The sequence below is a fragment of the Flavobacterium johnsoniae genome (assembly GCF_001879205.1).
Lineage (GTDB): Bacteria > Bacteroidota > Bacteroidia > Flavobacteriales > Flavobacteriaceae > Flavobacterium > Flavobacterium johnsoniae_A.
Window position 1 is genome coordinate 346,028 of record NZ_MLFK01000010.1, and the last position, 57,671, is coordinate 403,698.

Consider the following 57,671-nt stretch of genomic DNA (forward strand, 5'->3'; position numbering starts at 1 on the left):
GATAACTATGTCCGCCGCTTCGTCTGTATACCGGGCAGGTATTCATGCAGGCGCCGCAACGAATGCATTTTAACGAATTTCTAAAATCTTCGCGTCCTAACTGTTTGCTTCTGCCGTTGTCGACAATTACAATATGAAGTTCTTTGCCGTCTCTTGGTTTCTTGAAATGGCTTGAAAAAGTGGTTATAGGCTGTCCTGTTGCACTTCGTGCCAATAATCTAAGGAAAACGCCTAAATGTTTTCGCTGCGGAATCAGTTTTTCAAATCCCATGCAGGCAATATGTACATCGGCTAAATGCGCGCCCATGTCGGCATTTCCTTCGTTGGTGCAAACTACAAATTCTCCGGTTTCGGCTACTGCAAAATTAACTCCGGTTAAAGCGACTTTTCTGGTAAGGAAAGTATTTCGTAAACTATGACGAGCTGATTCGGTTAAATACTGCGGATTAAAATTTCCTTTTTCAGTTCCCAGATGTTCGTGAAAAGTTTCGCTTACATCTTCTTTTTTAAGGTGAATGGCCGGCAGTACAATATGACTAGGCGGTTCTTTTCGAAGTTGTACGATATATTCTCCTAAGTCTGAATCGATTACTTCTATGCCTTTTTCGGCTAAATAATCATTTAAATGACATTCTTCTGTAAGCATTGATTTTGATTTTACCATTTGCTTTACATCATGTTTTGCCATGATCGAATGTACTATTTCGTTGTGCTCTTTTGCATCTGCTGCCCAATGTACAATGATTCCGTTTCTTTGCGCATTGGCTTCAAATTCTACTAAATAATCGTGAATATTAGAAAGAACATTTGCTTTGATTCTCGAAGCTGTTTCGCGCAATAATTCCCAATCATTAATCTGATGCGCAGATTTATCACGTTTCGCACGAACAAACCAAAGTGTTTCATCGTGCCAGTTGACACGCTCCACATCTTTGTTGAATTTTGTTGCGGCTTCGCTGTGCTGTATTATTTTTTCTGATGACATTTTTAATTATTTAAAAGTCAATTTTGAAATGTTTATCATTGGTATGCTTTATTTAACCGCAAAGTTCGCAAGTTTTTACGCAAGGTTCGCAAAGCTGATTTTTAATCTTAGCGTGCTTTGCGTATTTTTTCTTTGCGAACTTTGCGGTTAAAAGACACACTCAACATTTATTTTAGTTTTCGAGTGAATTTAATATTTCAGCAATATGAATCGTTTTAATTCTGCTCTTCTGTCTTTTTAAAATTCCTTCTAAATGCATTAAGCAGGACATATCACCGCCTGTAATATAATCGACATCATGACTTTCGTGATCTTTGATTCGGTCTTGCCCCATTTTTACCGAAACTGCTTCTTCGGTAACGCAGAATGTTCCTCCAAAACCACAGCATTCATCTTTTCTGGTTAAAGCAACTAAATCAAGCCCTTTAATACTGTGCAGCAATTGTTCTGGTTTTGAGAAAAAAGGTGCGTTTAGTTCTGACATCTGCGAAAGCTTAAGACCTCGTTGTCCGTGGCAGCTTACGTGCATTCCTACTTTAAAAGGGAAACTTCCGTCGATATGATCGATTTTTAAAATATCAGTAATAAATTCTGTTAATTCAAAAACGCGGCTTCTAATTTTTGCAGCTGCTTCTTCATTCTTTTCATCATGCAAATGATCTTTAACATGGAGCACACAGCTTCCTGACGGACATACAATATAATCGAATCCAGAAAAGTTTTCTATAAAATTGGCGTCGCAGCCTTTTGTTAAATGTGCATAACCGCTGTTTGCCATCGGCTGGCCGCAACAGGTTTGTCCCATCGGAAAATGAACTTCACAGCCTAATTTCTGTAAAAGTTCATATGTCGCGATACCCACTTTTGGGTAAAACTGATCGACATAACACGGTATAAATAGCCCGATTTTCATTTTTTATTATTTTATTTTTTGCCCGCAGATTTGGCAGATTAAACCGATATACTCGCAGATTTTCTAAAATTAAATCTGAATGAATCTGCTCGTTTGTTTGTCATTTCGATCCCGAAGCTTCGGGATCGAAATGAAAATACTATCTTAATTTCACGCACATTTTTAATTCTTAATCGATTTCTGCGTTATTATTTCAATGCTTATAAAATTTCAAATCAATCAAATCATTCTGGATTGGTTTCGGGTTCCAGTTTTGATGAATTGCCAATGCGGCTCCTAAAGCACTTGCCTGCGCCATCGAAGCGGCGTAAACCTCAACATCCGGGAAAGCCTCTGCCAGTAAATTCATGAAAATAGAATTTTTGCTGAAACCTCCGTCTACAAAAATTTTCTTTACAGGACTGTTATGAATAACTAAGTTAGTCGAAAATACCTGCTGTTCTACCAAATCCAGCATTAATTGATGATAGGCGATTTCGTAGCTTTTAAACGTCGAAAGGTCTCTTTTTTGAAAAGGACATTCTTTCAGTATATCAAAATTATACTTTTTAGGGTAAATAATCTGAAAATTCAATGCCCTTAAATTAGACACTACATTTTTATCGAAATAAACTTCTTTGTATGTATCAACCGGAACATTAAAGTATTCTGCCAATCGTTTTGTCTGCAGTTCGTGTTCGTTTCCTGCAAAAAGTCTTGCGGCTTTAACCGGCTTTTCTGTGTATTGCAGATAACACAAACAGTCGTTTTGCAGTTCTTCAAAAGTCAAAGATTTATTATTGAAAGGATTTAAGGAGATGCTCCAGGTTCCTGTTGATAATAAAACAAAAGGCTCTGTAAAGTTGATGGTATACGGAATTATAGCCGATGAACTATCGTGAAGCCCCGCGCCTACTGCCAAACCATCTTGATTTTTAATGATGTCTTTTCCATAATGAAAAGGCGGAATTTTACCATAAATGCCTTCATTTTTCAGCCATTTATGGTATTTCATTTTTTTGAAATTCCAAAGGTTGGTATGACAGCCCACACTTGTAATATCCGTATAAGCCTCATTGGTTAAAAGAAAACTCAAATACTGAGGCAGATGCAGACAATATTCGACTTTATCGAACAAGTCAGGTCTTTCTTCTTTTAGACGGTAAAGCTGCATTCCTGAATTTAAGCTTCCCAAAACCGGAGAAGCTGTTTTTACAGCAAACTTTTCCTTACCCTTATATTTGTTATAGAAGCCGTTTTTTAAATCCTCCGGATAATCTTTTAAATAATTATACAGAGGAGTTAAAACCTTTCCTTCTTTATCAATGTAGACAAAACTAGCACCATACGTGCTGAAATTAATGGCTTTTAAAACATAATTAGTCAATGCTTTTATTTCTGACAAGCGTTCAAAAATCCAGCTTTTAAGCACTTCTATATCTTCGCAGGGAAAACCGTCTTCGTCGACCGTTTCGTCTAGATTGACTGATTTTTCCCAAACAATTTTATAATTTTCATCAAATAAAAAAACCTTTTTGTTTGTTTTACCAATATCAAAAATTGCAACTACATTCATTTTTTAAATTGTAAATTGTGAGTTGTGAATTGTGAGTTGTGATTTTTGTTCAGTCTTTTTGTTAGATCATAATTCACAACTCACAATTCATAATTATAATCCTGTTGCTAATGTTTTTAATCCTCTTTCTCCAATTAGATTTTTTCTCACAGCCAGGCTTCTGTACAATTCAACCGGATTTAAAGCTGCTCCGGAACGCAGACGAGCTTCGGCAACAAGAGCGCGAACGTCTGTACGGAAAGCATTTTGAAGAATTTCCTGTGCTTTTACCACATCGTTTTCTTCTTGTGCTTTTTCTAACGCTTTTCTGTCAACAGAAAGTGCCTGAGCATAAGCAATCATAATCGCTTCTACAGACTGCAGTAAATCTTCTAACGGATCTTTAATATTATGAGAAGCATCGATCATCCAGCCTAAATCTTTGGCGTGGTTCATTCCTCTCGCATCCATTCCTTCAACCAATTCGTTGAAAATCAAGAATAATTGGTATGGTTTTAAGGCTCCGGCAGTTAAATCGTCGTCACCATATTTTGAATCGTTAAAGTGGAAACCGCCCAGTTTGTTTTCCATTAATAATAAAGAAACAATCTGTTCGATATTCGCGTTTGGCAGATGATGCCCTAAATCGACTAAAGTCTGCGCTTTATCGCCTAACTTTTTAACATACGAATAAGACTGCCCCCAATCTGCTACTGTCGTTGAATAAAAGTTAGGCTCAGCACATTTGTATTCTAAAAATAATTTCCAGTTTGAAGGCAGTGCATCGTAGATTTCCTCTAAGCTTTCTAATGTATTTTGATATGCTTTACGGAAGTTTAATTGTCCAGGAAAGTTAGAACCATCTGCAAGCCATATAGTTAATGACTCAGATCCTAATTCGATTCCGTGTTTTATAACTTCGATATTGTGTGCGATCGCCTGCTTGCGAACCGCTTTGTTTACGTTTTGTAATGAACCGTACTTATAGGTATGTTCTGAGTCTGCCTGATCCTGAAATGTATTCGAGTTCATGGCGTCAAATTTTAAATTATGCTGTGAAGCCAGTGCTTTTATGGCTTTATAATCCTGTGGAATGTCCCACGGAATATGAAGCGAAATAGCTCCTGAAGCATTGTTTAATTTGTGAAGCAGACCAACATCTTCAATTTTTTCTTCGATTGAGCGAGGTTCTCCTCCACCGGCAAAACGACCAAATCTTGTTCCTCCGGTTCCTAAAGCCCAGGATGGAATTGCAATTTGAAAGTCGATTAATTTTTGGATAACCGCCTCTGTATTATCAATTTCTGATGCTGTAAAAACCAATTTATTTTGGTGTTTCTTTAATAATCCCTCATTATGAGATTCAATATGGTTTGATCCGATTATCATAATACTTTTTATTTTATTAGGGTTTACAAGATATGCAATTTTATTTTATATGTGTACTTTTAACACATATAAATATAAACTGAACAATTTAGTCATTCTGTCTGCTCCCTGGTCTCGAGAAAAACCTATAATTGCAGATGTTTGAAATGGTTTTAATTATTTTCTAACTGTATTTCCTATGTTTAACTTTTATTCTGGGTTATAAGGTTTGTCTCGAAAATGTCTTCTAAAAAAAATCTAACGCTCGAAATCTCGAACGTTAGACCACAAAAAACCACTTTTGCTTAAACAAACTTATAAAAAAACTTAAATAATCTTTATCTATAAAAGCCCATTGCAACACCGCCGTCTACGTTTAATGCATTTCCTGTAGATTTACCAAGTAAACCTCCAACAAAGGCAAAACAAGCGTTTGCAATATCATCCGGCAATATGATTTCATTTAATAACGTACGTTTCGCATAGTAAGCCGGAAGTTCTTCAACCGTAACTCCGTATGCTTTTGCACGACCTTCTGCCCATCCGCCAGACCAAATATTGGAGTCTGAGATTACAGCATCCGGATTTACTGTGTTTACACGAATTTTATCGGCTCCTAATTCGGCAGCCATTAAACGTGTTAAGTGTGCCTGAGCTGCTTTTGCAGAACCGTATCCTGGATTATTTGGACCAGCAACTACTGCATTTTTAGAAACAATGTTGACAATATCTCCACCAAAACCTTGTTTACGCATTACTTCGATTCCGGCTTTAGAAACAATAAACTGCCCTTTTACCAAAATATCATATAATCTGTCCCACTCTTCAAGTGTATGCTCCGCAATAGATTTTGAAATACTGATTCCGGCATTATTCACAATAATATCCACACCTCCAAAAGCTAAAGAAGCCTGATCTAATGCTAATTCTGTACTTGCTTCATCCGTTACGTTTAATAAAGTACTTGCAACAGCATCTTTTCCAAAAGCTTTTACAAACTCAGCCGTAGCGCCTTCCAAACGCTCTTCGTTAATATCGTTGATTACTACGCATGCACCTTCCTGAGCAAATTTCTTCGCGATAGCTTTACCAATTCCGCCTGCAGAGCCTGTAATTACAGCAACTCTTCCAGACAAGGCTTTTGGTTTTGGCATACGTTGTAATTTAGCTTCTTCCAATAACCAATATTCGATATCAAAAGCTTCCTGGTGAGGCAGTGACGTATATTCTGAAACAGCCTCTGCACCTTTCATAACATTTACTGCATTCACATAATATTCTGATGCCAGACGTGCCATCGTTTTATCTTTCGCAAAAGTGAACATTCCAACTCCAGGATATAAAATCACAACCGGATTTGGGTCACGCATTGCAGGAGAATTTGATTTCTTGCAGGCATTGTAATAATCTTTGTACATGGCGCGGTAAGCTTCAAAAGCCGGAGCTAATTTTGCTTTAACCGCATTAATATCTGATAAATCTTCGTTTGGATCTAATTCTAATACCAGCGGACTGATTTTTGTTCTTAAAAAGTGATCCGGGCAGGAAGTTCCTAATGGAGCTAATTTTGAAAGATCGTTAGAATTGATGAATTCCAATACTCTCGCATCATCTGTATAATGACCAATCATTTGGCGTTCTGAAGAACAGAAACCTCTTAAAATTGGTGCTGCTTTTGCTGCTTTTAATTTACGGTCTGCTTCTGCAAGGCTTTCGATTTTCTGACCTCCAAAAACCGGACGTTTTTTTCCGTAGTTGTTTTCAAGATATTCAGCGCATTTCTCGATTACTTCCAGCGTATTGATATAACTTTCGTATGCAGTATCTCCCCAGGTAAATAAACCGTGAGAACCTAACATAATTCCTCTTAACTTTTTACCTTTCTTTTCAGCTTCTTCCAGACAGCTTCTTAATTGAAGCCCTAAGTCAAAGCCCGGACGCTGCCAGCCTACCCAGCCAATTTCTCCGTCAAATAATTCTTCTGTGATTTTGGCACCATCTTTTGCAGCCGCGATTGCAATTGCCGCATCCGGATGAAGGTGGTCGATATGTTTGAACGGAAGAAAACCATGCAGAGGCGTATCGATAGAAGGTGCTTTTGAAGCCAGATCGAAAATACAATGATTGAATAATTCTACCATTTCATCTTCAAACTCAATTCCTCTATAAACATTTTCAAGATTGCGAAGACGATCTAAATAAAGCGCTGCACAGCCTGATTTTGTCAATGTACCAATGTCACCGCCAGAACCTTTAATCCACATTACTTCTGAACTTGCACCCGTTAACGGATCTTTGTCAGTAATTTTTACTGAAGTATTTCCTCCTCCATAGTTAGTCAATCTTAAATCGGCTCCTAATAAATTAGAACGATAAATGAAAAGCGCTACTTCATCTCCTGCTAATGCTGCTGCTTTAGCGTCATCCCAAAGATAGCTTACATGCTTAAAATTCATAATTTTTGTATTTGTATTGGACGTTGTTATCATATATTTTTTTCAGTTATTTACAAAGAGTTTCCAATTCCGACCAAAACAATCGAAAGCATTATCAACCCAATTCCCCAAAGGAAAGTCCTGAATGTTTTTTTCGACACCCCAGACCATTCTTTTAAATAAAATCCCCAGAAGTTAGCCGTTAGAATAATAGTTGCCATGTGGAGAATCCATGAACTGGCTCCGTTTCCTAATTTGCTTTCGCCCATTCCGTAGAAGAAAAACTGCAGGAACCACATTGTTCCGGCCAGTGCAGAAAACAAAACGTTTTTAGTTATTGGTGTGGCTTTATTGGTATAATCGCCAATTGTTCTATTTTTGAAATTAAGGTACAAACACCAGATAAAATTGGTAGTCAAACCTCCCCAAAGCAAAACAATATAGGTTACGTTATTTTGAAACAAAGGATTACAGCCAAACTCAACTGCTTTTTCAGCCATTGGTTTTCCTGCTTCGATTCCGTAATTAAAAAACGAACTTAAAATTCCGGAAATTACCGCTACAGTTAAGCCTTTTGCCAAACTAAAATCTTTATCCTTGTCTTCGTGTCCTGTTGCAAAATCTTTTTCTTTCAGCATTCCTGCTTTTCCTGAAATAGCAATTCCTAAAAGACAGACTGCTACGCCAAGCAAAACCAATTGCCCTCCGGAAGTTGCCAGCATATCTGTAAAAGAAATTTTACCATCTGTTGGGTACAAATCGTAGTAAATGGAAGGAACCAATGCTCCAAAAGCAGAACAAAATCCTAAAGTAATTGAATTACCAAGTGACATCCCTAAATAACGAACGCCAAGACCGTATGTTAAGCCCCCAATCCCCCAGATCAATCCCATTGAATAAGTAAAGGCTTTGATAGATGGTGAAGCTGCAATAATAATATCTGTAAAGTTTGGAATCGTTAAATAAGCTGCAATTGGCGGCACGATTAACCAGGAGAAAAAACCGCCCACAAGCCAGTAACTTTCCCAGGCCCAGTCTTTAACTTTTTTAAAAGGCATATAAAAACTACCTGAAGAGAATCCTCCGATAGAATGAAAAATGATTCCTAATAATGATTCCATTTAATAATTTTGTTTGTGGTTAATTGTGATAGTTAATTTGGTTTTGTAAAATAATATAATGTAAAAATTAAAACTGTCCTGTACTATCCTTTATGATTCGGGTAAATTATGTTAAAAGTGCGCAGTAAATGCAAAGATCAATTCGATTATATTGGAAAAATAAATTTAAAAACCCTATTTTAGCAATCGATTTCGTAATTATATTATCTTCAGATTAGTATTCCAATAAAACGACTGACAGAAGATAAAATAAGCCTTATTTAATTTTTATTATTTGTAAGGAAAGTAATAAAATCAATACGTAAGCAGGTTTTTAAAACATGCTTTTATAAAATTACAATTAAAAAAATTATGTTTCATGGATAACCATAAACCTGATTTGCAAAATACAAGCATGATTAAATTAATTAAAATAGACGAAGATTCGAGGGTTCCAAAATACAAACAAATTGTAGACTCGATTTTGCAGAATATTGCCAATGGAAATTTAAAAATCAACCAAAAAATTCCTTCTATAAACAGCTTCAGCGAAGAGTTTTACATGTCTCGCGATACTGTGGAGAAAGCCTATAATATTTTAAAAGAAAGAAAAATTATCTCATCAATTAGAGGAAAAGGCTATTATATAACCCGCACAAAACTCGAATCTAAAGTCAATGTTTTGTTCTTATTTAATAAGCTGAGCGCCTATAAAATGAAAACTTACAGCTCTTTTATTAATACGCTTGGCGCAAATGCCCACACTGATCTACATATTTATCATTGCGATGAAACGCTGTTTTTAAATCTTTTAGACAAGTTTGAAGGCGCTTATGATTACTACGTAATTACCACCCATTTTAAAACAGATGAACTAAAACATTTAAGTTTTACCGATGAAGTTGCCAAAGCCATCCAGCGAATTCCGGAAGAAAAGCTGGTTTTAATGGATAACATCAAACTATCGTTAGAAGGCGAAATCATTAAAATTTATCAGGATTTTGAAAATGATATTTACAATGCTTTAAAAGAGGGCTTAGAAAAAATATCAAAATATAAAAAACTCATTTTAGTTTATCCGGATAAAGCCGTTTATCCTTATCCGAGAAGAATTCTACACGGATTTAGAAAGTTCTGTGTCGAACATGAAATCAACTTTGAGATCCTGAGCGAAGTTTACGACGATATGATCCTGAAAAAAGGTGATTTATTTATAACAATTGAAGAATCTGATCTGGTGAATTTAATGAAACAGATTCGGGATGAAGAATTTGTTTTAGGAAAAGACATTGGCGTTATATCCTACAACGACACACCCTTAAAAGAGTTATTAGGCATAACAGTAATGTCAACCGATTTTAATATTATGGGCGAAACCGCCGCAAGAATGATCTTGAATAAAGAAAAAGGACAGTTTAAAGTGCCTTTTAATTTTATTGATAGAAATTCTATTTAAAACTTTTATTGTTTAAAATAAGCAGAAAGTGAATGGAGATGTTTTTATATCTCCATTTTTATTATAATTAAGCAATTAGGTCAAAAATAAGTTTCAAATACAGGAGGAAATAAATCCGCTGAATACTGCTTTGAATTTCTACACCCTACAGTGCATGCGGAAAAAACGATCAAATTGACCACGCTTTTCAGCATAAGGCCGCTATCTGGTTTCGGTTCAAATTGACCACCATAAAATCTACTTCTTTTTCATGCTGTTAAACCATGGAACTGTATAAAACTACAGACTATGGCAAATAACAAACTAGACATAAATAAAATTAGAAAAGTCATAAGTTGCACTTACCGTGTCAAATTGTTTTGCTTCTATAATTGGAATACCGTCCCTATTCTTTAAGTATCTTTATACTACTACATCAAAACCATCGTTACTCCCATATCACCATTAGATTAACCCACTATGCCAAACTCTATATCTTCTATTAATGAACCCAAAAAATATCCATTATCATCTATTTTCTCTAAAAATTTGTTTTTTTGCGGTATTGTCACCTAATATTTGATAATAATATACCCAGTGTACCAAATGAAAATCTTCCAATAAACAAATGGATAATTGTTTAATTATATATAAACTATAATTCTAAACAAAGATATCATGAAAACACTTTCTAATCACATTAAAGAAAGCTTCACACCAGTAAAAGAGGAGCAACAAACAGTTGTAGAGAATCAAACTGACAACACGGAAGAAGTTGTTAATGAAGATGAATCTGTAGAAAAAGAAAAACCGTCTGAATAAGACGGTTTTATCGAAAATTTTTAGATTTATCTTCGTTTTGGTAACGAGCTAAAACAGAAAATACTTCATGAACTAAACTTTCTGAAGTGAATGTTTCCTGTTTGGTTTTCCAAACAATATTTTTCTCAGTATCAAAATCAAATTTACATTTATAACTTTTAAGTCTTCTCGGTTCTTCTCCAGGAAAATATCCGAAACCATTGGGGTTGGGATATCCTTTAAAAAATTGTAATTCTACTTCGCCGTGTTTTGCTGTATTGGTGTACGTACCTATTATTGATAATTTTGCAAAAAATTCATTACAGATAACAAATATAGAATCTCTATATGTTGCGGTATGAGTGAAATTGAAAAAAGTATTTTCATTATAAAATTCAATTTTCTCTTTTATAGAATCATAAATTTTCCCAATCTCACTCTCAAAAATTTGAGCACCTTCACGAGAATCCAATAATCTGTCTAATTCATTATTTAAAGATTCTTTTCTTTCTAATTCTTTTGCTAAATCTAATATTGGATCGATGTTGATGTTGTTTTCGAAGTCCGGAATTTCTCCTAACTTAGGTTTTTTAATTAAAGGTTTTCCATATATAATTTTTGACAATTCATACAATTTATTAATGTATTCTTTATCATTAACCATGTCATGGTATAACTTAGATTTCAAATGAATAGGAGAAGATATCTGCAAATTTCCTTCTCTTAAGATAGGAATGAATTTTATTTGTGAAATTGGTGAAGCGAAAATCTCTTGTGATATAATTGAAGTTTCGAATCCAACTCCTCTTTCTCTATTTTCTGCCTTTAGTTTATAATTTGGTGTAAGAATTACAAGAACTTTATCAGCTTCCGTAATTGATGTTTCCATAAAATGAGTCAACTCCTTTCCAGCGCTTAATTCATATTGGTCTAGTATTACATCAACTCCAAACTTAGACATCAAATCATTCGCTAATGTTTGTACCCAATCTTGATGTTCTTGACCATCCCAAGAATACGATATAAATACTTTTTCTCTCTTTAACATGATTTAAATTAAATTTACATTGATTATTCATTATTCATTTTTCCACTTTTCATAGAGCTTTTTCGTATTCCAAAATCTAGATGAAACGCCAAAACATTCACTATAATTATCTACAGCGTCGAATAAAACATCTCTATACTCTGTTTTCCAATCTCTGTCTGAAAGATAATTATGAATAATACAATATGATAAGCGATCTAATGCGTTTAAATAGTTTTCACGAGCGACTTTTATCTTATCTTGAAATAATTCTAATGTGTCTTCACTTAGTTCTTTCTCTGAAGAATTTATATCTATTCCATATTGACGTAAATCAAAATTACATCGATCTAAGTTTTCTTTACGTCTATTCATCTCACTTTCTAATTCCAGAACAGTCATTAAAGTGCTATTTTTTTGACCTTCTGCAAGATTTTTAAGTTGGAGCTTTACTTGTTTAATTTGATACCAAGCAACCCATAAAACACCTCCAGAAATAAAAGCGGAGAATATTGCTGATATTGCGCTGATCCAGTCTGTAATTGAAGGACAAATCATCTATTCAGTTTTGCCATTAATAATTCCATAACTACTTTAGCTTTATTTGAATTAGAAATAGAGTTTTGATGATCTTGAGATTTTGTTTCATAATCATTCTGATGCATTTTAAAGTAAGTCAGCATTTCAGGAATTGACACACCTGATAACTTTAAAATTGGAATAATTTGATCTAGAACAGAATTTATTTCTAGTGGAGAATCGGCTGATTTAAGTTTTTCAAAATACTGACGAATAATATCTTCTTTCATATAAAAAGGTAATTTTTAAAAAGCAATTTAATATTAAAAATGTCTCAATAATTAATCAATTTATAAGAGTTTTCAACAAAATTATAACCATAAATTAGTTATAGTAAAATGTAGCCAGCAAAAATAACCGCCTCAAATAAGACGGTTATATAATGATTTTTTACAACTACATGCTCAATATTCCTTTTGAAGCACCTAAATTATCTGTAAAATGTCGTCTTAAACCTGTCATTTGATCAAACGGTGTGAAAGAATAATTTCCTGCATATTGCTCTCCAAGTTTTGAAAGTTGATCGTTAAGCTTTTGTGCTTGTGTCGTTGCATTTTTCCAAGCATTTATATTAGCAGTTGACATTTTGCTCTTTTGAATACGATAAAGACCTAAAAACTTATCAAGATTTTTTGAATGCAGAACTGTTTGCTGAACTAATGATTTTAGCTTAATCTGATAATTATCTAATGAAGTAATGTAAGATGTATTCTTTTTCATTTCATTGAAAGTCCAGTTATCTAATTTTATTTCACAGGTTTTGGATTTGATAAAATAATAATTCTCATAATAAGCTTCATTTGTTTGGTAAACTTTGTACCCCTGTTTCTGAACGATTTTTATAAGTTCATTCGTTTTTGCGTAATCAGAGATATATTTGATGCTTTCGTCTTTTACAGCATACAATTTACCAGAAGAATCATTTTTGTAGATGCTATAAATTGTTTCACTTAAACTACCGTCATTGTTGTATTCTAACGAACTATCCACTAGCTCACTTTCGATATATTTCCCTCGACGGTCACCTCTTCTTGCATAACGATATGTAATTGGAGTAGCTGAATATGAACCGATGATTTCGTCATCATTTACAAGTTCATTACTCATAAATAAAAGAGGTCTTCTGGTTTCGATAATTGTGTCATGAATTATCCGTTGTAACTTCAAATCTTTTTCTTTCATGAGTTTACAGATGTCCTTTGTGATTGATAAAGAATTGTTTTCTTGACCGACTGTCTGTGTAGAAAATAAGAATGTAGAAATGGAAATAATCGCGTACGCGAAATGCATACAGTACTTTTGGTAGTGCTTTTTCATTTTTGTGGTAGTTAGGATTTATAAATGTTTAGTGAAAAAAGAAGCGTGGACAATTACACCAAGCTAAATCCTGGGCTACCACACCCTAAACAAGCAATGATGCAAAGCCACGCCATATCGGCGCACCTCACATACATTATTTGCTTGTTAAATCGAGAAGCAGCTGAGCTTCAGGGTGGTAGTTTAGATTTAGCAATAACGTAATTAAGCACGAATATTTTTACATTACAAAAATAGATAAAAAGGATAACGTGGAAAAACGAAAGAGAACAATGTTTTGATAGCTTATGAACATTGTTTTATTATAAATAACCTAAAACATTATTATCATGTACAAACTTCGGCTGTATAAATTTTTAAGTATCTTTATTCCTTACTATAAAAGGAAACTTATGGATGCAATATATAATGCAATTAAAAATGAATTTGACAATCGCATTAAAAACTATGAAAAGAGAGAATTGTTTAATTTGAACTTAATTGATAATTTAGGAAAGAGATATGCAATTAAATATTCTGGACTTTGTCAAGAAGTAGAGTTTTCGATTGAAGTTGACTATATTGACGAGCAAATAATTTTTTCACATTACATTGGCGAATCTTATTCCAAAGCTTCTTTTGAAGTAACAGATTTCATAAGATGGATAGTAAAAATGCCAAAAGAAGATTTGATAAAAAAAATAACATTCAATTTAAGCTATTAATCACACAACTTTTATTTCTCTTTGTTCTTAGTTGTTCCCCTAGTTAATGCACTATCATTGGCAGGACGTGCTCTCATAAAGCTTGCAGTATCTTCGTCTACAATTTTCTCTTTCGAAATATCCTTGATTGGCTTTTGGTTTAATGATTCCTGTATATGTTTAGATAGTGACTTCATAAATTTTTATGTTTTGATATTTATAAACTCTAAAATATGCTTTGTTAAAATATTGTATTTTATCGAGTATATTGTTCGTTTGTCGATAATTCAGCTCTTGTCATAATATTCAGCATAAAATATTTCTCCTTTTTATTATATTTGAATCTTTATAATTATTAAATGAAGAAAAAAGACAAGAAGTATATTATCGCTTTAAAGGAATACATTACAACAGCAGAAGCTAGAGTTAAATATTCTCTAGAAAGATTTGATATTTTAATTATATCACTATCAAGTGGCGGTTTAGCTTTAAGTTCTAGTCTCTACGAACATTTTACTAGTGGAGATAAAGATTTCTTGAATGTGGCTTGGATATTTTTTTCGGCAGCATTAATTATAAATCTGCTGTCGCAAATTACAGGCTATCATGCTAATAAACTTGATATTCAATGCACAAATATTGTAATTGATGAAATAAAAGGTAAAGTAGCAGAGGATACACACAAGAAATTGGACTGTATCAAATCCATTTGTAATTTTTTAACCTCTATGCTCAATGTCTTGTCATTTATATGCCTTACCACAGCAGTTGTATTAGTAGTCCTATTTGTTAATTTAAAAAAATAATTTTATGAGTGAAGACAGAAGTAAATCAGGTGGTGGAAATGGTAATGGAAATGGTAATGGAAGTGGAAATGGTAATGGAAGTGGGAAAGGTGGTTCTCAAGAACGTACAAAAACTGAACAAGGACAACAAATTGAAAAAGGTCAGGGATCAGGAAATAGACCAAAAAGAGATTAATTTATGAGTAAAGAAAAAGATAAAAATAAGAATGAGAGTGTAAAGCCTCACGTTAAAAAGAATGTTGTCGCATCAGCAGAATCTATAAATAAAAGGTCTCAGGCAACCAAAGAAGGTTGGAGTAAGATTGACATAAAAGGTTTGGGCGCTGGGACAAGACCTAAAAAATAAAAGCCAAAACTCCATATTATTGTGGAGTTTTGCATGCATTACTATTTACTTCTCTTAGTTGGAACTTTTATAGTTTCTACCTGAGTTGTTTTTGGATTCTTTTTTGCCTTTTCAATCGATATAAATTGTCCGCTTTCTGAATCTCTGCCAATTTTTCTTGTGGTTTCTTTCTTAGCCATAGCACTAATTTGTTTAAGGTTATTTGAGACAATGTATGTCAAAAACAACATTCTAAAAAGAGTATTTATACCTGATTTTCAAATTGCTATATTAATTTTCCAATCAAATCCTTGTATTTCAATCTTTCGTCACTGTTAATCAACGTAAAGTTAAACTGTTCTCCCACAGACATAGTTCTAATGTTATATCGATAGGCAAATTCATCACAATATCTATGCAAATGTTTGTCGCTCGTAAAGTGATATATTCCAACTATACCTCGTTTTAAAAGTCCCCAAAAACCTTCAATTCCATTCGTATGATATGCTCCTTTTTTAAACAGTCCTAAATTATGCTTAATAATTTCATGGCTATAATTTCTTTCCAGTCCTCGATATCCTCTCCATCCATCACTTACAATCGTAGAACCTTTCTTAACTTTCCCATCAATTATACCTTGTAGTGTTTTACCCTTCGTATTTTTTACTACTCTAGTAAAAACCACTCCATTATTTAACATTCCAAATACAGGTGTTTTGGTTTTTAAACTTCTACCTTGTGTATTATCAATCTTTTTCCCTTTGCTACGATTTTTGTTTTTCCCTCCAACATAAGTTTCATCAACTTGCGTTATACCATCAAATTCGAAATCGTCTCTCATTCTAACCGAATTTCGAAGCCTACTTAGCATAAACCAAGCCGTTTTCTGTGTTACACCAAGTTCTCTCATTAATTGATAACTACTTACGCCCTTTTTATTAGTCGTAAATATAAAAATCGCCATAAACCATTTTTGTAAAGGAATCGTTGATTTTTCAAAGATTGTTCCAATTTTGACCGTAAAAGGTAATCTGCAATCTCGGCATTTATAACGGAATTTGCCTTCTGTTCTTCCTTTGATTTTGTAATGGTTATCACGCTGGCTTCCACAATGTGGACATATTGGTTCGCCATTCCATCGAAGTTTTTCTAAGTGTTCACGACATGCTGTTTCTGAGTTTAAAGTACTCATCATGTCAAATACTGATTTAAAAATCTTAGCAGTATTAAGTTCAATATCAGGATGTTTGCTCATCTTTGTTTTATTAAAAATAATACTTTTTGGTTTAATTGGTAAGTTTTTTCTTATCTTTCTTAAACAAGTTGTTAACAATTTTACTGGGTCAGGGAACACAATTTGTGCAGGTTTAGGAGCTTCTTCTAGCCTCCATTTAATAAGTAAATATCTTAGAATATCTTCCCAAGCATCTTGAATTGAAGTTGGTTCGAAAGTGGAATGGATTTCTTGATAATCAATTTGTGAGAAATCGAATACTTCGGAACATGATATGAAATCGTATTTTACAGTTGCCATAATTTTCTATTTAGAATTATGGCGAATTCAACAACATTTAAAAATGAAATGGATTTGATTTGAAAAAGCTTGAAATTGAGTAATTTTTGACTACTTGTAATTGTGATTTTATACTCCTATTTTTACAATTTTTAAAAATTGAATTATGACAAAAAAGATATTTATTTCCTATAGTTGGGGTACTATAGAATACCAAGATTGGGTAGTAAACTTGGCAAAAAGATTAATGAATGACAGTGTAGATGTTGTACTTGACAGATGGGATTTAAAAGATGGAAATGATGTCTTTCATTTCATGGAGAGTATGGTTAAGTCTGACGATATTTACAGAGTACTAGTTTTATGTGATAAGAATTATAAGACTAAGGCAGATAATAGAGATGGTGGAGTAGGAACTGAAACGCAAATAATTACGCCAGAAATTTATAAAGATCAAAAACAAGAAAAATTTATACCCATTGTTACTGAAAGAGATGAAAATAAGAGTACATATCTCCCAATATTCTTAAGTTCAAGAAAGTATATAGATTTAAGTAATGAAGAATATTTCGAAGAAAGTTATGAGGAACTTTTAAGAAATATTTTAGATGCTCCTTCAATACCGAAACCAAAGTTGGGCACAAAAGTTCCCGCATACATAACTGATTCAGCTGTAAATAATACTGCCACAAATTCAATTTTACGAACATTAGAAAATCAATTGCAAAAATTCCCAGAAAAAGTAAATAGTTATTCGGATAGTTTTATTGAGACATTTTTAGAGTCGCTTCTTGATTTTCAATTTAAGAGTTCATCTTCAGCAATTGATGTTTATGGGAAAGAAATATTAGATAACATTTACTCTTATAAAGTCTTACGAGAAGATTTTTTAGATTTTTTGTTAATTACTACTAAACCAGAGTATAATTTAGACGTTGAAATATTAATCGGATTTTTTGAAAAGAAAAATCAATTTACTAATCCAAAAGATCGTGGAGGTTATAATAACTATGATTTCGAAAATTTTTCTTTTATTTTTCAAGAGCTTTTTCTTTATACAATTGCAATTTGTTTGAGAAATAAGAACTATAAATTAGTTGAAGAATTACTATACTCCAAATTCTATTTTATAGACAGTTATTCAGGAAAAACAGAAGCAAAAAGTTTTACTGAAATTTACAAATACAATGATAGCATTGAAAACTATTTAAAAAGAAGTTTTAACAAAATAAGTGGATTTGGTCATTTAATAATTACAAATCTATGTGAAAAGATAAGAAAAGAAGAAATTATTTTTGCGGATGTATTTTGTCATTTTATAGCCGATTTATATCCGAGCAATAATTACAGAGATAGATGGTTTCCTCGAACATATATATACAAAGAGTGGTATAATACTTTTGATTTTTTTGACAGATTAACTTCTCAAAGATATTTTGAAAAAGTAAAAGGCATTTTTAATGTAGAATCTAAGGAAGAATTTCAAAAAATATTGAATGATTATAAAAATAGTAAAAATGGAAAAGATAGAATCAGATTTGAAAATTCTTTCGATTCGTTACCTTATTTACATGAAATGATTGACATAGATAATATAGCTACTAATAGATAAATTAAAAAATCCACTTTTTCAAGTGGATTTTTTAATTTTGGTACCAGGGTATATTATTATCTAATATTTTACAAAGAGCTGGCTTTAATCCTTACGATTTTACCGTCCTGCATAACAACAACATCGCTGTTGTTTTTCTTTTTAAACTCAATTAATTTTTCAGAAACTTTATCCATTGCCTCTATAATCTTCTTCTGAGTCGGTGTCGTTGTTGTTTTGTGTTCTCCCATGATTGATCATTTTTGAGTTTATCGAACTTAATTTTATTTATAATTTCAATATTATTGCCTAAAGTTTTTTGTGCTATCAATTCAGCTTTTACAGCTGTATTGTCAAAAATCAATGCCTCATCAACTATAGGCAAATATATAGCAAACAAATTAGTTATTCCGTTTTTATATCTGCGTTTAATAACATCGGTTTCAATATTGTGTCCTCCTTCCTGAACCCTCGTCCTGACCCTTTCAATTGCAAGGTCAACACTATCGAGCCAAAAGAATAAAAGAACCACTTTATAGCCTTTTTCCTGGGCTGCAATCACTTTCTGCTTATAGCTTTTTGTGGCCAAAGTCGTTTCAAAGGCGAAAACTTCATCATTGGCTAATAATTCATTGATTCTGTGAAGCATTATCCTCCCCGCTTCAAAAGCTGCCTTTTCAGGCTGGAAAGGAGAAAGTCCTTTGGCAATCTCATCTGCATTTACAAATTCTTTACAATTCAAAATTTCAGGCAGGATTGTAAAAGAAGCGGTAGTCTTACCTGCACCATTACACCCTGCTATTATGTAAAGATTTTTATCCATCAATACAAAGGTAATAAATTACGCCATTAGTGTACATTATTTAAACTTTAGTTTGTTTTTACATACTCCGGGTTTCTGATTACTAAAAATGCCTTATAATTATTTAAGTATAGACTGTTATAATTTTAACTATTACAGATTCATTTTTGAAGAAAATATTTTTAATTTAGAAATTGATAAATTATAATTTCGGTTTTCTAAGCCACTGCAAGCACAGATTCAGATTTTCTTTTGAGAGGTGCGAATATCATATTGAAACTTATTAAAAAGTTTTATATAATTCTAAGACCACTAAATTAAAAAAACAAAAAAATATCCAGCCAAAATAAAGGTCTGGCCTATTTTCTCAAATTCACCAAAACAATATTCGGTTTAGGAGCCGGTTCCATATCTTTTCCCATATAAAAACTGGTATGCGGAGGCTGGTTGTAGCCAACATTCTGCCAGGCAATACTAAGTCGGTATTGGGGATCGTGCATTAAGGTATATTGACGGATATCTGTTGGAATTACTGTAGAATAAATTCGTAATTCTGTATTGTCTTCAGATCTTAAAATAAGTTCTTCGCGCCAGTCACCTAAAATATCTGCCGAAAGTGCCGGAGTCGATTTTGTGCCGTTGTTTGAGGCTGCGCCTTCTGCTGTAAACAATCTCCCAAAATTGTATTTATCAATATAATTAGAATTTAAAAGCTCTCTTGAGGTATCTCCATCCCAATAAATCAAAAAATTAGTTGAAGCTGGCGCTTTTCCAATATTATTTCCTTTCATATCATGCAGATATGGAGAGCCTGACCACCAGCATTGTGCGCCTTTTCTCGTCGGGTCAATATTATCAGCAACGCCTCGGCCTACATCTTCATTTGGTGAATCTGTAAACAAAACTTTTCCATCTTTGGCAGAAAACAAAGTAACGCCCGGGCCTTTTGTACCGTTTTCGATTTCGTGAATTCCGAAGACTTCCAGACCCGGAATATCGAGATCAAGATCTGAAACATGAATCGCATCGCCATGCCTGAAACCCGTTGTATATAAACCTTGTCCGTTATCGTCGACACACATCGATCCATAGATAATTTCATCTCTGCCATCATTATCCACATCAGCAACCGTAAGATTGTGATTTCCCATTCCAGAATACGGATTGTCAGCATCTTTGCTGTCAAAGACCCATTTTGAACTGAGTTTTTTATCTTTAAAATCCCAAGCTGCCAAAACCGTTCTTCCATAATAACCCCGGCACATTACTACACTTGGATGAATACCGTCTAAATAAGCCACACAAGCCGTAAATCGATCCATTCGGTTTCCTTTTGTGTCATTGCCGCCGCTTCCTCCTCTTCCGCCCCAGCCTGCCAGATCACCGCGTTCCGGAATATAATCTACGGTTGTGATTACTTTTCCTGTTCTTCCGTCAAAAACAGAAAGATATTCGGGACCTTTTAAAATCTTGCCAAAAGCCGGCGAATCCGGATTTCTGTCAACCCAGTCTTTTGAGGCATCACCTACCACATTGTTCTGACTGTCGGTTGTACCGTCGGCGGTTTTACAAACCAGTTCCGAAATACCGTCGCCATCCAAATCATACACCATGAACTGCGTATAATGTGCGCCTTCGCGAATGTTTTTTCCGAGATTAATCTGCCACAAGAATGTTCCCTCTAAGGTATATGCCTGAAATATAGGCGGATCTGTAATGCCTTTAAAAGAATTATCCAGACTTTTTCCAGTCATGTGCACAATCAAATCGTATCTTCCGTCGCCGTTTAAATCTCCAACCGAAACATCATTTGGAATATAACCTTTAATTTCTTTTAATTTAATGGAGAGATACTGTTTATCAGAAGCATCAGCTTTAATTGTAAAACTTCCCGCCGTTTCTGATTCCTTACCTTTTAAAACCGTTTTTACAAACCATGTGTTTTCTTCCTGAAGACTGGCTTTGGCATCAACAAAATTTGCTGCGCCTGCAGTGGGTTTTTCGTTTAATAAAACGGCTTTTTTGTTGTTACTTTTTCGGTATAAATTAAAAGCCAGATCATCAGGATCTGTACCTAAAATGCGCCAGCTTATAAAAAACTGACCTTTATTTTTTACTGCAATAACACCGCGGTCCAGGTTTTCCATCTGCCTTTGACTGAATGCCGTTAAACTCACAAAAAGCAATAAAAAGAATGGATATTTTTTCATAAATTTTATATTAAGATTTAACCGCAGAGAACACCAGGGTCTATGCGAGGTTTCCAAAGATTTATGTTCGTAAAGCCGCGAAGACACAAAGAAAATCAAAAAGAAACTCAGCATCTTAGAGCCTTAGAATCTCTAAAAAAAACTAAAACATCTTCTTAAATCCTTCGCTCTTCACTTTCCATGTTCCGTCTTTCGGGAAACCCGGATTTTCTTCTGTCGATCCATCCCAGCCGGCACACATCATGGCTGCGGCTGTTAGAATTCCGCCGTTACCCGGAAGGTAAAGCGTCAGTCTTTCTGCCTGATAATTATGTCCGTTTTTTAAGTAAGTATTCGTCGTAACATTCATAAAAAGCGCGTCTACAGCCTTATCCGGCATATTTAAACGTGCCGCCGACATAGCTGTCATTGGAAAATCCCAACCCCAGGTTTTATCCCACGACCAGGTTTTCCAAACCAGATCAAAAGTATTTTTCATGATTTTTTTATCTAAAAGAGACGTTTCGGGCAGCATTCCAAAAGTTCCTAAAACAGAGGGATGATCCGTTTTAAATTCTGGATTTGTATACGAATCCGCCGCACTTTCGGTCGCCAGATAAACGTTGTCTGCAACCGGAAGTTTTGACAATTTTGCCAGAACAGTTTCCCATTTTTCAGGCACTTTCTGGTTTAGTTTTTTCTTCCACTCCACAGCCGTTTTCAAAGCCCAGTTCCAGTATGCCAATTCATAAGTCGGGTTAAAAGTTTCCATTGCTTTAAAACGTTCCTGCGCCGGAATCACACCCGGACCTAGCACATAACGATCATTTTTAGCATCATAATGAGCAAACGAAGCCATAAAATCGGCAGTTGCAAAAACACGTTCACTGTATAAATTTAAAGTTGAAGCTGTTGGTTTTGCGCGATACATTAATGCGGCATAAGTGATAAAATGCGGCTGCTGCCAAATCAAAAACGATCCCACAGACGACGGACTTTCGTTTCCGTCTGCATCTACCATTTTCTGCCATCTTGCTCCTTCAAAACCTTGTCTTTTCGCGATTCCTTTCGCTTTATCAAAAACCTTTTGATACCACGGCAGACTTTTTTCCAGCAGTTCAGGCCTGTTCCAAAGTGCAAAATGAACGCCATGCCACCAATGCATTTCTAAATGCGGTTTGCCGTACCAGCTGTTGTAAGTCAAACCGGTTTCCTGCGGCGGTACTTTTCCTGTACACTGCACTTTTGTTAAGTATTGCGACAAAATAATTCTGCGCTCCAATTCTTTTGCGCGAGGATTTGTGCTTCCGGAAAAATCAACTGCTGCACCGCTTTTCCAGAATTTTTCCCAGCCGTTTATACTGCTGTTTTGAATTTCTGTAAAAGAAGAATTTTTAACCGGTTTTTTATCGGCCAAAGCAAAAAGACAAGCTAATTCTAATGTATTTGTGTTTGAGGCTTCTAGAAGAAAATAATGTTCAGAAGCCTGTTTTATTTTTGCATTTCCTTTCCAGTTTAAATGAACGTTATACGAAATGCTGTCCATAACATGCGTTACAACAGCTTCGTTTTTTGATTTTTCCGTAAGTGTGCTTTTATAATCCTGCTTTCCTTCCCATTTTGTTCCCATATCTGCCCAGTCACCGGTTGGAAACGGAATTCGAAGACTGATTTTTAAACGTTTTTGCTGTAATAAATCGGATTTTACTTTTACTCCAATTTCATCTTTTTGCTGATGCGAAGCTGTTAAAACTGTTACCGGAATTCCTTCAATTTCAAAATAACTTTCAATTTCTCCAGTCCATACGTTTAATTTCTGCGAAATTGCCTTAACGTCCGAAGCTTTCGCCAGATTTCCGTCTTTCAAAGTAATTTCAAAACCTAAATTCCCCAATTGAAGCAAATGCGGATTTTGCCGGAACCAATTCACTGCTTCAGCTTTTCTGGCAGGTTCCTTGATTTGAACGGTATATGAGATATCTCTTCCGTACTGTCTGTAATCTCTCAAAGTCTCGGAAAACTTGTAATTATTAGTATTCTTATAACTGTCCCAGCCCCACTCTGATTGTGTCCCAAGCGGAATTCCGTGTTCGTACGTTTTCGGAAATGTCTGCAGCCCTGTGGCATCCACTGTAAACGCAAAAGCACCGTTTCCAACCGTTAAGGAAGCCAGAGTATCGATGGTTGAAATTTGAACATTATGTCTGGTAACCAAAGCCTTTCGGTCTATTTTCTGCGCCAGAAGCGAAATCGAGAAAAGCGATGTAAGTATTAAGAGGTAGTTTTTCATGTGGCTTTTTTTTTGTTGTTTTTTGTTTCAGGTTTCAGGTTTCAGGTTTCGTGTTTCGGTTTTCAGGTTTCAGGTTTCAGCTTGAAATGATTTTTTTTACCGCAAAGCACGCAGGTTTTTTTTCTCCGTAATATATTTGTAAATCTAAAAGTTCGCAAAGCTTTATCTACACAAAGCTTTGCGAACTTTGTGTTTTAATGCTACACAACCATATAAAGCTTGCGTGCTTTGCGGTTAAATCACAACTTGCTTCATTAAATCATCTAATTAAAGTAACACTCATCAACCCAATCACAACATCATTTGCAATGGCTTTGAGAGTCAGATTTTTAAGTGTTTTATTTTTATCCAAGGGCAAATCTAAAATTGTTCCTGCACCGCCTTCAACGCCATAACTTGTAAACCCTTTTATGGTTTTAAAGTCTTTGAAGTCTCTTGAAATTTCTCCCGATTTAAAATAAACTCTCGGCGGTTTTGGAGCATCGGTTGTAAAGGCTGGTCCGTCGATGAAATAATCCTGCTCGATCGGCCACCAGTTTTCGGGGTTTTTTAAGAGTAAAATTTCCGAAGTTCCATCGGTATAATTCACCTTAATTTCTCCGTTTACAATTCGGCTCTGCATTGGATTTGTGGTCCCTGCCATCATAAAATAAGCGTGTGAAGCTTTTCCATTTAACGGAATAACAGCACTTTCAGGAAAATTATCCCACATTGAAGTGAAAATGATATTTTTTTGATTTTCATCGGAAGGAGTTTGAAACGGAATTCCGTTTGACGTTGTAATTTTACCATTTTCTTTTGCTTTTTGGCGCAGTCCTGAATCGTCAATTTTTACCGAAACATTTGGATAACACCAATTTCCAATACCTTGTTTTGGAAGCTGCAAAGTCACAACATTGGGTCTTGGAGACAAATATTCGTAATTAAAAATATCGGTCACTTTTGAATTAAAAAATGAAGAAAGAGAAATCGTTTCTGTACGTATTGATTTATCCAAAGGCTTATCCCAATCTGTGGCAATTTTATTTGATTTTTCTTTTGTTTTAATGTTTAATTGAATCGGTTCCCACCAAATGAATTCTCCCTGCTTCAATTTTACAAAAAACGTCTTATTTCCTTCTCCGTTTACAGTTGCATGAAGCATTTTTTCTTTATTCGAAATTTCTGCCAAAACAGATTGTGGATCGTAAACAGAAACGATTTGAGATTTAAAAACCAGCATATCCAAATTTTCTCCTGAAGTATAAAATGGTTTTTGGATCATTTTTTCGATAGTCCCTCCACGCCAGTTCACAACCACGTCATAAGTCTTAGCATACGGTGTTTTTATGCTGATTTTTGGATTTCCAATATTTTCAGATGTTTCTCTGTAACTTGCAATTTTACCATTTACCGTAATGCTTTGTATATTTTCAAACGGTGCCTTTAGTATTAAATTCAGATTCATTTGGGCACCAAAACGATTCTCAATATGATAAAATTCTTTCTTGTTTTCTCTTTTAAAATCAATTGAAATATCCGGAATTTCTAAGGAAGCTTCGTTCCATTTTTCAGGAAAGCCTGGTTTTATAGTCAAGACTTGATTTAAAGCATCTGGCTGAATCCCGAAAAGTCCTTCAACTAAAGTTCTCGAAGCCATTCCAATTGGGTCAGCAAAGTCGCGGTACAATTCGCCGCGCATCGCATCCTGATACATGAGCTGCTCAAATCCGCCCGGCGAAGCACTCAGATACATGCTTTCAATCAAAGCACTTTCCCACATAGTGTATGCTTTTTCAGCTTGTCCGCTCTGCCAGAAAGCCAGTGAAGTATGCAGCTGTTCGGCCAAAGCTGCATTATTGGTCGACCATGTATATGGCTGCCAATTTGTAGTACTGATGACATACAGATCTGTTTTATCCAGTCCGTCTGCGGCAATGGGAATATGTGGAATCTGATTATCAACATAATCCAGCATCTGGTAACTCTCAAACGGATTGGGCACTTCTGAGTCGATAGTATGGTAAATGCTCCAAACTCCTGGCGCATCGTGCAGTAAACGGTTTCCTAAAGCATCTTTATATTCGGCAAAAATTCCTTTTTTCGCAGTCCAAAGCTGGCTTTTTACCGCTTTTAAGATCTTGTCTGCTTCTTTTTCAAAAGGAGCCGGATCTTTCTCTAATTTTTTAGCCAGTTCAGCGGCCATTTTATTTGCATAATAATTATAGGCCGATGAGTGAATTACACCGCCTCCGCTGTACTGCAGCGCATCGCTGGCCCAGATGCTCGCGTATGCATCATACAATCCGTCATTGTCCGGATCAAAATTTCGCTTTTCCCAGTTTAAATGCCGTTCGATTGCCGGCCATATTTCTTTTAAAAAAGTCATATCATCCGTCCATTTAAAATGACGAAATAGCTGATCGAAAAAAACCAGATTCATATCATAATGATGCGCCACATTGTTTCTATTCGGACTTCGGCTGATGTAACCGCTGCTAAACATCGAAGTCCCTATTTCTTCTTTTTGACGCGCCAGGTTTTTTTCTTCATCAAACACAATCGGACCGCTTTCCGGCGATGTTACCTGAGACTTGCTGTAACTTGTAAAATGCGTTTTTGCCCTGTCATGCCAACCCAAAGGATCTGCCGTGTAGGCGCCCCGCCACGCGTTTAAATGCATGCGCCAGGCAATAGCTCCATGAAGGTACGCAGGGCTTTCCCAAATTCCGTCGGCCGCGATGGCGAGTGCTCCTCCTAATGTATTGATGTAAGGATCTGGTGTTTTGACTTTGACACGATTGGCCAAAAGACGAGTTGCCGTAACTGATTTTTCATAAAGTTCGGCAATTGTTCTCTGGGTATAATTTACATTTGAAACTTCCGGAACAAAAAGCCAGTAATTTTCTTTTTCAGAAATTGAGTTTATTTTCCCGCTTATTAAGGAAAGTTTTTCAGGATTGGAATTAAAAAGCTCTAAAGGCTTACTTTGTGCATTTGCATTTGCTAAACGAGTATCAGAATTTGGAAAAAATCCGTTAATTTTTTTATTATTTCCCGTTTTTTGTTTGTTGCTCTCAGACCCATAATCGAGTACAAAAGATTCTTTTTTTAAGGTATAGGTGTTATTAAGGCAATACTCCGGCTGTAAATAAAAAACCGATTCGGGATCTGCGCCAATATCGCCGTCACGGCTAAATTTCCTGCCTGTTGCACCGCCAAAAGCCCAGATTAAATGAGTCTTTTTTGATACTTTTTCACCATATATTTTGACGATAAAACCTTCACTTTCTTTTAGGGCTGCGACATCAATAAACAATTTTCCATCTCCTAAAATGGGATCCTCGATGGTGTAATGCATGGTTCCTAAAACATAACGCGTATCGATTTTTGCTGCTTTGGTAATCCATTTGCTGTCGTTTCCGTTTACCAACCCGAGTTTGAAGTTGCCTCCCATTCCGGGCATATACATGGCGAATTCCGGTAAATCTCCGGTTTCAACCCTGAATCCTGTATTAGAACCGTAAAGTGCACGGTTAAATTTTCTGGTTCCGTTTTTTAAAACAAAACTATTTCCTTCGGGTACATAATGAATTTTGCGAATGGATGTTTTTTCCTGACCAAAAAGGATGATAGTTGAGCACAGAAATACACCGGCTAAAAGGCAGACAGTTTGTTTTTTAATTCCCATAAAATTCAAAAAATTGACAATTATTAAAATTTGAATAATAAAATTTAAGACAGTTTATTTTATCAATTCAATAATATAGATGCAATTTCTTTGTTTTTTAGTGGGATAGTATCCTGTACCTACCTGATTTCGTAAATTTAAAAAATATATTAATTTTTAGAATTATCAATTTATTTTTAACATCATAGTACAGGATACAATATAAAAAAGGAACAAGTAGATTTGATAATACAATTTCTTTTCAGGAAGACATTATCACAAAAAAAGAAAATAAAAAGCATTTTGCAAAACAGATAAAACAGCACTAATTTTAAAGTCCCGCCACGTATTATGCCTTCAAAAAATACTCTCAAATTCTTATTCTTTATTTTATTTAGTTTCTTCTTAAATCAAAATGCAAAGGCACAAAAAACAGGTTTAATTTATCTTTCTGGAAAAGATTTTGAGCATCCAATTCAATGGGATTTTTATTGTACGGATGGAAATAACAGCAAAATCTGGTCTAAAATTAATGTGCCGTCACAATGGGAGCTCGAAGGTTTTGGCGAGTATACATACGGGCGCTGGTATAAGGAACTGAATCAAAAAGAACCCAGCAAAGAAGAAGGTTTTTATAAATATGAATTCGAAATACCGCTTGATTATAAAGGCAAAAATATTCTAATTGCGTTTGGCGGTGCGATGACCGATACTGAAGTAAAAATTAACGGAAAAATTGCCGGACCAATTCATCAGGGCGGTTTTTATGAGTTTAAATATGATATCTCGGCTTTGTTGCAATTTGGTTCAAAAAATATTCTTGAAGTTCATGTATGGAAACATTCTGCCAATAAATCAGTTAACGCAGCTGAAAGAAGAGCCGACTGGTGGCTTTTCGGCGGAATTTATCGTCCGGTTTGGCTGGAAGTTTCACCTAAAACTCATATTGAGAATATTGCCGTAAATGCGAAAATGGACGGTTCTATTACAGTTGATCTCAATTTGCAGCACATTTTAAAAAACACAATAATAGAAGCCTCTGTTTCAGATAAAAACGGAACAGAATCGGAAGTTTTTAGTTTTCCGCTTAAAGCGAAAAAAACAAAAGAATCAATCTCGGCAAAATGGAAAAACATCAAACCGTGGAATCCCGAAACGCCTCATTTATATGGTTTAAAATTAACACTGAAACAAAACGGAATTGTACTTCATGAATTCCATAAAAAAATTGGCTTCAGGACTTTAGAATTCAAAAAACGGGACGGAATTTATGTAAACGGCACCAAAATTATCATGAAAGGCATCAATCGTCATTCGTTTTGGCCGGAAGGCGGACGAAGCACGAGCAGACGAATCAGCGAAATGGATGTGAAACTGATTAAAGACATGAATATGAATGCGGTTCGCGGGCACTATCCGCCGGATGATCATTTTCTGGAAGTCTGCGATTCTCTGGGGCTTTTTGTACTGAATGAACTGGCAGGCTGGCAGAACTCCTACGATACTGAAACCGGAACCAAATTAGTTAAAGAAATGGTTGTGAGAGATGTAAATCATCCGTCGGTTATTATTTGGGATAACGGAAATGAAGGCGGCTGGAACTATGAGGTCGATAAAGTTTTTGCAGAAAATGATCCGCAGAAAAGAATTGTAATTCATCCCTGGGCTGATTTTGACGGCTGGGACACGCATCACTACCCTACTTATTTAACGGGAATGCATCGCTTTAATTCGGGCGAAAATGTATTTTTCCCTACCGAGTTTATGCACGGAACTTATGATAACGGCCACGGTGCGGCGCTGGAAGATTTTTGGAACAGATATAAAGAAAGTCCGCTTTTTGCCGGCGGTTTTATGTGGGCGATGCTCGACGAAGCTGTAAAACGGTCTGACTGGAAAGGCGAACAAAAATTTGACTCAAAAGGTTCTCTTGCTGCTGACGGAATTCTAGGGCCTCATCGCGAAAAAGAAGGAAGTTATTTTTCGGTTAAAGAAATCTGGGCGCCAATTCAGTTTCAGCCCAAACAAATTACGGATACTTTTGACGGTTCTTTTTTGATTACGAATGACTATTTATTCAGCAATTTGAATTCCTGTAAAATGGAATTTAAAGTTCTTAAATCTGATACTGATGTTTTGTATACTGATAAAACAGCTCAGGAAATTAGTTCCGGAAAAATTGAAATGCCAAGCACAGAACCCGGCGAAACCAGAAAAATAAAATTAGAAATACCTCAGAATTTCTTTGAAGGCGATATTTTATCGATTACTGCTTTTGACCAGTTTGATAAGGAAATTTACACCTGGACATGGCCTATTCACAAAGCTCAATATTATGCTGTGAAATTTTTGGCTGTTCAAAACACAAAAGCAAAAGCTGTTGTTACCAAAACCAATTCTGAAATTACCCTCAAGGCGAATGACATAACAGTTGTTATAAATGCGGCAACAGGAGAAATTCAGAAAATTACAAATAAATCATCGGTTATTCCTCTAACAAATGGTCCGCGTTTTATTGGAATGAAAGCAAAATTAAAAGATATTGCCATTTCTCAAGAAGACGGAAAAGCGATTTGTAAAGTCAATTATTCCGGTGGATTATCTTCTATAAAATGGATTATGGAACCAGACGGCAGATTAAAAATGGAGTTGCTTGCGCTTAAAAATGCTTCGGGCGGAGATGGTTTTGACGGCGCTTTTTTTGAAGATAAAATCAATGCTTTTGGGATTACCTTTAGCTATCCTGAAAAAGAAGTAAAGGGAATTAAATGGTTTGGAAGAGGCCCGTATCGCGTTTGGAAAAACAGAATTAAAGGAACAACGTATGGTTTTTGGGAAAAAGAATATAACAATACGATTACGGGAGAAAGCTTCGAAAACTTAATTTACCCTGAGTTCAAAGGCTATCACGCCAACTTATTGGGTGCGAGTTTAAAAGCCGGCAATTCGTCGTTTAAGTTTTTCAGCGAATCTGATAATTTGTTTTTGAGATTGTTTACGCCTGATCTTCCTAAAAATTCCTTTCCGGGAAGCAGTCCGCAGCCGGATTTTCCCGAAGGCGATATTTCGTTTATGTATGAAATTCCAGCCATGCGTGATTTCAAACCATTGGAACAACAAGGCCCGCAAAGCCAGCCGACAAATATCCGAATTAAAAAAGGCGATGACGGAATTAAAATGGATTTGTGGTTTGATTTTAGTTTTTAGTTTTTTTTGTTTCAGGTTTCAGGTTTCAGGTTTCAGGTTTCACGCTAACATGTCCCGAAACATATTCTCACAACTCACATCTAACATCTAACATCTCACATCTAACATCTCACATCTAACATCTAACATCTCACATCTCACATCTAACATCTCACAACTCACAACTCACAATTCACAACTCAAAAACATGAAATCAATTAAAATAACAGCTTTTGTTTTTCTTGCTTTATTACTTTTAAATTTCACTCCAAAACAAGATTCTAAACCTACCCTTTTTATGGTTGGCGATTCGACTGTAAAAAATGGTAAAGGCGATGGTGCGGGCGGTCTTTGGGGCTGGGGAGATTTTATTGGGCAGTTTTTGGATAATTCCAAAATCAATATTGAAAATCATGCACTGGGCGGTACGAGCAGCCGCACTTTTCAGGACAAAGGATTGTGGAATACTGTTTTGAATAAACTCAAAAAAGGAGATTACGTCCTGATTCAGTTTGGGCATAATGATGACGGTGCGATAAATGACAGTCTCCGTGCCCGCGGCACAATAAAAGGGACTGGAAACGAAACACAGGAAATTGACAACATCCTGACTAAAAAACACGAAATTGTTCATTCCTACGGCTGGTATATTCAGAAAATCATTCGCGAAGCAAAATCAAAAGGCGCAATTCCGATTGTGTGTTCGCCTATTCCGAGAAATGACTGGAAAAATGGTAAAGTACCCCGAAACGATCAATCGTACGGTTTGTGGGCGAAACAAATAGCCGAAAAAGAGAAAGTGGCTTTTCTTAATTTGAATGAAAAAATGGCTGTTGAAATGGAGAAACTGGGTGAGGCAAAAGTTACCGGAACTTATTTCTATAAAAAAGATCATACGCATACTTCGGCAAAAGGCGCTGTTTTAGCTGCTTCGATAATTATTGACGAAATAAAAGGCAGCAAAAATTCATTAAAAAATTACATTTTAGAAAATCCGCAGCTTGTTTTTCCTTCAAAAAATAAAGTGTTTTTAATAGGCGATTCAACTATGGCAGATAATGGAAATCCGGATGCTGTTGGCTGGGGAGTTGTTTTTCCGAAATATTGCGATACCACCCGGGTTGAAATCATCAATAAAGCAAAAGGCGGCAGAAGCAGCAGAACTTTTGATACTGAAGGTCTTTGGGATGAAGTAAAAAAACAATTACAGCCGGGGAATTATGTCTTAATCCAGTTTGGTCATAATGACGCGGGCGCGGTTGACAAAGAGAAATTTAGGGGTTCTTTAAAAGGAATTGGAGATGAAACGCAGGAAGTAATTCTTCCAAATGGCTCAAAAGAAATCGTGCATACTTTTGGCTGGTATATGCAAAAATTTATCCGCGAAGCAAAAGAGAAAGGTGCCATCCCAATTGTTTTGAGTTTAACACCAAGAAACGAGTGGCCAAATGACAAAGTCGAACGCAGAACAGAGACCTATATAAAATGGTCTAAAGAGATCGCGGAAAAAGAAGGTGTCTATTATATTGACTTAAGCGAAGCGGTTGCTCAAAAATATGAAGTTTTAGGAAAAGAAAAAATGAAAGCCTTTTTTCCAAAAGATCATACACACACGGGCATAGAAGGTGCCGATTTAAACGCCTTGACTGCAGCCGAATGTATTAAAAAGGTTTTGGGGTTTGGGTTGTAATTTGTGAGTTGTGAATTGTGAATTGTAAGTTTTGGGTTAAGAAACTAACCTGAAACTTCAAACCCGAAACCCAAAAAAAAACCTCATCTTGCGACGAGGTTTTAGTTGTATTATTTTTTTGATTCTTCGATAGAAACTTTTCTGAACTCTTTCAAAAGTTTTTCGATTTCTAAAGTAGCTTTACGTGCTCTTGGTCCTGCAGCTTTGATACCTTTTTCAGTTAAAGATTCTGCTTCTGCTTTGAATGTTTCAATTTCGGCGTTGATTTTTACTAATAGATCTTTCATGCTTATAATTATTAAATTAAGGCGCAAAAATAGAAGTTTGATTGATAGTTACAATAAAATTGCTGTTAAAATTAACATAGTTTTTTACGCTTTAAATTAACGATAAATTTACGTGCTCAATTTCACAAAAACACGCTCTCACAATAAACTATTAATCAGACATTTATTATCAATTTTAAAAATCAGCCCCTCTATCAAGGCTTTACAGCAGGCTTTATTTTTTTTTAGTCTGCCAACAGAAAAAAACAGCAAAACATAAGATTTTGGCTTAAAATTATCTTTTACCGAATTGAGAATGTGTGGAAAAATTACTCTATTAACTGTTTATTTACATACACATTCTTAAAAACAACACCCTTTATTACACTTTTGTCAATATCCGTTTTTTTGGTATTTATATTTAAATTTTCAAAAGTAAAATTAGACAAACGCACATTAGGATCGTTTTCTACTCCGTAAAAAGTATCGCAGTTTAAGTCGATATTTTTCAGCGTAACATGATCTCCATAGGAAAGCGGAATATCCGGACGGCCTTTTAAATCGAAAAATTGTTTCCAGGCAAAAATCGCCAGTCCTGTTTTGGCTTCTCCTTTAATATCTTCTACTCGTATATATTCGTATCGCTGCGGCGTATCCGGCCTCATTTTAAGCCACAACATGCGCGAAGCACCGTCTATTTTGCAGTTTCTCATAATCACATTTTTATTATGAATTGATTCACTGCCATTTGTTAAAGCCGAATGACAAAATCCGAAATTGGTATCTTCGATGATAATATTAGAATTAGGTCCGTTGTTTTTATCCTGATCGGCATACGGGCCTTTTCCTCCTTTTAAAGCAATGGCATCATCGTTAACCGACATATAACAGCCTTTGATCAGGAAATTATTGCAGATATCAATATCAACTGCATCTGTACTTGGAGCTTTGATGGCAATATGCGGCGAAAAAATATACAAATCCAGCAGTTTTACATTGTTGCATTTGTAGAAATGATTGGTCCAGAAACCTGAATTAATGAGTTTTACATCCTGAAACTGTACGTTGTTTGAATTCCACACAAAAACCAATCTTGGTCTTGAAACTTCCAGATTGGTACATTTCGGATTTTCTTTACGACGCTGCCAAAAAGCTTCCCAGTATTTTTTTCCATTTCCGTTAATTGTTCCTTTTCCTGAAATCGAAAAATTATCAACGCCGTACGCATTTACCAGGGCCGGAAAATAATCCAGATTCTGTCCTTCCATTCTGGATGGCATTATCGGATAATCGGCAATATTGCCTGAACCTTTTAAAACGCCGCCTTCCGAAACGTATAAAGCGGTTTTAGACTTAAAAAATAAAGCGCCGCTCAGGAAAACACCTTTCGGAATCACGATTACTCCTCCTCCATTTGCAGCTGCTTTGTCTATTATTTTCTGAATTGCAATGGTCTGAATTTTAGTGCTGTCTTTGCTTACACCAAAATCTGTAATGGTGTACTTTTTTCCTAAATCTTTCAGCTGGATTTTAGAATAATCTTTAAACCAGTTCGTAATCGGACTGCCATCAGGAAATGTATCATTTGCATACTGCTGCGAGAATGACACTTGGGCAAAAGCGATGCAGATTAAAATTTTAAAAATAGTTTTCATTGTGGTTATTTGGTTAGTTAGTTTTTTAGCAGGTAAACACAAAGTATATTTCCCATCTTTGCAGATTCAGCCTGCGGAGATTCCTCATCTCTGGGGATGGCATACTTCATGGTTATTTCATATTGAACTTCTTTACTTGGCCTCTACCTTAATTTTAGCAGAAAGCTGTTTTGCTAAAGTTGTTACGTAAGTTGTAAAATAAGCAGAATCTTTAAAGTTTTTATCGGCACTTAATTCCCAGCCGGCAATTGGATAATAACTTACTTCCTCATTATTTTTTACCGAAACTTTTATTAAATAGGAATCTGTCAGCTGGCCTGTTTTTGGTGCTTCTATATAGCCTTTGTAGACATTTTTTGGAATAATTACCGCTGTACCCAAAATCCATTGGCGCTCGTAGGTCAATTTATCATGCTGAATAAAACAAACGAAATCACCTGAATCAATAACCTGCAGCGGATTTTGATTGTTCAGGTTTGAAAGTGTGATCAATAAAGTATCGTTTCCTTTTAAACCATTTACCGAAACGGTGTTTTTATAACCGTACATGCCCGGCCATATTGACGCTGTTTCCTGTGCCTGATATTTATTTCCAGCCGCTTCCCAATTTTGATAGTTGTAGTGCAAAACCGAATTTACCGGTCCTTCGCTTACGATTTTAAAAGTCGTTTTTTCGATATTATTTATCGTGTCGTTTCCAAGAATCCCAAGTCGGTTTACTTTATTATTTTCTGTTAATAAAGCAAAACCGCCCAACCCGGCAGAATTTCCAACAGGAAAAATATCCCTTCCCCAATCGTGCATTACGTGGTAATTGTCTTCGACTGCGCCTTTGTCATTTATCCCTACATCTTCCGGCGTAATTCCGAGTGTTTTTTTACCAAAAACATCTTTGCAGTTTCTTCCGTCTAAATAATGTCTGAAACCTACTTTATCATTTTCCCAGGTTGGACCATCAGTTTGGTATTTTTGGTAACCCAATTTTTTATGAACCTGATTCGCCAGTAAAACTTCCTGCGTATCAGGATGAACAGGCAGGTTTTTGCCTTCTCTTTTTCCAAATCTCGCACTGGTTTTTACAGGGAATTTAGGATCAGTGTTGGACCAGTTTAGTGCTGCTTTCTTTTCTTCTTTTGGAGAAAAATCTGTTACCAGAAACAATTCGTCCCATTTTCCATCGCCATCCAAATCATTTACCTGCGCCGGAATTGTATCGTTTTTATAAATTAAGATCGGGTACTTTCCTAAATCTTTATTTAAAGAAAGCTGCGTTCTTTTTATTGCAACGGCTTTCTGAGACAGTTCTAAATTGGAGGTGTTTTTTAAAACAATTGTATTTCCTGCTGTTTTTTTCTGCGCATTACAATTGGCAAAAACCAAAATAGAAAATGCAATTGGGGCGTAAAGTTTGATTGTACTCTTCATTATTTATTACTTTTTTATTGAAAAACAATTTAATCATTTAATCCAAATGAAAAACCTCTTTGAGCGAATTTGTTTTGGGCGAATTATCCGGATTTGTTTCCATAATATCCGCCATAAAATTCCACCATTTTCTCATAAGCGGATGGCTCGAAAGCTCTGAACGGTCAAATTCAAGACTTAATTTTTGAACGCCAAAAAGCACCCCGGTTTGTTCATCCAGAAAAATTGAATAATCCTGAATCCCGCTTTCTGAAAGCAACGCTGTAAGCTCTGGCCAGATTTGTTCATGCCTTATTTTATATTCGGTTTCAAAACCTGGTTTTAATTTCATTGTAAAAGCATTTCTAAATGTATTTTTCATCTTTTCACTTTTAAATTATCTTAAAAATAAAGGCTGAAGAAGTTTCGTATTTTCCACCCTGCGAAGCGGTGAACAAATATGTCGCTTTTCCATTTTGAAATAATAGCTGCGGGCGTTCGGCACGTCCGTAACGGTTTAAATGTTTTGGAGCTTCGGGCTGTTTAATGTATTTATTTAAAGGCTGATAGGAAACCTGCGGATCATTCCAGTGAATTCCATCATCAGAATCCATATAAAGACCATAATCCATTCCAAAAACTCCCATGTCTCGGGCAAGCATTTTGAATTTTTTATTTTCATACCAGACAAAAGCATCTTCACATTGCTTGTTATCTCCGAGTTTTGAAAAATCAATCAGCGGATTGTCAGGATGTTTGATGTAAGGTCCTTTAAGTGACTTGGAAATTGCCAATCCGTATTTTCTGTTTCCTTTAATGGGAAATTTTGGGTGTACGTAATTTTCTGTATCTAATGATTTATAATACAGCCAGTATTCTCCGTTTGGATGTTTTAAAAAGGACGGATTTGTGGTTAATAAATCATCCCAGGAACCCGGCTCTCCAGGCAGTAATAAAGGCTGATCCGGTCTTTCCCACGGCCCGTAAAGTGAATCTGAAACCGCTAAACCAATGCGCTTTGTATCCATTTTTCCGTTAGAATTCCCCATGAAAAAAAGCGCATATTTACCGTCTACAAAATGAATACTTGGATTATGGCAGGTTGTCGCATCCCAGAAACCTTCGCCTCTTGGAGCTAAAATGGTACTAACATATTCGTACGGCCCCTCTGGTTTATCGGCAACGGCATGGGCAATTTCTGAACCGTTGATCCAGCCGCTCATGCTTTTTGATTTTTTCCATCTCGAAAAAAACACATGAATTTTTCCATCAGGTCCTTCAATTGGACTGTTGCACCAAACATAATAATCTTCAAACTCTAAAGCGCGCCCAACTGGTCGAAGTTTTTTTTCGAAATCAGATAATTTGGGATCGTCTAAAAAGTTTATGGCTTTCGCCGAAAACGGAAGACACAAAGCCATAACAGCAAGAGAATTCCCTATAATAAATTGTCTTCGATTCATTTTTTTATTATTCTGATTTTTTTTTGCCGCAGATTTCAATGATTAATCTTTTTAATCTTTGCACTCTGTGGCTAAAACACTCCATTATTTTTTATCTGCTTTAATTTCCCAGTTATCGGTCCTGAAAGGCGACGCTGGTAAATTTTCATTGTTAAATAAATTAGGTTCCGGAACGGCTTTCCATGCAAAACGTACGGCAGTGGGTTCTTTTACTTTTGAAGAAGAAACTACAACTGTTTTTCCGTCAATTTTGGCATCTGCGGGATAAAAAATCTGATCTTCGCCTGCAATTTCAAATTCTTTTAAAACATCACCGGTTTTCTTTAAACCTGAATCAGCGTAATCAAAAAACAATTGTGCTTTTTGTTTCTTTATTTTCATCTCTTTAAAAATAGGCCCGGAATAAACGAGTTTATTTTCGCCATAAGTTTTGGCACGGGCTATTAAAGCCAATCTATAACCAACAGTCTGCTTATCGATTGGGTGGATGTTCTGCGCATCTCCAACATCTGTGGTAACGACCATACCGCTGTTTGGAATTGTTTGCAGCGACATTAACTGTGCTTCCCTAATTTCGGCATTCTGTCCTTTATGCGGTGTAATCTGAACGTAATAGAAAGGAAATTCGCCCTGCTTCCATTCGTCTCTCCAGCTTTTAACCATTGCAGGAAATAAACTTCTGTACAAAAATGCTTTTCCTGAATTACTTTCGCCCTGATACCAGATTGCACCTTTTATGGTATAATTTACCAGCGGATGAAGCATGGCATTATACAAAACATACGAGGTTTTGTTGGGCTCTTTTTTAGGCTTTTTTAACTGGCCTTTTGGTGCGTTTGCGGCGCTTGCAATTCGTTCGTTAGTTAAAGCCAGGTAATAGGCTTCGAGTTTTTCCTGATATATTTTTTCATTTTTGGCATCTTCCTGAAGAATAGGCAGAAAAGCCGTTTCTTCTTCTAAAATATTCTGAGCTGTCCAAGCTTCGGCTTTTGTGCCTCCCCAAGATGTGGATATTAAACCGATTGGGACATTTAATTTTTGATATAAATCCCGTCCGAAGAAATAGGCAACGGCGGAGAATGTTTTGATGGTTTCCGGCGTGCAGATTTTCCAGTTTCCTGAAACATCTTCGAGCGGTTTTGGAGATGCATTGAGCGCCACCGTAAACAATCTGATATTAGGGAACGAAGCATTTTTTACTTCTTCTTCATAATTTTTAACTCCGGTTTTCCAGGTTCCGTCTTCTTTTCCAACAGGAAAAAACATATTTGACTGTCCGGAACAAAGCCATACTTCGCCAATTAAAATATTTTTGAGAACAATTTTATTGGAAGCGCTGATTGTAATGTCGTAGTTTTTATCGCTTCCGCCGGGTGTACTGACTGCAGTTTTCCAGTTTCCTTCTGCATCGGCCGTAACTTCAACAGCAGCATCTGACCATCCTAAACTAATATTGACTTTTTCGTTTGGAGAAGCCCATCCCCATAAATTGACTTTGGCATTCTGCTGTAAAACCATGTTATCTCCAACCAGGGCTGGTAGTTTTACCTGTGCTGAAACAGAAAATTTTACACTTAAAACTAAAAAAAGCAACAGTAATTTTTTTGAGTAAATCATTGGATTTGATTTTTAAGTACACTTTAAATTTAAAATAGTTAAACAAGTCCGGCATCCTGTGCTTTCCTGTTTATGCTAAAATACAAAAATGAAAAAAAAGCTGTCTGAAAAGACAGCTTCTTTCAAAACAAAAAATAAAATTTGGGGGCAAAAAATTATTAATCGTAACCAAGGTTTTGATCGTAAAGTCCTGGAACTGCAAGAATTTCTGATAAAGGAATCGGATATAACAATGCATTGTTATCAATAGTTCTGATTCTGTTTTCAGTATCTTCGGCTGCTTTCCAGGCATTCATAATCGTTACTGCTTTTCCTGATCTGATTAAATCAAACCATCTTGTTCCTTCTGCAAAAAATTCTTTTCTTCTTTCTTCAAATAATTGATCCAGTGTAATATTGGCAGCGTTTGCCGCAACTCCGGCTCTTGTTCTTACTTTATTCACGATATCATCGACTTCTGCCTGAGAACCTCCTCCGCCATGAAGCGTACATTCTGCCATAAGCATTAATACATCTGTATAGCGTGTAATCATAAAATCTACTCCCCAGTCTTCGCGGCCGTTTCCGTATCTCGCCGGATCTATATATTTTTTGAAAACCGGAAGCGTATAACTTCCTTTGTAAGTTCCTGTTGCCACAGTATAACTTGTCGCGATTCCGTAAATCTTTCTTTTATCTGCGGCTGCAAACAAATTCATGAAGCCTGTTGAAATTGGTCTTGCTTCTAAAGCTCCCTGTGCTGATAAGTTTACAGAGGCAAAATAAGGCTCATAGCCAAGTTCTACCATAAAGTTTCCGCCTATTGGAGTTGAAATATTTTGTGTGTACGGAATAGTCAGAACGTTTTCTTTGTTAGCATTTCCTTCTGTTTTAAAAATCGGTTCGTAATCTGTGCCAAAAGCATATAATCCGCTTAATTTAATATCGTTTAATTCTTTATAGGCTTTATCCCATTCGTTTAATCCCAGCATGGCGCCGTCTATTCCGTAAGTAGGGCTTGAACGCGTCATGTATACCAATCCTAATAATGCTTTGGCTCCGTATTTGGTTACACGTCCAAAATTTGCATTATCATAAGATGGTGCAAGATCCGGAATAGCCAGTTCTAAATCAGAAATAATCAATTTGTAAACATCGGCTACAGCAGTTCTAGGTACTTTTGCCGCTTCCTGTGCTGTCATTGTTCTGTCGATTAGAGGCACTCTTCCAAACCATCTAATTAAATCAAAATAGCAGAATGCTCTTAGAAAACGAGCCTCGGCTGCCATTGCTGTTTTATCTGCCGGATTTGTAAAAATTGCATCTCCTTTTTCAGCTATTTTTTCTAATAACTGATTCGCTTTATAAATTGCATTATAATTGGTCATATAGGCTTCTTTCACATAAGTGTTAGAGCTTATAGAGGTATAAAAACTGTTAATGCCTTCCCAGTCTCTTGATGCAGTAGTAGTTGCCATCAAATTATCAGATCTGGTTTCGCTTAAATTCATTAATCTGTTGGCATAACCGTATACACTTGCTCCGTGAAAAGCTACAGAATACGTTGCATTTCTTGCCTGCGCAAAATCGCCGGGAGTTGCATAAAAGTTCTCAATTGTTCCCTGAGACAAAGGCAGCTGTGTCAGCTCGTCTGTACAGGATGACTGTGCAAATAATAATAAAGCACCTGCCGCTATGAAGATATATTTTTTCATTTTCTTTTAATTAAAATTAATGTTAAGCCCTATCACTAAAGATTTTGCCAAAGGCGCTCCGCCATAATCAACCGGAACAGAAAAATCGCTGTTTGAACTTCCTGAAGTATTTACGGCTTCCGGATTGAAACCTACTTTGTATTTATTCCAGTAGAACCAGTTTTCGCCCGTTACATATAATCTTGCATTGTCAATTCTGGTAATTCCTTTAAGTGCCTGTTTTAAATTATACCCGATAGAAATACTTCTGATACTTACATAATCAGATGAGTACAGCCAGTCAGAGTTTGCCTGATATCCAAATGAAGTTCTCCAGTTTCCTCTTACTGCAGGATCAACGTTTAATGAATTTTCTACAGACCCCATTCCGGTACGGTCAATAGCACGGCCGGTTAATCCGTAAACGGTGCCTCCATTTTGTCCCTGAACCAGCACATTCAAATCAAAATCTTTGTATTTGAAGGTATTAGTGATTCCCCAAGTGTATTTTGGAGTTGGATTTCCTAAGTCTACACGGTCATCTGAATTGATTTTTTTATCTCCATTCTGATCAATATATCTTGGATCTCCCAAAACCAGTTTATTTCCGCCGATTGTAGTCCCGCCTGCATCAATATCTGCTTGTGTTATAACACCGTTTTGTTTTAATCCAAAGATTGTATACATCGGTTTTCCAACTTCCAGTTTTACAAACGGAACACCGCCGTCGTAAGCATTACTGATTTCTATTTTAGACTGATCCGGACCTAATGCCATTACTTTATTTTCGTTATGGCTTATGTTTGCAGAAGTTCTCCATTCAAAAGTTGGAGTTTTAACGTTTAGAGAGTTCAGTTCAAATTCCCATCCCTGATTCTGCACTTCTCCAATATTGGTTAAATAAGTTGGAAAACCAGAGTCTCCGGGTACCGGAACTCTCAATAGTAATTCACTGTTATTTTTTCTGTACAATTCGAATGTTCCAGTCAGCCTGTTTTTTATTATACCGAAATCCAGTCCAAAATCAATACTTTTCGATTCTTCCCAGTGCAGTGAAGGATTTGGTATCGAAGCAGCGCCCTGACCAATCGCCACAGCACCTCCAATTGAGTAATTGAATGTTCCAAGTGTTGCATACTGGGCATAACTTCCAATATTATTACTTCCGTTTATACCGGTGCTGGCTCTTAATTTTAATTCTGTTAACCAATCTGCATTCTGCAGAAAAGCTTCCTGTTTTAATCGCCATCCTAATGAAAGAGATGAAAAAGTTCCCCATCTTCTCTCAGAACCAAATTTTGAAGAACCGTCACGTCTTATACTTGCTGCCAGAATATATTTTTCCTTGAAGTTGTATTGAATACGGGAAAAATAAGAAAGTAATGTGTTTTTTTCAGCATTAGTAGAACCAATAGATCCCGCAGGCAGCGTTTCGATAGTTGAACTATTATAGAGCGCCCCTGATGACATGGTAGATCTGGTAATTTCATACGAGTTAAACGACTCTCCTACAAGCAGGTTTACACCGTGGCTTCCAAAAGTTTTATCAAAAGTCAGCGTATTTTCATTTACAATATTTTGTCTTCTGTAAGTATTGTAAGCACCCCTGATACTTGCAATTACATCATTTGGCGTATAACTTTCATTAACATTATCTGAATTATCAAAGTTGATGGTGCTTTTTAAAGTAAAGCTTTTAGCAAATTGATAACTGGCATATCCCGAGATTAAATTTCTGTACATTGAATTTCTTCCGGTTCTTGCCAGAGCATTCAGCATATTAGTTGTACTTGAACCCCATGCATAACGAGTGGTGTATTTTTCTCCCGCTGCATTTGAAGCACTTTCAAAAACAGGAGTTGCTGTCAGGGCTTTAAACAAAGTATTGTCTTTTCCTTCTACTCCCGGATCATTTTTAATCGAGTAAGACGGAGCTAAATTGATTCCCATTTTAAAGTTTTCCGACAATTTAACATCAACATTTGCTCTTGCAGAAAACAAAGTGTAATCAGTCCCGATGATGTATCCCGTATTTTTTTGATAGTTGGCCGAAACATAGTAATTCACCGCATCTGTAGCTCCGGAAGCTGTTAACTGATAATTACTGAACTCACCGGTGCGAAAAACTTTATCCTGCCAGTCAATGTAATCCAGTCCAGGATGTCCCGGCATATCCCATCTGTCATCATGCAGATAAGTATAATATCTTGAATTGGCTGTTGTAAGAGGTGCCGATGGGTTAACCGCATTATAAGCTGCTATTCTCTCAGCTGTCGTCTGTGTTGCAGACGCTCCCGCAATTCCGGAACCAACCCATTGCGAATCGATCATGGTTTTGGCACGATCAATCCATCCCTGAGCAGAAAGCATATCAACTCTGTTTGCTTCTTTATTAACACCGCCGTATGTATTAAAAGTAAATTTCGGCTTTCCTTTTTTACCTTTTTTTGTTGTAATGATTACTACCCCATTCGATGCTCTGGAACCATAAATCGCTGCTGCAGAAGCATCTTTCAATACTTCAATCGAAGCTACATCATTAGGGTTCATATTGTCCAGCGGGCTTCCGTTTGCAAATGCACCGTTACTGTTTGATCCTTCGGTATAAATTGGAAATCCGTCAATAACATACAAAGGTTCATTTCCGGCGGTAATAGAACCGGCTCCCCTGATTTCTATACTGAAAGGCTGTCCCGGCAGACCTGTAGTTTGTTTTACACGAACTCCGGCAACCTGTCCTATAAGTCCCTGATCGATCCTTGAAATAGGACGTTCTGTAAAACTTTCTGTTTTTATTCCTGAAATTGCTCCTGATGTGAGCTTTTTCTTCTGTGTTCCGTAACCTATTACCACCACTTCATTCAGGTTAGCACTTTCGGCATCCAGCGAAATATTATAACTCGCTGCTGCACCAATTTTTATTTCCTGCTTTACAAATCCCACAAACGAGAAAATTAATGTTTCTCCGGGTGCAGCTGAAATACTGTATTTTCCATCAAAATCAGTACTGGCAGATCTGTTGGTTCCCTTGACAATTACGTTCACTCCCGGTATTGATAATTTCGCCGGATCAGTAACGGTTCCTGTAACCGTTTTTTCTTGCGCATAGCCTGATGTGTACGCAAGTACCACAAAGGCCATTAGCAGCAAAAGATTAAGCTTGTTTTTCATAAAAGTTCAATTTGGTTAGTTAATTAGTTCAAACCAAATTTATTTAGAAGCACTTTCCGCAGTATCCTGTAGTATCCTGTTAGCTTTCAAGATATTATAATTTTATTTAAGTTTACTTTAACAGAAAACACGCACAACTGCTTGATTTACAACTCTTAATTCATTGCGAAATTCAAAAATATATTTTTAAAAATTTTAGTAATTTATTTTTTTACATTTCATATTTATTTTGCTAAAAAAATATCAAATACTAATATATGCAAGAGATATACTGACAATTTAATTTTTTAAAATATTTTATAAAAACAGGACGCTACAGGATAGCATTTTAATGCACTGCTCCTACTTTTACCTTATTGCGAGACAATTTCTCAAATTAAAAAATAAGAAATAAGCTCTGTTTTATAAAGTTAAATCCATGAATAAATAATGAAACAAACTCTTAAATACTGCTTTATTATCGTATTATTTTTTTGTGCTTTTAATGCCGTTTCACAGCAGAGAGCAGTTTCTGTGTGGCCGGAATCTGTTAACACTCATCAGCCCTGGACACGCTGGTGGTGGATGGGAAGCGCGGTAGATAAACCCAATTTAAAGAGAAGTCTTATTGATTTTCATAAAGCCGGAATCGGCGGTGTTGAAATTACTCCAATCTACGGCGTAAAAGGAGAAGAAAATAATTTCATAGATTATTTATCGCCTAAGTGGATGGAAATGCTGGATTATACAATCCGCGTTTCAGACAGTCTGAATATGCAGGTTGACATGGTTTTAGGAACCGGATGGCCGTATGGAGGATCGCATGTAACCCTGCCGCATGCTGCAACTAAGCTTATTGTAGAAAAATACCAGCTTAAAAAAAATGAAACGTTCAATCGAAATATTAAACTGGAAAATACCAAAGAAAAAATCCCGGCGGCACTCTTGTATGTTGCAGCTTATGGAAGTGACGGATCATTTGTTAACCTGACCGATGAGCTTCAGAATAAAAAAATAAATGTAATTGATAAAGGAATTGAAGGTGCTCACATACAACTTCCAGGTAAACTTGAGCCGAACAAACTCAACTGGAAAGCAAAAAAAACAGATTATACCATCTATGCCGTATTCAGTGGTAAAACGGGACAGCAGGTAAAAAGAGCCGCACCGGGAGGAAGCGGTTATACTTTAGATCATTATTCGGCGGAAGCCTTAAACGCTTATGTTGTTCCTTTTAATGAGGCCCTCAAAGGAAGAGAAGGAAAAATCCGGGCTGTTTTTAATGACAGTTTTGAGGTTTACGGAACCGATTTTACACCAGGTTTCTTTGAAGAATTTAAAACTTTACGCGGTTATGATTTAAAAAAAGAACTTCCTGTCCTGCTCAATGAAACCGATAACGAAACCGGAAACCGAATAAGAAGCGACTACCGCCAGACCCTATCCGATTTATTAGGAAATAAGTTTGATAAATCATGGACTGCCTGGGCGCATTCTAAAAATTTTAAAACCAAACTGCAGGCGCACGGTTCACCCGGCAACCTCATTGATCTCTATGCTTCTGCTGATATTCCGGAATGCGAAACTTTTGGGTCAATGCCATTTGATATTCCGGGTTTTAGACGTGATAAAGAAGATATCCGAGAAGGAGATGCGGATCCGGTTATGCTGAAGTTTTCTTCATCGGCAGCCCATATTTCAGGAAAAAAACTAGTATCGTCAGAAACTTTTACATGGCTCAGAGAGCATTTCAAAACCGCCTTATCCCAGTGTAAACCTGAGGCGGAAGATTTGATGCTGAATGGTGTGAATCATATTTTCCTGCACGGATCCACCTATTCTCCGGACCGCGCTGTCTGGCCGGGCTGGCAGTTTTATGCATCGGTAAATTTCAATTCTAATAATACCATCTGGGAAGATGCTCCGGCTTTATTCTCTTATATTTCAAACTGTCAGTCTCTGCTGCAGCAGGGAAAACCTGATAATGAAATCCTGCTTTACTGGCCTGTATTTGATGTCTGGGATAAATACCAGAAAGGCACCTTATTTTATCAGTTTAAAATTCATTCTTTATCAGAATGGCTTTACGGCACTTCTTTCTACGACACCACAAAAAGTCTTATGCAAAAAGGATATAGTGTTGATTTTATATCGGATAGTTTTATTGCCGAAGCTAAAGTTGTGAACGGAAATATTTCATTGCCAGGAGGAAATTACAAAACATTGATTATTCCCTCCTGCAAAAAAATGCCCCTTGCCACGCTGCAGAAACTTATGGAACTTAAAAAAGCAGGCGCTTCTGTTATTTTTGAGGGACTGCCGGAATCGGTTCCGGGATTTTATGATTATAAAAAACAGGAAAAAAAGCTTCAAAATCTTCTCACTGAAAACAAAATACAAACCGTCTCTGATCTTTTTAAAAGTTTAGATGAAGCCGGAATACAGCCGGAAAGCCTCGTTGATACAGGTTTAAAATTCATCAGAAGAGATATAGACGGCGAAAAAACATATTATATAGTCAATCATACGGCAAAAATAATAGACCAGTTTATTCCGCTGCAGATACCGGACAAAGAGGTTATTATTCTTGATCCGTTAACTCGGGAATACGGTAATGCCGCTGTCAATAAAAAAGACAAAATCACTTATGTAAAGATTAAAATTGAACCTGGACAGTCCTATTTTTTAAAAACCGAAAATACAGCTTCGCAAAAAAAATGGAAGTATTTTGAATCAATTTCAGAACCTGTTTCAATAAAAGGCAGCTGGAAACTGGCTTTTGAAAAAGGAGGGCCGAAAATCCCCGCTGATCTTTCGATTTCGAATCTGGAGTCCTGGACAAAATTTGGTAAAGATGCAGAAGCTTTTTCCGGATCAGCATCTTATACAATTGAATTTGACAATCCAAATACTAAGATCCAAAACTGGAGTCTCAGCCTCGGAGATGTACGGGAAAGTGCCAAAGTCTGGCTCAATGATGAATTTATAGGCACTGCATGGTCTGTTCCTTATAAACTTACTATTGAAAAATTAAAACCAGGAAAAAACAGTTTAAGAATTCAGGTCACTAATCTTCCGGCAAACAGAATACGAGATATGGAAATAAAAGGCCGGGAATGGAAAATTTTCTACGAAATAAACATGGTCGATAAGGATTACAAAAAGTTTGATGCCGCAAAGTGGAATCCAATGCCCTCGGGACTTCTGGGTCCTGTTACCCTTACTCCTTTAAAAACAACTAATCTAACTGCCAAATAACCCAAAATGAAAAAATTATTCTCACTTTTTACTGTTTTTATTTTATCATTAAACAGTATAGCCGCGCAAGAAGCATTTGACAAAAAACAGGTCTTAAAACAAATGATGCTGGCCAATGATTATTTTATGCAGAAATGGCCCGATACCGGAAAAACGATCATAACCAACAAAGAACGCCCCAGTAATATCTGGACCCGAGGGGTTTATTATGAGGGACTCATGGCTCTGCATGAAATTTTTCCTAAAGAAGCTTATTATGATTATGCCTATGCCTGGGCCGAATTTCATAAATGGGGATTCAATGGCGGCAATGTTACCCGAAATGCTGATAATTACTGCGCCGCACAAACTTATATTGATTTGTATAATCTGGAACCTGATGCTAAAAAACTTAAAAATACAAGAGCCAATATCAACATGCTTTTAAACACACCGCAGTTAAACGACTGGTCGTGGATTGATGCTATACAAATGGGAATGCCTGTTTTTGCTAAAATGGGAGTATTGGAAAAAGACAGCCGCTATTTCGAAAAAATGCACCAGATGTATATGTTCTCCAGAAACAAACACGGCGATAAGGGTCTTTATAATCCAAAGGAAGGTTTATGGTGGCGCGATGCCGATTTTGATCCTCCATACAAAGAACCTAACGGCAGAAACTGCTATTGGAGCCGCGGCAACGGATGGGTTATTGCAGCGCTGGCAAAGGTACTGACTGTTATTCCGGAGAATGCGCCGCACAGAGAGCAGTATGTAAAAGATTTGAAAGCAATGGCCGCTGCACTTGTTCCAATTCAAAGAGCTGACGGATTCTGGAATGTAAGCCTGCATGATCCGGCAAATTTTGGAGAAAAAGAAACATCAGGGACAGCTTTATTTGTATACGGAATAGCGTACGGAATAAACAATGGCATCCTGAAAAAAGAAACGTATCTGCCTGTAATTCAAAAAGCATGGAATGCCATTACTGCTGAGAGTCTTCATGCAAACGGATTTTTGGGATATCTGCAGTCTACGGGAAAAGAGCCAAAGGACGGACAGCCTTTATCTTATGATAAAATTCCAGATTTTGAAGATTACGGCCTTGGCTGTTTTCTGCTGGCCGGATCAGAAATTTATAAAATGAAATAAAAAGCAGGCCTCCGCTCTTTACAGTGCAGAGGCCTAAATTCCAGTGTAATGTCTTTTTTCACACCCTCACCACATCGGCTACATTGTGCTCTACAAAAGAAATCAGCTCCCTGATATTTCTTCCCCCTTTGCAGCTCTTAGAAATAGAAATAATATATCCGTTTTGATCCTTAACATAGAGAAATAAAAAATCCTTTGTAAGCACTGCCTTTTCTATTCTGCTCCAGCTGTGGGTAAAATTCCCCAATGGAGAATGTATACGGATCACGGACCCGGTGAAGCTTAATTGGTATTTACAGGCAAAACTCTTAAATTTCAGCAGTTCTGCCCAGAGCCTGAAAAGCATTTTACTCACCGCATTAACAAAAGAATACTGCACCATTAAAAAAAGTATTATAAGCACTAAACTTCTTATTATCCATTCAATTAAATCATGGCCGCCATTTAAATCAGAGATGATAATGGAAAACAGGACTGCCGAGGCAGAGAGTAAAATGCGGTCTTTATAAATATTTTTAAAATACATCTTGTTCAACTTTTGTATTTCGCAAAAATTCAAGTTAAACTGCACCGAAAAATCAGGACTATTCATATTCTGGGGTATTATAGAATTCTCCCCTGCAGGAAGAACTGCAAATTTAGATCTCAGAAATCACCCCGCATGCCTTTGTGAGACATAATAATATCAGAATAAGGCATTTTTAATTTCTATAATCCTATTTACTATGCAGGCATCTGAAAAAATGCAGAAATGCGGGTTTCTGTACATGTAAAACGCCGCATAAAAACAGCAGCTCCTGCCTTCTGCTTTTATGCCTTTCAGCTTCACTTTCAAATTCTCCTGGATAAAAACCCACTGCTGCAGAGCCGGCCTTTGTTTAATCCAGGAAGTAAATACAGCTCGGCCTGTTTTTCTTAAAAGAAGGCACATAGCGCAGATAGCCGTATTCACTGAGCTGCTTTATGTGTTTGTGATAGGTGGCCGGGGAAGAGATCTTTGAAATTTCCATAATCTGGCAGGCATAGGCGCGCACCGGATTGGCTGATCCCTGTTTTTCTCTGCAGTGCAGAAGGGCGGCAAATATTCCCAGATGGGTGCTGCTGATGCGGTAATCCTTCTCTGCGGCTGAAAAAAAAGCACAGAGCAGATTCTGCTGCTTATTATTCTCAGAGCTTCGGGGATCTTCTCTGTCTTCTGTTTTTAGTTTCACCGGCCGGCTGCTGCTCTGCTGATTTAAGCCCTGCATCGGCGCTTTTTTTTTTAATATCACCCACTGTCTCATAAACTGTCTCTATCTGCTTTACATCTTTTAAGAGCCTGCTGTCCATTTTTTTCATATCCGCGTCATAGATTCCGATCGTTTTAAACTGCGGGCAGGCTTCAATGAAATGCCTGCTGTGCTCTCCCTGCCTGAGCAGAACCACTTCCTGCAGACTGCCTTTCTGCAGCGAGCGCATCAGGTTCTCCCTGAAAGATGCATCTTCAATTCCCGCAATGGGATATTTCTCAAGGACCAACTCCAGATCATATCCGTAGTTTTGATGGTATTTATTGATTTTAAAGCCTGTATTCTCATCGGGATTTTTGAAATCCATCTGCACCCAGGCATTGTAGGACTGCCCCTCGCGGCTGGTAAAATCTTTATTTACGGCCCTTCCCAGCATGAGGTTCTGGGCTTCTTTCATCGTAAAGGTGCCTGTCCTGTCAATATAGAAGGTATGCTCTAAAACATTGGAGATATCCTCTTTCTGCATCTCGACTTTATAGGAATTAAAAAAATACATATCCCCTTCTTTTGCCCTTGTGAAATTAAGGGTGGTTCTGGCCACGCGGTCCTCGGGATAAGTTTCATGATAAAGGGTGAAATCCGGCTGGTTCTGTTTTAATTTTTCTCTGAGTTCGATCTCTAATGCCTCTCCAAATCCGGTATACCTGAGCTGGCTGCGCAGGTACTCAAAATTGTTCTCATTCATAATAGTAGATTTTTAAGATTATTAATTACATTTTTCCCGCTGGGAAATCACGGCGGTTTTTATCTTTGAAATGCTGTTTTAAAGACTTTTTTTTCTGCCCCGGGCCTTTAAAACCGGCGCTGTCTGCTGATGAGGGCTCTTTCTCTGCAGTCCCGCTTCTCTCTCTCTGCCGGCTGCCTGCACCCTGCCCCGAGGGATTTTCTTTAGATTTTCATTATAAAAAACAAGCGTTTTATACTGGGGCGCTGCTTCGATAAACACCCTGCGCTGCTTCTCATGACCGACTAAAATCACATCTTGTCTGCCGCCCTGCTTCAGACATTCAATCAAAGAGCCGCCCTGTAAGTGCTCCGGGATCTTTAAAGGCAGTGCAGAGACTTCTTTTTCAATGTCCCAGCCGTAATTTTCCCGGAATTCTTTTACGGGGTAATTTCCATCGGCATCTCTTCGTTCAAGGTCAAACTGTTTCCAGCTTCCCTGATCAAATACTGCCCGGCCTGATAATAAATTACAGGCCTTCACAGCGCTGAAAAGGCCTTTTTCAGCAGCATCAAAATAGTGCTCTCTCATTGCGAACGGCTGCCCGGAATCGTAAAGCCTTGCCGTAAAACCTTCAAAACGGTAATAGCCGCGTGCATCCTTTTTGAAATAAAGAGAATGGTCTGCTCTTTGTGTCTCGTTAAGGTAATAAGAAACCGGCACAGTGAATTTGATCTGCCCCAGCGCCATGTAGCGCCGGGTTTTTTCAAATGCCTCCCTAAAGCCCGCTTCAGAGAGTTTCTCTTCTAAATAACTGCGGTTTTTTAATTCCTCTCTCCTGTGCATGGCTGCCTGCGCTTTCTCCAGTATAAGCACTCGCAGGATCTTATAAAGAAAATACGCCAGCGGATTTGGATAAAGCTTCCTGAGTATGCCGCGCCGTTCATTTTTGATAATCTGCAGTGCGGCGCGCTCCTGGGGATGGTGTGTGTGTTTGTACTTTGCCAGCATATTTTCAGACCACCGCAGTTTCTCTCCCAGCAGAGACCGCTCCGCTGACGGGCTTCCCGGGAATAGTTTTCGGAGTCTCTCTTCTGCGGCATCCCGCTGGGCAGCCTCAATTTCCAGCCTGTTGGCATGCTCTAAATCCATATCTTTAATTTTTTACGCCAGGGTAAAATCCGGCCCGTACTCCCGGATGCCGCGGCCGGGCCTGTGGATTTACAGGCTGCTGAGGACATCCGCATTTAGCAGATCACTGTTCTTTACATCTATTTCTATCTGCCTGCCGCCGTTCTTTTCAATAAGCTGGATGGTGAGGCATTTCTTCTCCGGAATGGTGAATTTTGATAAGGCATACACGGCTGTTACTTCTGATTTATCTGGAATTACCGCTGTGTCGCAGGTTGAATACAAGGGTGTTAATTCTATCTCCTGCGATGCGGTGCGCTTTGCTTTTCTCTGGTCGCGTATAAAGAAACGCAGCTGGTCAATATCATAATTTATTTTTGAAGCGTTGTCCACGGCAAGTCTCAAATACCATATATCCTGATGTATGAAAAGCCCGCCGGCGGTGAGTTTTATTTCAAATCTGCGGGACCGGGGCCCTTTTGCTTTTGTCTTTTTCGATAAGGCAAGCCGGGCATACTGCTGTATTTTCTTCTGGTTTTCATTATCCAGTGAAAACAAAATCTCAGTATGGACCGCGGCGCTGTTATCTGCCTGAAGGTTTAAATCAGGACAGGCCTCCTCATAGTTCAGAACAAAAACATACAGCCGGCCCTCTGCGGTGACCACCGTGAGATTGGTCTGCGCAAAATGATGTTTTGCAGCCTTTAAAAGCAGTACGTTTTCCACTGCTCTGGCTTTCTGCACCAGAACCTCTTCGCTGCCTTTATCAAGGCTTTTAATGGCATATGGAAAAACAATGCTTGTGGTTTTAGAATAGGCAATGTGCAGGTTTTTGAACTCGCCGGGGGCCAAAACAACAGACTTTTTACTGATCTGGGCCGGGCATAATCCCGCTGTAATCAAAAAGCAGCACACAAGGATCCATTTATTATTTTTCATCTTTAGAGCTTTTTAATTAGTGAAATTGTTTTGTTTCTCATCATAGAGCAGCACCCTGTAGCCGGCCTTAACCACGGCTTTTATGAGTTTCACTTTCCGGCTCATAAGGCCCTTGGCCGCCTCGATTCCCATGCCGGCTGCCTGCGCTGTCCAGGAATCTGAGAGCCCCGCAGGTGCAAGAGCCTGAATGGAGCGGTCAGCTGATGCTTTAGCCGAATCCCGGCCCAGGGCCCCGGGAATGTATATCCCTTGTATACCGTCGATATCATACACTGAGAGATCGACCGGAAAAATAGAACCGCGGTAATGGATGTTCTCTATCTTTATCTGGAGTCTTTCCCCTTTTAAAGCGGCCGTGCCGTATATAAAAGTATTCTTTGGAATAAGGACTCCCTGCAGCATTATATCGACAATCAGCCTGAGCTTCACCACTGATCCCCCGGCAATGGTCTGGGTTTCGTGCATTACCGCCTCAAAAGCATTTACGCTGTGACCCCCAGCCAGAGGCTCCTGTGCCGGATAAAATGAATTCACTGCTGAATCATCCGCCGGCTGGATACCGCGCTGAAGAGAAGTAATATTGTCGTCTTCTTTTTTAGGGCTGACTGTAAAACTTTTTCCTTTTCTGCTCTCAGAAGACTTCTTTAACCTTTCCTCCACCCTTGAGGGATGCTGGATATCGAGAATATTCTCAAGCATGCCGCCAAGCTGCAGGAGCTCCGGATCAGGCTGCTGCGGCTCCCCCGCCCCGGAGATCAGCTGCTCTAAATTCTGAATCTGCCCCGAAAGCTCTTTTGATGAGCCGTAATTTTCAAATTCCCGCATTTCCTGTCCGTACTTATCAGGCTCAGAAGGCCGGCTGACTGCTTTTTGAAGCGCCCGGAGCTTTTGGTACACCTGCTGCTGCTTCTGGTCCTGAAGAGAAACCATATTGAGTCCCTGTCCCTTTTTATAAAAACGCTGCATTTCAAAATCAGTCTCTTCCATGCCGGGCAGCGGCCGGGACGCTGCGCTTGGGAAAGCATAATTGGGGTCTTTTTTAATCTGTTCTTCAATCCTTAAGGAATCTGCGGCCGCCTGAGTGTAATAACTCATCTTGTCAAGGGCGGAATCCTGCTTAAATGCAGGCACTGGCAGCTTAAAATTGAATCCTCCCCCGCTGTGATGCTCTGCCTCTGAGCCGTTCATTTTTCCTCCTCCCAGCACATAAAACAGCATGGTTATAAAAGGAAGCGTTATTACAGGCAGCACCAGAAGCATTTTTCTTTTCTGAACTTCTTTAGGTGATAGTGTTTTTTGTTCCATGGTGTTACTATTTTAAATTAATGGTCTGTGTTCCCGCCCTTTTCCCTGCCTCCGCATGATGCGCAAACGATGCGTAGATATTCCAGATAAAGTAACCCGCGGCAGAGAGTATAAATAAAACCAGCAGGCAGATCAGGGTTCCCCTGGAGAGCCCCTGGGTTAAAGCATTCATTTTCTGCGCCCATCTATCGCGGACATTCACCCAGTATTTATCGAATAGAAAAAACAGCCCCTTTCTCTTTAATGCTCTTTTCATACTGGTTTATTTTCTGTTCTGGACGGTTAAATCTTTATTCTCAATGATAGAAAACCGCTCTATTAAAAATCCGTGGGGATTATTATCGCTTCTTGAAACATTGCGCAGGCTCCCTTCTGTGACCAGGTTTCTCTTCACTATGCTTGTTGTGCGTATGATCTGCTGTTTGGCAAAACATTTAAAACGGCAGGGATGCTCCCGGGTATCAACATATACACTGTCAATCTGAATAGTCTGGCTGATATTTCCCGATATAATGCCGGAATAAAAACTGTTTTCTCTCAGATCATCATACATTCTCCTGGCGCTGTCATCGGCAAGATAAAGCGCTTTTGCCACATTGTTTTTAATTACTTTTTCATCTGGGTCAAGGGTAAAGAAAAACCTGTGAAAGGTCTTTACATGATCCCGGGCCTCCACCTCCAGATTATCTCTGCGCTCGGATGCGAAAGCTTCCAGCACCTTTCCGTTAGCCAGTATATACACCCTGTCCCGCATAAGGGCTGCCGATTCAAAGCTTTTATAAAGGGTGAGACAGCAGATAATGATACAGCCTGCAATAACCAGCATGGTAAATCCTCTTATATGCCGGAATGCGGTATCTATATTTTTCATTTTAGTAAACATGATGCGTTTTTTAAAGTTGTTATGAATTCCCTTTGAGCCTGTCTCCCAGATAATTCTCTTTCTCTTGAAAATAAGGAGAGCTTCCCGCTGAAGACTCCATGCTGCTGCTCATCCTGCCCGGGGCATTTCCCATGGCATCGGCCGTCATCCCGGCCCCTTTTGATCCAGCAGAGAGCGCCGCTGAGGCCGTACCCCCGAAAAAACTCGTAACGCGCTGTCCCAGGGCATCTCCTCCTGCGGCATGAACAATATAATTGGCAACAGAAGGCACGGTAAAATAACCGATGATGCCGATGATTAAAAAAATAAGATAAGCCGTATCGGTTCTGCTGAAAAAAGTATCCCCTGTGCTCTGCACCTGAGACAGATCCAGTTTAAGCATGAGCTGCTGCACTTTCCCTATAATGCTGCCGAAAATATTGGCAACGGGAAGCCAGAGATAAATATTGATGTAGCGGGCCAGCCAGACAGTGAGTGTATGCTGGAATCCGTCAAAAACGGCCAGTCCGAAAACAAGAGGCCCCAGAATGGAAAGCACCACCAGCTGAAAAGTCCGCAGAGTATCAATACAGAGCGCCGCAGCTTCAAATAAAAGCCTGAGAACCTCGCTCATCCATTCCTTTACCGAGTACCGGAAATTATAAGACGCTTTTTCCATGGCAAACTTGACATCGTTGCCGATGCCGGCCAGCATGCCCTCACTGGAGGGATCTTCATCATGCGTGTATTTATACCATTTATCACGGTCCCCTGTTCCCGAGGCCCCGACATACATTTTCCACGGGTTGGTTTGTTTTACCGCTTTTTCTTTTTCTTTCAAAAGCACCGCCACGGCATTATCAGAGCCCGTAACCATGGAAGCCGTAGCGGTAACGGCAGGTTTCATAACCGCGTTGATAAGAGCCAGCACCGAGGGAAAAATCATAATGCAGAAGCCGATCACAAAAGGCCTGAAGAGCGGGTAAAAATCTACAGGTTCCGCATTGGCTATATGTTTCCACACCCGTGAGGCAATATACCAGATCGCAGCAAACCCCGCTGTGCCCTGCCCCGCCGCTAAAAGATTACTGCATAAGGGCATCATCTCATCATAGAGCTGTTCCAGAACCGCATGCAGGCTCCGCATCTCATCACCCGCACCCCGGGCCTGAAGGCAGAAAGGCGCCAGCATTGCAGCAGCCATATAAAACACTCTTCTGTAGAATTTAGATCTTTTCATCACTTTAATTTTTTAATCCGTGAAGATTTCTCGAAGCATACACATCCTGGGTTTCTGCGGCTCTCTGCAGCAGCAGCACGCTGTACTGCCTGTTAAAACTGCGCAGGAATAAAAGCTTATCCTGCATCTGCAGATAAACTGCATCCACCGCCTGAAGCCTTTCATCGTCCGACATCCGGAGTTTATCAGCTGTCACCGCCATCAGGAGCTCATCAAGGTTTCGTAAACTCTCATTGAGCAGATTATCATACACTTCTTGGAAGTAGCTTATCTCCCCGGCACTGAAACTTTCACTTTTGATAAATCTGGAAAGACCCTCTCTGCTTTCCCGGGCCAGAAGGATCTGAAATTTTACAATATCCCCCACCCTTTTATAATTCTTCACCGCCGGGCTCACCTGCAGGAGTTCATCTAAAAAAGTTTTATGAAGACTGAAGTTTCCCCGGGACATTTCTTTAACGGTTTTATAACCTCCCGAGAGCAGTTCGTATCCCTTTTTCATATCACTGAGAATCTTCTTAAACTGGGAGAGTTTCTCAATATTTAAAATGAGCTGCTGGATTTCTGCAGACTGGGCCCCTGCCTTATGAGGCATTAAACCCGCAAAGACAAACAATGCTGTAATTACTATTTTTTTCATTCTGTCTGTTTATAATCCGTAAATAACACCGGCATGTTTTGATTCTTTTTTATCAGCCGCTTTCAAAACTGACAGCAGTGCGGCTTCCCTGCTGAAAGAAATACAAAAATCATAATCTTCCATCATCGCCTTATGAAGCGCATCAATGCGTGCTGTGCGCTGGTCGTCTCTGATCTCCAGTGCCGCATCCGAAGTAACTATCAGGAGCTCATCGAGCGTTCGGCTGCAGTGGTCAAGAAGTCTTTCAAAAGAGCGCCGGATATGATCCAGCTCATCTCCGTGAAACAGATCGGAAGATTTCAGATCAGCGTGCGTTTTTCTGCAGGTTTTCAATATTTCAAGCTGCAGGGATATAATTTCAGCAGTCTTGTAATAATTCCTGACTTTGGGATTAATCTTAAGAAGCGAGGCAAAATAATCCCGATGCAGGTTCACTTCTCCTCTCTTGGCATCTCCTATGAAACTGAGTCCTTCCGATACAGCCCGATAACCTTTTCGGGCATAATCCATATAAACCTGAAGCGCTCCAATCTGAAGCAGGAGTTCCTTTCTCTGCTTGGCCTGAGCCTGAATGCCCTGGCTAAGTAATAGTGCGCCAGACAATAATAACACCAGCTTTTTCATTGTTTTTTCTTTTATTTTCTCTGTCAGGGAATTCCGTAAAACTCTCGGATCTGATTCACTTCGGCCTCTGTTCTGCCCCTTTGAAGACTCAGCAGCACATTCTGACGGTTAAAGAGCCTCAGGCTGTCATAAGCATCATCGATCTGATCTGCCGCTGTATTGATCATCTCGAGCCTTTTCAGATCGCTCATCTTAAGGGCAAAAGAATCCAGTATCAGGAAAATCTGGTCGATATTTCTCAGGCTTTCTCCCAGAATCCCTGAATACACATGCTTCATGTACTGGATTTCGCCAGCCGTAAAATGAGTGTCCTGCCTGAAAAGATTCCACGCCCTTTCATATTCCTGAACCAGTCCGGCCTGTTTTTTAGTAATCTCTTTTATCCTCTGATAATAAGTGATAATAGATTTTACTTCAGCCAGTTCGTCATAATATCCTTTATACAGTTCTTTTTGTTTCCGGGTCCAGTCCGATATTTCATCCAGCTTTAGTTTTGAAAGCACATTCTCCGCCTGTTTCTGGGCATTCTGGAGCCAGATGGTTTTATTCTGCAGCTTCTGGATCCGAAGGTCAATGGCTTTGATTACTTTCTTGGCAACTGTCTTTACTATCTCCAGTATGGGCAGTGCCGCGCTTTCTGCGGGCCTTGCCGGAGTGCCGGCCAGAAGCAGACAGACCATGCAGGCAATTAATTTCTTTTTCATCTTCTCTCTTTCAATTTAATGTGCTTCTCTCATTTCGCGGGCCATTGCAGCTATTCCTTTTTTAATATCTCCGCCGAACTTTGCCGCATAGGCATTCATTTTCACCTTCTCGCTCTGCTCTGTAGTATAGGCCAGATACTCCTCCAGGGACACTTCTGTCCTGTAAACCTTGGAAAGCATGCCTCCAAGGGAGATAAAGACTTCCTTGTATTTCTTATCCGGGTCATTAGCTTTATTAACCGAGAGCACCAGTGCCTTTTCTTTATCGGTAAGCCCCAGGAGTTCCTGGATCTGGTCAAATTTATTCTGGTACTTGCTCTGGTCCAGCAGTATTTTGCAGTCACTGTTATTGATAATGGCCTGCTTGACCACGGGAGAAGAAATAATATCTTCCACCTCCTGTGTTACCACTACAGCCTCTCCGAAGAACTTGCGCAC

General features: G+C 37.7%; 50 protein-coding genes (2 of these 50 running past the window's edge). 11 read left to right on the plus strand and 39 right to left on the minus strand.

What is annotated here, in order from left to right:
* The 6 genes from BKM63_RS20410 to rhaT all read right to left on the minus strand — a co-directional run.
* Window positions 1–985: the 5' portion of a lactate utilization protein B gene (locus tag BKM63_RS20410; protein ID WP_071638419.1), read on the minus strand. It extends 419 nt beyond the left edge of the window; only the first 985 of its 1,404 coding nucleotides appear in the window; its start codon is at window positions 983–985; the stop codon falls past the left edge of the window.
* A gap of 172 nt (window positions 986–1,157) precedes the next feature.
* The gene (locus BKM63_RS20415) at window positions 1,158–1,898 is read right to left on the minus strand and encodes a (Fe-S)-binding protein (protein WP_071638420.1); all 741 of its coding nucleotides are present in this window, start codon (window positions 1,896–1,898) and stop codon (window positions 1,158–1,160) included.
* 193 nt (window positions 1,899–2,091) lie between these two features.
* On the minus strand, window positions 2,092–3,453 hold the full coding sequence (locus tag BKM63_RS20420) for an FGGY-family carbohydrate kinase (RefSeq protein ID WP_071638421.1): 1,362 nt from the start codon (window positions 3,451–3,453) through the stop codon (window positions 2,092–2,094).
* 93 nt (window positions 3,454–3,546) lie between these two features.
* Window positions 3,547–4,821, minus strand: coding sequence for a TIM barrel protein (locus BKM63_RS20425; RefSeq protein ID WP_071638422.1), 1,275 nt, complete (start codon window positions 4,819–4,821; stop codon window positions 3,547–3,549).
* 317 nt (window positions 4,822–5,138) lie between these two features.
* Window positions 5,139–7,256: a bifunctional aldolase/short-chain dehydrogenase gene (locus tag BKM63_RS20430; protein ID WP_123907098.1), complete on the minus strand. Its 2,118-nt coding sequence runs from the start codon at window positions 7,254–7,256 to the stop codon at window positions 5,139–5,141.
* 50 nt (window positions 7,257–7,306) lie between these two features.
* Window positions 7,307–8,356 (minus strand): L-rhamnose/proton symporter RhaT, encoded by a 1,050-nt coding sequence (gene rhaT, locus BKM63_RS20435; RefSeq protein WP_071638424.1) that lies wholly within the window; start codon window positions 8,354–8,356, stop codon window positions 7,307–7,309.
* A gap of 394 nt (window positions 8,357–8,750) precedes the next feature.
* Here rhaT and BKM63_RS20440 point away from each other — a divergent pair, with 394 nt between their 5' ends.
* Window positions 8,751–9,791, plus strand: coding sequence for a GntR family transcriptional regulator (locus tag BKM63_RS20440; protein ID WP_071638500.1), 1,041 nt, complete (start codon window positions 8,751–8,753; stop codon window positions 9,789–9,791).
* A 657-nt stretch (window positions 9,792–10,448) separates the two neighbouring features.
* Window positions 10,449–10,592, plus strand: a complete 144-nt coding sequence (locus BKM63_RS23700) for a hypothetical protein (protein ID WP_165608790.1) — start codon at window positions 10,449–10,451, stop codon at window positions 10,590–10,592.
* A gap of 7 nt (window positions 10,593–10,599) precedes the next feature.
* On the opposite strand, the gene BKM63_RS20445 is transcribed toward BKM63_RS23700, so the two are convergent.
* The 4 genes from BKM63_RS20445 to BKM63_RS20460 all read right to left on the minus strand — a co-directional run bounded on the left by BKM63_RS20445 (window position 10,600) and on the right by BKM63_RS20460 (window position 13,467).
* Complete coding sequence (locus BKM63_RS20445) at window positions 10,600–11,619, minus strand: toll/interleukin-1 receptor domain-containing protein (protein WP_071638425.1); 1,020 nt, start codon at window positions 11,617–11,619, stop codon at window positions 10,600–10,602.
* Between the two features lie 30 nt (window positions 11,620–11,649).
* Complete coding sequence (locus BKM63_RS20450; protein ID WP_071638426.1) at window positions 11,650–12,156, minus strand: hypothetical protein; 507 nt, start codon at window positions 12,154–12,156, stop codon at window positions 11,650–11,652.
* On the minus strand, window positions 12,153–12,407 hold the full coding sequence (locus tag BKM63_RS20455; protein ID WP_071638427.1) for a hypothetical protein: 255 nt from the start codon (window positions 12,405–12,407) through the stop codon (window positions 12,153–12,155). Before BKM63_RS20455 ends, BKM63_RS20450 begins: the two co-directional genes overlap by 4 nt.
* Window positions 12,408–12,573: 166 nt before the next feature.
* Window positions 12,574–13,467 (minus strand): hypothetical protein, encoded by an 894-nt coding sequence (locus BKM63_RS20460; protein WP_123907099.1) that lies wholly within the window; start codon window positions 13,465–13,467, stop codon window positions 12,574–12,576.
* A gap of 419 nt (window positions 13,468–13,886) precedes the next feature.
* Here BKM63_RS20460 and BKM63_RS20470 point away from each other — a divergent pair, with 419 nt between their 5' ends.
* Window positions 13,887–14,198 (plus strand): hypothetical protein, encoded by a 312-nt coding sequence (locus BKM63_RS20470; protein WP_071638430.1) that lies wholly within the window; start codon window positions 13,887–13,889, stop codon window positions 14,196–14,198.
* A gap of 11 nt (window positions 14,199–14,209) precedes the next feature.
* Here the strand turns inward: BKM63_RS20470 and BKM63_RS23705 are convergent, their stop codons facing one another.
* Window positions 14,210–14,374, minus strand: a complete 165-nt coding sequence (locus BKM63_RS23705; protein WP_165608791.1) for a hypothetical protein — start codon at window positions 14,372–14,374, stop codon at window positions 14,210–14,212.
* 162 nt (window positions 14,375–14,536) lie between these two features.
* Between BKM63_RS23705 and BKM63_RS20475 the strand changes: the two genes are divergently transcribed.
* From BKM63_RS20475 to BKM63_RS23715, 3 genes are read left to right on the plus strand one after another with little or no spacing between them, the layout of a single operon-like run.
* A complete protein-coding gene (locus tag BKM63_RS20475) occupies window positions 14,537–14,983 on the plus strand; it encodes a hypothetical protein (protein ID WP_071638431.1) in 447 nt (148 codons plus the stop codon).
* Window positions 14,984–14,987: 4 nt separating this feature from the next.
* Window positions 14,988–15,158, plus strand: a complete 171-nt coding sequence (locus BKM63_RS23710) for a hypothetical protein (RefSeq protein WP_165608792.1) — start codon at window positions 14,988–14,990, stop codon at window positions 15,156–15,158.
* A gap of 3 nt (window positions 15,159–15,161) precedes the next feature.
* Entirely contained in the window at window positions 15,162–15,329 is a 168-nt protein-coding gene (locus tag BKM63_RS23715; protein ID WP_165608793.1) for a hypothetical protein, read from the plus strand.
* A gap of 41 nt (window positions 15,330–15,370) precedes the next feature.
* Here BKM63_RS23715 and BKM63_RS23720 read toward each other — a convergent pair whose 3' ends face one another.
* Window positions 15,371–15,508, minus strand: a complete 138-nt coding sequence (locus BKM63_RS23720; RefSeq protein ID WP_165608794.1) for a hypothetical protein — start codon at window positions 15,506–15,508, stop codon at window positions 15,371–15,373.
* A gap of 86 nt (window positions 15,509–15,594) precedes the next feature.
* Complete coding sequence (locus BKM63_RS20485; protein WP_242661203.1) at window positions 15,595–16,842, minus strand: IS1595 family transposase; 1,248 nt, start codon at window positions 16,840–16,842, stop codon at window positions 15,595–15,597.
* Window positions 16,843–16,987: 145 nt separating this feature from the next.
* On the opposite strand from BKM63_RS20485, the gene BKM63_RS20490 reads away from it, so the two are divergent.
* Entirely contained in the window at window positions 16,988–18,433 is a 1,446-nt protein-coding gene (locus tag BKM63_RS20490) for a toll/interleukin-1 receptor domain-containing protein (protein WP_071638433.1), read from the plus strand.
* Between the two features lie 68 nt (window positions 18,434–18,501).
* Here the strand turns inward: BKM63_RS20490 and BKM63_RS23725 are convergent, their stop codons facing one another.
* From BKM63_RS23725 to BKM63_RS20510, 5 genes are all read right to left on the minus strand, one after another.
* Window positions 18,502–18,663, minus strand: a complete 162-nt coding sequence (locus BKM63_RS23725; RefSeq protein WP_165608795.1) for a hypothetical protein — start codon at window positions 18,661–18,663, stop codon at window positions 18,502–18,504.
* Window positions 18,615–19,235 carry a zeta toxin family protein gene (locus tag BKM63_RS20495; RefSeq protein WP_207539286.1) on the minus strand — a complete coding sequence of 207 codons (621 nt, stop codon included), beginning with the start codon at window positions 19,233–19,235 and terminating at the stop codon, window positions 18,615–18,617. Before BKM63_RS20495 ends, BKM63_RS23725 begins: the two co-directional genes overlap by 49 nt.
* A 338-nt stretch (window positions 19,236–19,573) precedes the next feature.
* Entirely contained in the window at window positions 19,574–21,424 is a 1,851-nt protein-coding gene (locus tag BKM63_RS20500; RefSeq protein WP_071638435.1) for a rhamnogalacturonan lyase, read from the minus strand.
* A 142-nt stretch (window positions 21,425–21,566) separates the two neighbouring features.
* On the minus strand, window positions 21,567–23,693 hold the full coding sequence (locus tag BKM63_RS20505) for a hypothetical protein (RefSeq protein WP_071638436.1): 2,127 nt from the start codon (window positions 23,691–23,693) through the stop codon (window positions 21,567–21,569).
* A 259-nt stretch (window positions 23,694–23,952) separates the two neighbouring features.
* A complete protein-coding gene (locus BKM63_RS20510; RefSeq protein WP_071638437.1) occupies window positions 23,953–27,363 on the minus strand; it encodes a DUF4450 domain-containing protein in 3,411 nt (1,136 codons plus the stop codon).
* Window positions 27,364–27,693: 330 nt separating this feature from the next.
* On the opposite strand from BKM63_RS20510, the gene BKM63_RS20515 reads away from it, so the two are divergent.
* A complete protein-coding gene (locus BKM63_RS20515; RefSeq protein WP_071638438.1) occupies window positions 27,694–30,549 on the plus strand; it encodes a glycoside hydrolase family 2 protein in 2,856 nt (951 codons plus the stop codon).
* A 187-nt stretch (window positions 30,550–30,736) separates the two neighbouring features.
* Window positions 30,737–32,218, plus strand: coding sequence for a rhamnogalacturonan acetylesterase (locus BKM63_RS20520; protein ID WP_071638439.1), 1,482 nt, complete (start codon window positions 30,737–30,739; stop codon window positions 32,216–32,218).
* A 110-nt stretch (window positions 32,219–32,328) separates the two neighbouring features.
* Here BKM63_RS20520 and BKM63_RS20525 read toward each other — a convergent pair whose 3' ends face one another.
* The 8 genes from BKM63_RS20525 to BKM63_RS20565 all read right to left on the minus strand — a co-directional run bounded on the left by BKM63_RS20525 (window position 32,329) and on the right by BKM63_RS20565 (window position 43,467).
* Window positions 32,329–32,505 carry a histone H1 gene (locus tag BKM63_RS20525; RefSeq protein ID WP_012026201.1) on the minus strand — a complete coding sequence of 59 codons (177 nt, stop codon included), beginning with the start codon at window positions 32,503–32,505 and terminating at the stop codon, window positions 32,329–32,331.
* A gap of 308 nt (window positions 32,506–32,813) precedes the next feature.
* Entirely contained in the window at window positions 32,814–34,139 is a 1,326-nt protein-coding gene (locus tag BKM63_RS20530; RefSeq protein WP_071638440.1) for a rhamnogalacturonidase, read from the minus strand.
* Between the two features lie 132 nt (window positions 34,140–34,271).
* Complete coding sequence (locus BKM63_RS20540; protein ID WP_071638442.1) at window positions 34,272–35,564, minus strand: DUF4861 domain-containing protein; 1,293 nt, start codon at window positions 35,562–35,564, stop codon at window positions 34,272–34,274.
* A 37-nt stretch (window positions 35,565–35,601) separates the two neighbouring features.
* Window positions 35,602–35,925, minus strand: coding sequence for an L-rhamnose mutarotase (rhaM, locus tag BKM63_RS20545; RefSeq protein WP_071638443.1), 324 nt, complete (start codon window positions 35,923–35,925; stop codon window positions 35,602–35,604).
* Between the two features lie 10 nt (window positions 35,926–35,935).
* Window positions 35,936–37,006, minus strand: coding sequence for a glycoside hydrolase family protein (locus BKM63_RS20550; RefSeq protein ID WP_071638502.1), 1,071 nt, complete (start codon window positions 37,004–37,006; stop codon window positions 35,936–35,938).
* An 84-nt stretch (window positions 37,007–37,090) separates the two neighbouring features.
* Window positions 37,091–38,623: a sialate O-acetylesterase gene (locus BKM63_RS20555; protein WP_071638444.1), complete on the minus strand. Its 1,533-nt coding sequence runs from the start codon at window positions 38,621–38,623 to the stop codon at window positions 37,091–37,093.
* 158 nt (window positions 38,624–38,781) lie between these two features.
* Window positions 38,782–40,317: a RagB/SusD family nutrient uptake outer membrane protein gene (locus BKM63_RS20560; protein WP_071638445.1), complete on the minus strand. Its 1,536-nt coding sequence runs from the start codon at window positions 40,315–40,317 to the stop codon at window positions 38,782–38,784.
* Window positions 40,318–40,323: 6 nt separating this feature from the next.
* Window positions 40,324–43,467, minus strand: a complete 3,144-nt coding sequence (locus BKM63_RS20565; protein WP_071638446.1) for a SusC/RagA family TonB-linked outer membrane protein — start codon at window positions 43,465–43,467, stop codon at window positions 40,324–40,326.
* 429 nt (window positions 43,468–43,896) lie between these two features.
* Here BKM63_RS20565 and BKM63_RS20570 point away from each other — a divergent pair, with 429 nt between their 5' ends.
* Both BKM63_RS20570 and BKM63_RS20575 read left to right on the plus strand, forming a co-directional pair.
* A complete protein-coding gene (locus tag BKM63_RS20570) occupies window positions 43,897–46,704 on the plus strand; it encodes a glycosyl hydrolase (RefSeq protein ID WP_071638447.1) in 2,808 nt (935 codons plus the stop codon).
* Between the two features lie 6 nt (window positions 46,705–46,710).
* Complete coding sequence (locus tag BKM63_RS20575; protein ID WP_071638448.1) at window positions 46,711–47,835, plus strand: glycoside hydrolase family 88/105 protein; 1,125 nt, start codon at window positions 46,711–46,713, stop codon at window positions 47,833–47,835.
* 58 nt (window positions 47,836–47,893) lie between these two features.
* On the opposite strand, the gene BKM63_RS20580 is transcribed toward BKM63_RS20575, so the two are convergent.
* The 13 genes from BKM63_RS20580 to BKM63_RS20640 form a co-directional block, all read right to left on the minus strand.
* Window positions 47,894–48,361 carry a YcxB family protein gene (locus BKM63_RS20580; protein ID WP_071638449.1) on the minus strand — a complete coding sequence of 156 codons (468 nt, stop codon included), beginning with the start codon at window positions 48,359–48,361 and terminating at the stop codon, window positions 47,894–47,896.
* Window positions 48,362–48,713: 352 nt separating this feature from the next.
* Window positions 48,714–49,082 (minus strand): hypothetical protein, encoded by a 369-nt coding sequence (locus BKM63_RS20585; protein ID WP_347512152.1) that lies wholly within the window; start codon window positions 49,080–49,082, stop codon window positions 48,714–48,716.
* Window positions 49,003–49,809: a hypothetical protein gene (locus BKM63_RS20590; RefSeq protein ID WP_071638450.1), complete on the minus strand. Its 807-nt coding sequence runs from the start codon at window positions 49,807–49,809 to the stop codon at window positions 49,003–49,005. The genes BKM63_RS20585 and BKM63_RS20590 overlap by 80 nt, the downstream gene beginning before the upstream one ends.
* Before the next feature lie 78 nt (window positions 49,810–49,887).
* Complete coding sequence (locus tag BKM63_RS20595) at window positions 49,888–50,940, minus strand: hypothetical protein (protein ID WP_071638451.1); 1,053 nt, start codon at window positions 50,938–50,940, stop codon at window positions 49,888–49,890.
* Between the two features lie 69 nt (window positions 50,941–51,009).
* The gene (gene traN, locus BKM63_RS20600; RefSeq protein ID WP_071638452.1) at window positions 51,010–51,858 is read right to left on the minus strand and encodes a conjugative transposon protein TraN; all 849 of its coding nucleotides are present in this window, start codon (window positions 51,856–51,858) and stop codon (window positions 51,010–51,012) included.
* A 12-nt stretch (window positions 51,859–51,870) separates the two neighbouring features.
* Window positions 51,871–53,163, minus strand: coding sequence for a conjugative transposon protein TraM (traM, locus tag BKM63_RS20605; protein ID WP_071638453.1), 1,293 nt, complete (start codon window positions 53,161–53,163; stop codon window positions 51,871–51,873).
* 7 nt (window positions 53,164–53,170) lie between these two features.
* Complete coding sequence (locus BKM63_RS20610; protein ID WP_071638454.1) at window positions 53,171–53,419, minus strand: hypothetical protein; 249 nt, start codon at window positions 53,417–53,419, stop codon at window positions 53,171–53,173.
* A 6-nt stretch (window positions 53,420–53,425) separates the two neighbouring features.
* Window positions 53,426–54,046, minus strand: a complete 621-nt coding sequence (gene traK, locus BKM63_RS20615) for a conjugative transposon protein TraK (protein ID WP_071638455.1) — start codon at window positions 54,044–54,046, stop codon at window positions 53,426–53,428.
* A 19-nt stretch (window positions 54,047–54,065) separates the two neighbouring features.
* The gene (gene traJ / locus BKM63_RS20620) at window positions 54,066–55,265 is read right to left on the minus strand and encodes a conjugative transposon protein TraJ (protein WP_242661204.1); all 1,200 of its coding nucleotides are present in this window, start codon (window positions 55,263–55,265) and stop codon (window positions 54,066–54,068) included.
* A gap of 4 nt (window positions 55,266–55,269) precedes the next feature.
* The gene (locus BKM63_RS20625) at window positions 55,270–55,905 is read right to left on the minus strand and encodes a hypothetical protein (protein WP_071638457.1); all 636 of its coding nucleotides are present in this window, start codon (window positions 55,903–55,905) and stop codon (window positions 55,270–55,272) included.
* A 9-nt stretch (window positions 55,906–55,914) separates the two neighbouring features.
* Complete coding sequence (locus BKM63_RS20630) at window positions 55,915–56,529, minus strand: hypothetical protein (RefSeq protein WP_071638458.1); 615 nt, start codon at window positions 56,527–56,529, stop codon at window positions 55,915–55,917.
* A 23-nt stretch (window positions 56,530–56,552) separates the two neighbouring features.
* Window positions 56,553–57,233 carry a conjugal transfer protein TraI gene (locus BKM63_RS20635; protein WP_071638459.1) on the minus strand — a complete coding sequence of 227 codons (681 nt, stop codon included), beginning with the start codon at window positions 57,231–57,233 and terminating at the stop codon, window positions 56,553–56,555.
* Between the two features lie 15 nt (window positions 57,234–57,248).
* Window positions 57,249–57,671, minus strand: the 3' portion of a protein-coding gene (locus BKM63_RS20640) for a TraG family conjugative transposon ATPase (protein WP_071638460.1). 2,046 nt of this gene lie beyond the right edge of the window; the window shows 423 of its 2,469 coding nt (coding positions 2,047–2,469); its start codon lies beyond the right edge, outside the window — the gene reads right to left on this strand; its stop codon occupies window positions 57,249–57,251.

Excerpts from the sequence above, each read along its gene's own strand:
- BKM63_RS20415 (WP_071638420.1), bottom strand. The coding sequence starts at position 1,898 with ATGAAAATCGGGCTATTTATACCGTGTTATGTCGATCAGTTTTACCCA.
- BKM63_RS20420 (WP_071638421.1), bottom strand. The coding sequence starts at position 3,453 with ATGAATGTAGTTGCAATTTTTGATATTGGTAAAACAAACAAAAAGGTT.
- BKM63_RS20425 (WP_071638422.1), bottom strand. The coding sequence starts at position 4,821 with ATGATAATCGGATCAAACCATATTGAATCTCATAATGAGGGATTATTA.
- BKM63_RS20430 (WP_123907098.1), bottom strand. The coding sequence starts at position 7,256 with ATGAATTTTAAGCATGTAAGCTATCTTTGGGATGACGCTAAAGCAGCA.
- rhaT (WP_071638424.1), bottom strand. The coding sequence starts at position 8,356 with ATGGAATCATTATTAGGAATCATTTTTCATTCTATCGGAGGATTCTCT.
- BKM63_RS20440 (WP_071638500.1), top strand. The coding sequence starts at position 8,751 with ATGATTAAATTAATTAAAATAGACGAAGATTCGAGGGTTCCAAAATAC.
- BKM63_RS23700 (WP_165608790.1), top strand. The coding sequence starts at position 10,449 with ATGAAAACACTTTCTAATCACATTAAAGAAAGCTTCACACCAGTAAAA.
- BKM63_RS20445 (WP_071638425.1), bottom strand. The coding sequence starts at position 11,619 with ATGTTAAAGAGAGAAAAAGTATTTATATCGTATTCTTGGGATGGTCAA.
- BKM63_RS20450 (WP_071638426.1), bottom strand. The coding sequence starts at position 12,156 with ATGATTTGTCCTTCAATTACAGACTGGATCAGCGCAATATCAGCAATA.
- BKM63_RS20455 (WP_071638427.1), bottom strand. The coding sequence starts at position 12,407 with ATGAAAGAAGATATTATTCGTCAGTATTTTGAAAAACTTAAATCAGCC.
- BKM63_RS20460 (WP_123907099.1), bottom strand. The coding sequence starts at position 13,467 with ATGCATTTCGCGTACGCGATTATTTCCATTTCTACATTCTTATTTTCT.
- BKM63_RS20470 (WP_071638430.1), top strand. The coding sequence starts at position 13,887 with ATGGATGCAATATATAATGCAATTAAAAATGAATTTGACAATCGCATT.
- BKM63_RS23705 (WP_165608791.1), bottom strand. The coding sequence starts at position 14,374 with ATGAAGTCACTATCTAAACATATACAGGAATCATTAAACCAAAAGCCA.
- BKM63_RS20475 (WP_071638431.1), top strand. The coding sequence starts at position 14,537 with ATGAAGAAAAAAGACAAGAAGTATATTATCGCTTTAAAGGAATACATT.
- BKM63_RS23710 (WP_165608792.1), top strand. The coding sequence starts at position 14,988 with ATGAGTGAAGACAGAAGTAAATCAGGTGGTGGAAATGGTAATGGAAAT.
- BKM63_RS23715 (WP_165608793.1), top strand. The coding sequence starts at position 15,162 with ATGAGTAAAGAAAAAGATAAAAATAAGAATGAGAGTGTAAAGCCTCAC.
- BKM63_RS23720 (WP_165608794.1), bottom strand. The coding sequence starts at position 15,508 with ATGGCTAAGAAAGAAACCACAAGAAAAATTGGCAGAGATTCAGAAAGC.
- BKM63_RS20485 (WP_242661203.1), bottom strand. The coding sequence starts at position 16,842 with ATGGCAACTGTAAAATACGATTTCATATCATGTTCCGAAGTATTCGAT.
- BKM63_RS20490 (WP_071638433.1), top strand. The coding sequence starts at position 16,988 with ATGACAAAAAAGATATTTATTTCCTATAGTTGGGGTACTATAGAATAC.
- BKM63_RS23725 (WP_165608795.1), bottom strand. The coding sequence starts at position 18,663 with ATGGGAGAACACAAAACAACAACGACACCGACTCAGAAGAAGATTATA.
- BKM63_RS20495 (WP_207539286.1), bottom strand. The coding sequence starts at position 19,235 with ATGGATAAAAATCTTTACATAATAGCAGGGTGTAATGGTGCAGGTAAG.
- BKM63_RS20500 (WP_071638435.1), bottom strand. The coding sequence starts at position 21,424 with ATGAAAAAATATCCATTCTTTTTATTGCTTTTTGTGAGTTTAACGGCA.
- BKM63_RS20505 (WP_071638436.1), bottom strand. The coding sequence starts at position 23,693 with ATGAAAAACTACCTCTTAATACTTACATCGCTTTTCTCGATTTCGCTT.
- BKM63_RS20510 (WP_071638437.1), bottom strand. The coding sequence starts at position 27,363 with ATGGGAATTAAAAAACAAACTGTCTGCCTTTTAGCCGGTGTATTTCTG.
- BKM63_RS20515 (WP_071638438.1), top strand. The coding sequence starts at position 27,694 with ATGCCTTCAAAAAATACTCTCAAATTCTTATTCTTTATTTTATTTAGT.
- BKM63_RS20520 (WP_071638439.1), top strand. The coding sequence starts at position 30,737 with ATGAAATCAATTAAAATAACAGCTTTTGTTTTTCTTGCTTTATTACTT.
- BKM63_RS20525 (WP_012026201.1), bottom strand. The coding sequence starts at position 32,505 with ATGAAAGATCTATTAGTAAAAATCAACGCCGAAATTGAAACATTCAAA.
- BKM63_RS20530 (WP_071638440.1), bottom strand. The coding sequence starts at position 34,139 with ATGAAAACTATTTTTAAAATTTTAATCTGCATCGCTTTTGCCCAAGTG.
- BKM63_RS20540 (WP_071638442.1), bottom strand. The coding sequence starts at position 35,564 with ATGAAGAGTACAATCAAACTTTACGCCCCAATTGCATTTTCTATTTTG.
- rhaM (WP_071638443.1), bottom strand. The coding sequence starts at position 35,925 with ATGAAAAATACATTTAGAAATGCTTTTACAATGAAATTAAAACCAGGT.
- BKM63_RS20550 (WP_071638502.1), bottom strand. The coding sequence starts at position 37,006 with ATGAATCGAAGACAATTTATTATAGGGAATTCTCTTGCTGTTATGGCT.
- BKM63_RS20555 (WP_071638444.1), bottom strand. The coding sequence starts at position 38,623 with ATGATTTACTCAAAAAAATTACTGTTGCTTTTTTTAGTTTTAAGTGTA.
- BKM63_RS20560 (WP_071638445.1), bottom strand. The coding sequence starts at position 40,317 with ATGAAAAAATATATCTTCATAGCGGCAGGTGCTTTATTATTATTTGCA.
- BKM63_RS20565 (WP_071638446.1), bottom strand. The coding sequence starts at position 43,467 with ATGAAAAACAAGCTTAATCTTTTGCTGCTAATGGCCTTTGTGGTACTT.
- BKM63_RS20570 (WP_071638447.1), top strand. The coding sequence starts at position 43,897 with ATGAAACAAACTCTTAAATACTGCTTTATTATCGTATTATTTTTTTGT.
- BKM63_RS20575 (WP_071638448.1), top strand. The coding sequence starts at position 46,711 with ATGAAAAAATTATTCTCACTTTTTACTGTTTTTATTTTATCATTAAAC.
- BKM63_RS20580 (WP_071638449.1), bottom strand. The coding sequence starts at position 48,361 with ATGTATTTTAAAAATATTTATAAAGACCGCATTTTACTCTCTGCCTCG.
- BKM63_RS20585 (WP_347512152.1), bottom strand. The coding sequence starts at position 49,082 with ATGCAGGGCTTAAATCAGCAGAGCAGCAGCCGGCCGGTGAAACTAAAA.
- BKM63_RS20590 (WP_071638450.1), bottom strand. The coding sequence starts at position 49,809 with ATGAATGAGAACAATTTTGAGTACCTGCGCAGCCAGCTCAGGTATACC.
- BKM63_RS20595 (WP_071638451.1), bottom strand. The coding sequence starts at position 50,940 with ATGGATTTAGAGCATGCCAACAGGCTGGAAATTGAGGCTGCCCAGCGG.
- traN (WP_071638452.1), bottom strand. The coding sequence starts at position 51,858 with ATGAAAAATAATAAATGGATCCTTGTGTGCTGCTTTTTGATTACAGCG.
- traM (WP_071638453.1), bottom strand. The coding sequence starts at position 53,163 with ATGGAACAAAAAACACTATCACCTAAAGAAGTTCAGAAAAGAAAAATG.
- BKM63_RS20610 (WP_071638454.1), bottom strand. The coding sequence starts at position 53,419 with ATGAAAAGAGCATTAAAGAGAAAGGGGCTGTTTTTTCTATTCGATAAA.
- traK (WP_071638455.1), bottom strand. The coding sequence starts at position 54,046 with ATGTTTACTAAAATGAAAAATATAGATACCGCATTCCGGCATATAAGA.
- traJ (WP_242661204.1), bottom strand. The coding sequence starts at position 55,265 with ATGAAAAGATCTAAATTCTACAGAAGAGTGTTTTATATGGCTGCTGCA.
- BKM63_RS20625 (WP_071638457.1), bottom strand. The coding sequence starts at position 55,905 with ATGAAAAAAATAGTAATTACAGCATTGTTTGTCTTTGCGGGTTTAATG.
- BKM63_RS20630 (WP_071638458.1), bottom strand. The coding sequence starts at position 56,529 with ATGAAAAAGCTGGTGTTATTATTGTCTGGCGCACTATTACTTAGCCAG.
- BKM63_RS20635 (WP_071638459.1), bottom strand. The coding sequence starts at position 57,233 with ATGAAAAAGAAATTAATTGCCTGCATGGTCTGTCTGCTTCTGGCCGGC.